We start from the raw sequence: 51,129 nt of genomic DNA on the forward strand, positions 1-51,129 counted from the left end.
GGCGCTCTTGGGGAAGGTAACAGGCATGGTCGAGGTCCTTTCGCAGATTTTCAAAGACCTATCTTTTAACAACTGAGCGCCGCTTGCGCTATCGCCAGACCGACATAAACGTGTTTAAAGCAGATTTTTTCAGCGCTTTTGTGCGCTTCTTTGCAGTACTCTTGGCCCCGGCAGTTACCCCGGCAGAGGGAACGCCCATTCGCTTGCCCTGCGTGTAAACCATCGATCACCGGTCCTTTGCGACCTTCTGTGAGGTTTATCATGCGCATCACTTCCGAGCTCATCTGCCAGGCCGCCGACCAACTCAAAGGCTTCGTCGGCCTCAATCGCAAGACCGGCCAGTACATTGTTCGATTCAGCGAAGACTCTTTCGGCATGGACGTGGCTGACGACGGCATTATTCCCACCAGCGAATTCGTCTGGGCCCCAGGTTCCGCGCAGGCCATGACGCTCAAGCGTGAGTTGATTCAGTTGTTGCTGGATCAGAACATCGATGACCGGATCAACATCACCGAGCCGTTGCGGGTGTACATGAATCGGCGGGAGGTGCCGGAGATTTCGGCGGTTCGCCGTTTGGTGCAGGGCTGAGTTTTGCGGTGATTGTGCTGGCCTCATCGCGAGCAGGCTCACTCCCACATTGGTCTTGTGATCGACACATAACCCATGTGGGAGTGAGCCTGCTCGCGATGGCGGTCTTAAGAGCACCACAACCACTCACTGGCTGAATGCATAAGCCCGCTCAACCATGCACACCCGCGTATGACAAGACGAATACCAGGTCGACCGCCCGCGCTCGCGAATCTCACAGTGCTCGGGATGATGTTTCCACGCCAGAATCGCCGCTTCGCTGGCCCAGTAGGACACCGTAATCCCGAGCCCGTCTTCACCCCGAGCCGATTCCACCCCCAGGAAACCGGGTTGCTCACGGGCCAGTTCTACCATGCGCTTGGCTGCCTGCTCGTAACCGTGATCACCGTCGGTGCGCAGGGAGGTAAAAATCACCGCGTAGTAAGGCGTTGGCGGAGTCTTGGCGATCATGACTTCTGCCCCTTGCAGGCTGCGATCAATGCACGGACCAGCGGCGGCAGCGTGCCCTTGAGCGCTGCGCGTTCAGGTTGGAACAGCGTTGCGACGAAGAACGGATGCCCTTTGAGTTCCACCGCCCGTAAGTCATCTGAAGCATCATGGCCAACAGCGCACAGCTGCTGGCTCAACAACTCACGTTCGAACGCGGGATTAACGCCGTAGCGGCAGCGATATCCTTCGACAATCTCAGCGCTTTCGTACGCCTCGGCGATCAACGAGCCTTCAACCAGATGAATGCTGTCGACGGCTTCCACCAGCGAACAGGTCAATGGCGTGAGCAGCGCTCGCGCCGCATCCGGCGATGTTTCACCGTGTTCGGCATCGTCCCAGCCCAGAACATTTCGGGCGTATTCGAGTACGGCGTGTTGAAAACCGCCGCAGGTACCCAGGAACGGCCGTTGCTGTTCACGGGCAAACCGAATCGCCCGCAACGCACCGTCCATATCGCGGTAAGGGCTGGCAGGCACGCACCAGAAACCGTCGAAATCAGCCAATGGCGCATCGGCGCTGATGCAGTCAGTGGCCAACCATTGGAACTGCACATCCGTGTTCGCCTGTTCAGCGGCCATGCCGAGGGCGACGGGAATGGCTTGGTGAGCGGTGACGTGCGGGTCGTAATCGCCGATCAGGGCGATGCGAATTGGGCGGGTTTCCATGAGTGCGCTCCACGCTTGTTGATTCCTGGCGCCCACTATAGATTGGCGTTCACGCACTCGATATTGGCGTTATCCCAATTGATCAATGCACCGATGCACTATCGACTGGATTACCCCGACCTGTCCCTGATCCTCGCGCTGGTGCGTGGCGGCTCTCTGGCCCGGGCATCGACGTTGTTGAAGGTCGACGTCTCGACCGTATTTCGCGCCGTGCGCCGACTGGAAGCCGCGCTGGGCCAGCAACTGTTCGAAAAAAGCCGCGCCGGCTACTTGCCCACCACCTTGGCGCAAACCCTTGCCGAGCAGGCTGAGCGGGCCGAACAGGCGCTGGAGGCGGCGCGCATTGGCGTGGAGCAGGGTGGTGAAGTCATCAGCGGCACGGTGCGCCTGACCTGTACCGATTCGGTCTTGCAAGGCTTGCTGCTGCCGGCGTTGGCGAAGTTCATGCCCGGCTACCCGGCGCTGACCATCGAGTTGAGTACCTCCAACGACTTCGCCAACCTCAGCCGCCGGGATGCGGATATCGCCTTGCGCCTGACCCGCACACCGCCCGAACACTTGGTGGGTCGGCGATTGGCCCAGGTTTCCTATCGAGTCTGTGCCAGTGAGGCGTATCTGAAGTCGGTCGATTCCGAAGACCTGGCGTCGCTGACCTGGATCGCCCCGGACGATTTCCTCCCCGATCACCCCACCGTTGTGTGGCGCCGTCAGCAGTTGCCCGGCGTCACACCGGGTTATCGCTGCAACAGCATGTTGTCGGTGACTGAGCTGGTGCGGGCCGGGCTCGGTGTCGCGGCATTGCCGGACTTCCTCATCGGTGACGGGCTGCAGCCGTTGAGCGAGCCACTACACGGTTACGACACGGCACTCTGGTTGCTGACCCGCCCGGACTGCCGCGCCTTGCGCTCGGTGGTGACGTTGTTCGATGAGTTGGGACAAAACATTCGTTTGCTTGCATAGGTGCCAACCCAGGAAACAGCCTTCGATATCTGGTGCATTTAACCTATGACGGCTGTCGACTTTTCTGATTGTTAAGGTAACTGCCGCCCTCTAGTTTTGACGTTACGTCATTCGACTGAACTGATACGAAAGAGGGATAACGATGAAGAAAGTAACTCAATGGCTGGCGTCTTTTTGTATTTGCACGGTGGCGTGGCCGGTAATGGCGCAGCCATTTTCCTGTGGCGGGAAATTTCTGGGCAGCGATACGCAGGCGGAGCTTGCTCAGGCCATTGTCGAGGACGGTGGTCGTGCGGTAGGTGTTCAACGAGTGTTCGCTATTTGCCAAAAGGGTGTCATCCAGATCGTGCTGGATGGCAACAACGAGACATCGACACCCAGCTACAAAAAACGCTGGCAGCAGCGTGCAGTCACACTGCTTCAGGTCCCCGCGGACAAGGTGGTGGTTCGCTGATTAACGATTTGGCTGATCCTTGCGCACGAAGTGCTGATGCATTTCCGAGGTCAGGCTTTCGATGCGTTCGGTGAGGGACTTGGTCATTTCGGTGAGCCGGGTGTTTTGCTCGAGCAACTCCAGCAGTTGCGCAGTGTTCTGCGCCGCTTGCGCCTGACGTTCACTGTTGGCGACGGCCAGGGTTTCGCGGTGCAGGGCGTCGGCGTCGGACTGGGCTTTATCCCGCGCCGCTTGACGGGTCTGGGCCAGCAGAATCAACGGCGCGGCATACGCTGATTGCAGGCTGAACGCCAGGTTCAGCAGGATGAACGGGTAGAGATCGAAGTGGGCCACGCCGAACAGATTGAGGCAAACCCATAACACCACGATCAGCGTCTGCGCGCCGAGAAAGGTCGGCGTGCCGAAGAACCGCGCGAAGGCCTCGGCGCGCAGCGCAAACTTGTCGTTGCCAAAGGTAGGCACCAAGTGTGCGTGGGGGCGATGAAAACGCAGATGGTCGACGGGGAGGGCGGGTTGAGTGTCGGAAGTCGTGGTGGTCATGGTGCTCTCTGCATGGCGCTGGGACTGAGGCTCACTATAGCCCCAGCGCCAGTTTCATTCTGAAACACATTGCGGTGTTTTATCCAGAGTGACCAGTGATTGGAAAAAACGGCAGACATTGTCATTTATTGCAGCTCGGTTCAGAGCTGATAGCAGGCCAGAAACATGTCCAGTGCCGACTCCACCACCGTGGTCTGCATCTCGGCTGACAAGCCGGGCAGGCCCATGGAAATCTGTGGCCAGAACGCAAAGGATTTGAGCATTCCCTGAATCTGTTGTGCGGCGAATTCGGGAGCGACCGGTTTCAAACGACCGTCGGCCTGGGCCGCGCGGATCCACACGGTCAGGCCTTCTTCGCGCTCACCCATTCGGGCGACCATATTCTGGGCGCGCTCGGGGGAATGGATGGTGGCGGCGATGGCCACTCGCGCCAGGTCGAGAAAATTGTCATCGCCCAGCATCTGCAATTTCGCCATCAGCATCCGGCGCATCTGGTCGCGCAGCGGCAGGTCGGGGTGGTAGGGCGTTTCTTGTTCTGACGTCACCCGCGCCCATAATTGATTGAGGATTTCGGCGAACAACTCTTCCTTGCTGGGGAAATGGTTGTACACCGTGCGCTTCGACACGCCGGCGGTGGCGGCGATCTTGTCCATGCTGGTGATGTCGAAACCGTTGGCACGGAATTCGGCAATCGCCGCCTGAATGATGGCTTCGCGTTTTCGGTCGGTGAGGCGCTGTGGAGCTGTCATAAGTACGCTTTTGGCAGGAAGAAGTGAGAACTACACTTGGCAGTTTACTTGTGATCAGCTTTGATGCAACCTAGAAACTACACTGTGCAGTGTAATGTTTTGTTAATCCTGCGCAGTGAAAAATAGAATCTCCGGCTGATGCGTGCGTGCCTTGGCCATTTATCGTCCCAAGCGGAAAACTGCGAATCAGTTGGTTTTCCTGGAGTCATTCAGTCATGGCCACTTCAACTTCCCCTGCGGACAACGTCTCCACACCTGAAGCATCCCGTCAGGCAGAAGGGCACTTCCGAAACCATGCGCCCGTGCAACGCGAAGGCTTTCGCAAAATGGTGCGCATCATGTGGAACATGATCTTCCACAAACCGCGTAACACCCGCCCTACGGCGCCTGTCCCGGTGCAAACCCTGACTCAGGCAGCGTTGATCGCCGCACCTAACCACAGCGTCTACCGCCTCGGCCATTCCACCGTACTGCTTAAACTGCGGGACAAATTCTGGATCACCGACCCGGTCTTCGCCGAGCGTGCCTCACCGGTGCAATGGGCCGGCCCGAAGCGCTTTCACCAGCCGCCGATCAGCCTCGAAGAACTGCCGCCTATTGAAGCGGTGATCCTGTCCCACGATCACTACGACCACCTCGATTATCAAGCGGTGCTCAAACTGGCGGACAAGGCCAAGTACTTTCTGACACCGCTGGGCGTGGGCGACACCCTGATCAAATGGGGCATCGACGCCAGCAAGGTCCGACAACTGGACTGGTGGCAAGGCACTGAGATCGACGGTATTCAGTTCATCGCCACACCTTCGCAGCACTTTTCCGGTCGCGGTCTGTTCGATGGCAACAGCACGCTGTGGGCCTCGTGGGTGATGATCGACGGCGACGCGCGAATTTTCTTCAGCGGCGACAGCGGTTATTTCGATGGCTTCAAACGCATCGGCGAGCAGTACGGCCCCTTCGACCTGACACTCATGGAAACCGGTGCCTACAACGTTGAGTGGCCGCATGTGCACATGCAGCCGGAGCAAACCCTACAGGCGCACATCGACCTCAAAGGCCGCTGGTTATTGCCGATTCACAACGGCACATTCGATTTGTCGATGCATGCTTGGTTCGAACCTTTCGACCGCATTCTGGCATTGGCCTGGGAGCGGAATGTTTCGATTACCACGCCGCAGATGGGGCAGGCGTTTAATGTGATGTATCCGCAGCGGGGCAGCGCTTGGTGGTCGGAGATGGAAAACGTTGGTGATCAGGTGGAGCCTCAGAACGCTTGATGATGTGTCGCCGGGCCGACTCACGGAGCGGCCCGAGTTTCACAACCAAACTAGCTGCGTTCGTCCTGTAGCAGATTTAGATATTCCGAGATCTTTGCCACAGTCAAATCGCGAAATTTTCCGCGGAGCATTTCATTCAGCTCCTCTTGCGACAGCCCGAGTTGTTGTGCCGCCTCAGTCTTACTCAGACGCCCGGTTTCGAGAAGTATGCCAATCTTCATAACGTACTCAGATTTGGCCCGCATCTCATCCGCGTCGGGATAGCCCAGTGCCTTGTAAACACAGCTATCGCTTCCATCGACTTCATTCATTCGCCGACACCTCACTCAACCATCGCATAATCCGCCCGCCCCACCGGATCGGGCGTCGACCCTTTCACATTCATCCCTCGACCCGGCGCGAACCCCGGGAAGAACACCAACCCCTCCGATTCAAACCGATAAGCCAACGCCAGCCGCGTAACATCCAGCACACCGCGTTCATCCTCAAATCGCTGAATAGCGTCCACCGAAACCCCGGATTCCCGAGACAGCTCCTCCACACTCCAACCCAGCATCGCTCGGGCCTGAACGCTATGTGCGGGGGTGAACTGGAAAAGGGCGATACGTTCCAGGGTGATTTTCATCGCAAGAGAGGCCATGGTGTTCTCCGGGCTCAAGAGTGCTGATTCAAAATGTACTGTGTTTTTGTACAGTTGTTTTGAGCCCGAATCAAACTCATTTTTTGATTGGTTCTATCTCGTCCCGTCCAGCCAGGTCGTTGGTGCCTGTCCCAGTACGCGACGGAACATCGTGGAGAACGCCGCCGGGCTGTCATAGCCAAAATCCAGGGCAATGCGCGTCACCGGTTCGCCCACCACCAGCCGCGCCAGCGCCAGTACCACACAAGCCCGCTGCCGCCATTGGCTGAAACTCAGGCCCGTCTGTTGGCGGAACAGGCGATTGAAAGTTCGCAGGCTGATATGCAACTGATCGGCCCATTGCTGTGGCGACTGGTGAGCGTCGGGCCGCTGCACAAAGCCCTGGCACAACGTGAGTAGCCGCGCATCGACGGGCAGGGGAATGTGCAACGGCAGGTGAGTGCTGCGCGCCAGTTCATGCAGCAGCAAGCCGATCAGCGTACCGTCGCGCCCACGCTCGTCATACGCCAGCGGAATCTCCACCGCCTCCATCAGCAAATGCCGCATCAACGGCGAAACGCTGATCACCTGACAACGATCTCCCAGATCCACCGCCCCCGGCTCGATATACAAACTGCGCGTGCTCACCCCCAGCATCAGCACCTCATGCGCCACTCCCGCCGGAATCCACACCGCCCGCTGTGGCGGCACCACCCAATTGCCATCGTGCGTGCTGACCTGCATCACCCCGGTGGCGCCGTACAACAATTGCGCCCGTCGATGTGTATGACGAGGCAACAAATGGCCGTGGGAATAATCCGTACCGATGGCCACCACCGGCCGTGGCGTGTGGTCCAGCAGATCAATCGAAACATTGCGCATCGAGCAGTCCCAGTGGTTGGCGTAAACACGAACATTATTGGCTGACTTGCTGAAGCAGGCCAAGGCGCATCGCTCTATCGTCGACCGCTCTCAACCAACGGACGACCTCCATGTTCTATCTTCTGCTGGCACTCTTCGGCTGCATGACCGGCATCACCGCGGTGCTGTTCGGCTTCGGTGGCGGTTTCGTCGTCGTGCCATTGTTGTACCGCATGCTCATGACCAGCCACGGCACAGACGACCCCGTCAGCCAATCGGCGATGCACATTGCTGTGGCAACTTCGACCTGTGTGATGATCGTCAACGCAACGATCGCCACCGGAAAACACCGCCGTGCCGGTAATCTCATTCGTCATTACTTGTGGCCGTTGGGCGGGTTTATCGGCATGGGCGCGGTCGTCGGCGCCGTAGCGGCGATGTGGGTAAGTGGCGAAGTGATTCGCTATGCCTTCATCGCGTACCTGGGCGTGACCATCGCGGATTGCCTGTTGCGACGTGGTTTTCTTACAGCACCCGACACCGCCATCCCACGGCGATTGGGAAGGGCAGAAGTGTCTGGCGGCGGTGTAGGAATCGGCACCATCGCCACGTTTCTCGGCGTAGGCGGCAGTGTCATGACCGTGCCGTTATTGCGGCGTTGTGGGTTGAGCATGTCCCAGGCGACGTCCATGGCCAATCCGCTGAGTTTGCCCGTGGCGCTGGCCGGGACGCTGACTTACATGGCGATGGCTGGGTTTACCGAGTTTGATCTTGGGCCGTGGTTTGTCGGTTATGTGGATGTGATGGCGTTTGCGGTTTTGACGGTGGGGGCGCTGGTGGGGATTCGGTTGGCTACGCCGTGGATTGGGCGGATACCGGATCGAATGCATGCGCGGGTGTATGTTGGTTTGCTGGTGGTGGTGATGCTTGGTATGTGGGTCAAGTAGGGTTGGAATCAGGAGGTTTTTTCGCAAGAATAAGTCTTTGCATTGATCAAGATTTCACGCAGGAGAACGTCATGTCGATCCTCGAAAGTGACTGGAAGAAGTTCAAGGAACTGCGCAAGATTGCGCTCGATCGGTTTTGCCAGGGCGTTCTTGCCGATGCAAAAGCCATTACCCTGCACGGTGCGCTGTCTGCTCACGCTCGATATGGAATGCTCTACGGCCTGATCCATGATCGAAACAAGGACATGGCCCGAGCCTTTGACCATCACAGCCAATCCCGCTCCAGTGCTCTCACCGCTTTAAGGTTGTTTGTCATGCATGACTTGCTGACCGACGCAGAGTTATCAGTGCTCAGTGAAGATGCGCTGGACTACATCTCGGATGTCATTCGCCGGCCCTATGAGCTTGAATGGGTCGAAGAGATCGTGCGGCAGGACTGAAAACGGTTATCACCAGCCCTTTATAAGAGAAAGATGGATGTGGATCTTCAATTGCACCGAAGCGGCAAGTAACTTCTTCAGCCGCGTGCACAAGGGTAAAAAAATCAGCCCGGTGGACAAACCGCCATCGTCCGTCATTGAAGATGATGTGCCTGATGAGTCAGCCGAACAGTGGCTGGTTCACGCCGTCACTGTTCAACGCAAGCATGTGTTGTACGTCATTCACGTAAAAACTCGTTATTGCATGATTTTTGCGGACGCGAAAAAAGCGGACATCGTAGGTTTCGTTCAACGTTTTTCCGAGCGTTGGATAAACGGCGTGATTCAGCATGCGGGGCAACACGACATACTTCGTTGGTTCAACGACGAACTGATAGCGGAGCGATTCCAGGAGAGTTGTCGCGAGTACGTGTTTTACAAGCGCGGACATCGCGGTGCGCAGAAACATATCAATGACATCGCCTGGGTGTTTGAGGGATGTGCTGCCGAACGAGGTTCTTTACCCCCCGACGAGTTCTCGGCAGGCCGCTTCGATGCCGACATGAACAACTACCCGAGAGGTGGTAAAGAGCATAAGGATTACTTCTACCCGGATGAGGAAATGATCGTTCACTGGTTAAGCCGTTACGGCGGCCTTGATGAGGTTGGCATACAAGCAGCCCGTGAGCGGCACAAGGAAGCGAAACGGGAGATTCGGGAGGTCGTAAGGCAGCTTAATCTCGAAGCGCAATGAGCCGTCGCAATGACGCCGTGCCCCGATCCTTTAACCTTTGAGCCCCGGCGCCTCACGAATAATGAAGTGATCCAGGTTCTCAATATTCGCGCTGAACACCCCGAACGTCTGCTCGGGGTTTTTCTTGCTCGGTACCTGCTTCAACTCCGGCGTCACGCCATAAAAGAAGCAATACAACTCTTTCCCGCTCTCACTGGCGTGCTTGATCTCTTCCAGAAACGCTTTGCGCTTGCGGTAGTTGTCGATCAGCTTTTTGCTCAAGTAAACGTTGACTGAATAAGGCTTCTTCTTCGCCTCGTCCGCTTGCTTGAACCAGACCTTCTGTTCGAAATCGATGCGAAAGCTCTGCGTGTAATCCTTGATCTCCTTGATCTTGCCCCAGTAAATCAGCCCCTTGTTGTCCTGCAGATACTCGATCTTCTTGAAGAACGACCCATAAGGCGCCGTGTGCTCGCCAATCTTCAGTGGCATGCGCTTGAGCAGCTCCTTGTCCTCGAAGTTCGAAACAAAACACTCCACCGGGTGAGCGAAGACACTGGTCTTGTCTGGTGCCGATTCGCGGCTCGGGTGTTCGACATCACTGGCCGCTGAAGAGGGTTTTGGATCATCCCGCATCACATCAGCCGCCACCGCCGGGTTCGACGGCTTACGCACATACTCGCGTCGCGTCAGCAACAACTCCGACGGGAAATGCTCCTCGCGACTGTCATCCGTTTCCGCACCGTCCGCGTCCACACCTGACGCCGACGCCTTGAGACTGACATAAGGACAATCCGCCACATGCCGGGTGCTGGGCGTGTTCTTGAAGTGCGGGGTGCGCACGTAGTTCACGTTCTTGGCGTTGAACGTCGTCAACATATTCGCCGCATCGAAGGCCAAACGGCAGGAATCGTTGGGGCATTGGAAGTGTTCTTTGGCGGAGTCGAACTCCATGGTCTCGTCGAAATTGAGATCGCGCACGTCATAGATCGACAGCTTGTCGTCGAGGCTGAGGCAGTAGGCGAGGTCGAATTTCATGGTGGGCTCGGGTCCTTGAGTGGGGAAGGGTATTAATAGCGGGAGGTGGGGTGGGTTGCACGGAGTGTTTTCAACACACCGTAAAACCCATGGCAATCCACCGAATCTGTAGGAGCGAGCTTGCTCGCGAAAAACTCAAGAACGCCACTGAATATCTGTTCTACGCACCATCAATCACAACCTTCAACGGCACACCACCAAGAGCAGGTTCGCCACGACTATCGAAATCTCAGCCTTCAGCTAGCGTGGGCAACTCTAGAAATAGTGGCTATTCGCCCTGTTACGTATTGAAACCCTTTGGTACTTTGGCGACGGTAGGAATTTTCCTACGGCAATTGTCGATAAAGGGCAGCGCTCGTGGTGATCAAAGCGGTTTCGAAGGAACGAATAGACAAAGCGTTGTTGGAGTTTGATCGTAAATTTCGGAGTAAGAGCGAGTGGCAGGGTTGGGAAAAGAACTTAGCTCACCGTTACGCCGTTCACGCAGGCGGTGAACTGTACCCGGCGAAGAAAATCGTCTCTCTGGCTACCGGAATTGCCGTAGGCGAATTCTCGGGTGGGCGCCCGACCAACAGCTACCTAGAAAAGCGAGGCTTCACTATTGTGGAGTTACCGCATGGGGAAGGCGAGCCTGTATTGCAGTTCACGCCGGGAGCTGTTTACGACCGAAAAACTGAGATCAACGGACCGTTCGGTGGAAGCCTGCAAAGCGGTATTGCAGCGTCCGCTACCCACCCTGTGATTTTTTTGTTCACGGGCGATAGCGGTGAGCAATACGGGTATGCCGACGATTGGGACAACGGCGCCTATCTTTATACCGGTGAAGGACAGCGGGGGCCGATGACTTTGATCCGAGGCAACCGCGCTATTGCTGAGCATGCCGAGGATGGCCGAGCGCTGCATTTGTTTAAGTCCCTCGGCAAAGGTAAAGGCAACGCTTACGTGGGCGAGTTTTCTTGCGCCGACATGTTTGAGCGGACCCAGCCGGATGTGAGCGGCCAGGATCGGACGGCGATTGTTTTTCGGTTAGTCCCTGTGGGTATTTCTGGTGAAATAGCAGATGAAGAACAGTATGAAGATGAGGCTGACCTCTCCGAATCTCTGGCTGCTGCGCGGTTGGCTGCGTTGGCTGCATGTAAGCCTAGCAGCGATGATTTAGGACAATCCGCTCCGCGTAAGATCTATCAACGCAGCCGTAAGGTTGCGCACTATGTGTTGATGCGCGCCGAGGGTGAATGTGAGAGCTGTGAGAAGCCGGCTCCTTTTATGAAAAAGGATGGCACACCCTACTTAGAGCCGCATCACGTAAATCGGCTCTCAGATGGTGGGTTAGATCACCCACGCTATGTGGGGGCTGTGTGCCCAAGTTGCCATCGGGAAATTCATTCTGGCGTGCACGGAGCGTTGGTGAATCAGAGGCTGAAGCAACGGTTGGAAGCAATTGAAGGCTGATTGAGCTGTGTGCCAAGACAATTGGGCCGTTGCCGGCAATACGCCCGAGGCTGCTAATACAGAATTAAATGGAATTTTGTGTAGCGTAAAATCGTGAGGCCAGGTGGCTAGAACTGCGCCAGACGCTTAGGAATGAGCTGAATCCGCGTTTGACGATCGCCGAGGGTTGAACCCCCTCGGTCGATCTTACAAAAGACACAGCTGCACTAACTCACCGAAGGCCTCGAAGACTGGACCACCTCCAATACCTTCCGCCACCAAGGCTTACCCGCTGGCACTCGCCGCCGTGTGCGGCTGAGCAGTAGCAACGGCATGTCCCGCAGCCGAATCCAGCCTTCATCCTGCCAATGCAACAGACTCAATGACATCTCCGGCCAGTCCAACAAACTCAACATCGGTCGATCGGCATTGTCAGACGGCAACGCATCACGCAAGGCGGGGACAACCTGATGCGTTAGCCACTCACGTAACAATCGATTTACCGGCGCGTAGTGATACACCAACAAGGCATATACACCTGACTCGCTAAGCATCAACCGTTGCTCCGGTTGACCGTGGTAGCGAATCAACAGTGTGAGCCTTTGATCCTCGTCGAGTTTGCTGACCACGCGATCATTCAAGTGAACGCCCAATAAGCGACCTAGATCGCGGGCGCAGAACCATGGTTGGTTTTCCAGCAGGAGTGCGTGGAGGGAGAGGTTATGGCGAGTGAAGATTGTCGGGTTGAAAGGATCAGTCATGACCGAACGATGTGGGATTTGTGTAGGCATATCCATTACCTCTACGTGTGAAGTTGAAGAGGGCCGGAACCCAACGTAGAGGATCTAAGAAATCCCAACGAGCCGTTTCTCTCACTCACAGGATTGCGCATACATCGCTGAAATCAGCACGCGTACTGTGTGAGGGAATTAGCTTCTACGTTGGGCGTTTCTTAGGCACCTGCAATAGAGCTTAGAGGCGCTTTTAAGAGTCATCAATGCAGAAAAATCTGGAGTTGCTGTAGGAGGATTGGCGGTGAGCGTCGAAAGAAGTAAGACTTTTCCCACCCAATAAAAAGCCCCGATCAGATCGGGGCTTTTAGTATTTTGATTTGTCGATTTACATCGTCAAATCGCGGCAAGCTCAGGAATCAATCCCAGCTCAACGCCCCACCAGTCTGATACTCAATAACCCGAGTCTCAAAGAAGTTCTTCTCTTTCTTCAAGTCCATAATCTCGCTCATCCAAGGGAACGGGTTAGTCGTCCCTGGATACTCTTCCTTCAAACCAATCTGCGACAACCGACGGTTAGCAATAAACTTCAGGTAGTCCTCCATCATCGCCGCGTTCATGCCCAACACGCCGCGAGGCATGGTGTCACGCGCGTATTCGATTTCCAGCTGAGTGCCTTGCAGAATCATCTGCGAAGCTTCTTCCTTCATTTCAGCGTCCCACAAGTGTGGGTTTTCGATTTTGATCTGGTTGATCACGTCGATGCCGAAGTTCAGGTGCATGGATTCGTCGCGCAGGATGTATTGGAACTGCTCGGCGACGCCGGTCATTTTGTTGCGACGGCCCATGGAGAGGATTTGGGTGAAGCCGCAGTAGAAGAAGATGCCTTCCAGAACGCAGTAGTAGGCGATCAGGTTGCGCAGCAGCTCTTTGTCGGTTTCGACGGTGCCGGTTTCGAACTTCGGATCGGAGATCGAGCGGGTGTATTTGAGGCCCCAGGTGGCTTTTTTCGCGACCGATGGGATCTCGTGGTACATGTTGAAGATCTCGCCTTCATCCATGGCCAACGATTCGATGCAGTACTGGTAGGCGTGGGTGTGGATCGCCTCTTCGAAGGCCTGGCGTAGGATGTACTGGCGGCATTCCGGGTTGGTGATCAGGCGGTACACGGCCAGCACCAGGTTGTTGGCAACCAGGGAGTCGGCGGTGGAGAAGAAGCCGAGGTTGCGCATGACGATGCGGCGCTCGTCGTCGGTCAGGCCTTCCGGGTCTTTCCAGAGGGCGATGTCGGCGGTCATGTTGACTTCTTGCGGCATCCAGTGGTTTGCGCAGCCGTCCAGGTACTTCTGCCAGGCCCAGTCGTACTTGAAGGGTACGAGTTGGTTAAGGTCGGCGCGGCAGTTGATCATGCGCTTTTCGTCGACGGCCACACGGGCGGAGGCGCCTTCGAGTTCGGCGAGGCCTTCGGCGATGTCGAGGTTGTCCAGGGCAGCTTTTGCACGGGCGATTGCGGCGGAGTCGGACGCGGTTACAGCGCGGGCTTCTTGAGCCGCGACGCCACCAGCGGTGTCGAGGCGGTCCATGTTGGCTTCAGTTGCGTGCCCGGCGTTGGCGCCTTTTACAACGGTTTCGCCGCTGTCTTCTTTGTCGAATTCGTCCCAGCTCAGCATGACGTGTCGTCTCCTGCGTGAGGGCCAGATGCCCGTGTGAAAACTGATAGGTTGGTTTTTCACACGGCCGTACTGGCCGCGTTGGATAGCGTTCTTTGCAGCGGTACACGCAGGCAAATAAACATAAATTTGTACGGGGTTCCGAGAGCCTCTGACGGGCGCAGAAATCGGTGAAGACTTCAGCGTGGGCTTCAGACTGGCTGTTATCCCTGTAAGGGAATATTGCAGGCCCGTTTAAGGCGGCATTATAGGGAAATTTTTGCTGCCGTGGTGGGGCGAATCCGCGCATGCAGCGGTCGAGAAGGAGGGTTTTTCGGTCGGAGCGAGGGTTTATAGGGCTTTGGCTGGATGTCGGGAGTGAAGATTTTTTTTCATAAATTTCGGCTAGCCATTTTTTTGTTCAAAAAACAGCCAAAAAACTGCGTTTTTCACTACATGTTGTGTTTTGAGTCACTTTTCGATGCCCCCAGACACAACTAAGCCCGACCGAAGTCGGGCTGTGAAGTCGCACTCAATGATCAGCTGAGGCGGGCTGCACCCACGTGGTCGGAACCATCAGCTGCGACCTTGGCTGCACCGGTGTGATCGAAGCCGTCAGCAGCGACTTTGGCGGCGCCAGTGTGATCAAAACCGTCGGCAGCGAGTTTGGCAGCGCCCGTGTGATCGGAGCCATCGGAGGCGAAAGACGCCGAGCCGGTATGGTCGTAACCATCAGAAGCGACAGCCGCTTGTGTGTTGTAAGCAGCCGAGCCAGTGCGGTCGTAGCCGTCAGCGGCGAAGGTGTTAGCGGCCAGGACGGAAAGGGTCAGGGCGAGGATCAATTTGGTTTTCATGGTAGTGGCTCCAGGTTCGTTGGCGTTTTGTGCCTTGGGTATGGAATTCATGCTACGCCAGTTAATTTGATTAAAAAGCGCAAATAAACGCTTAAATCAATCGTATAAATCGATATATAAGGTTCGGCGCTTCATCTGCCTTAATAGCGGGCGGGTGGGTCGAACCTTGGGAAGGTGAGAGCGGGTGATTAGCCGTTAGAGCAGCCGTTACCCATGACGCTGTAGCGCAGAATGTGGCGTTGGCCTTTGGAGTCGTCGTATTCCATTTTCGCCGGAACAACTTCGCAGACGTTCGGGATTTCGCTCATGGAGATAACTTTGGCGATGTCCAGGTGAGTGGAGTAAGTGTATTCCTCAACGGCGGGTTGCTGCTGTGCGACATCAGTCGGGACCTCGTCTGCCATGGCGGTTGCGCACAGGCTGCTGAGGGCCAGAACTAATAAAGCTTTCATTTCAGGTTTACCTTTTAGAGGTCGAGTGGGGTCACGCAACCTTTTTGGGGTTGCGTGTAGAACTTAAGTACTAGGTTTTTGATTAACTGCCTTCGTGGGGGCTGCAACTTGGTTAATCACGTTGCCTTGTTGGCGAGGCTGATTTTAGGCGTGGGGTTTACATTCATATAGGCGTGCTTTTGATAAACACTATTGGCAGATCCTGTAACAATCTTCGAAAAGCGACCTTTGGCTCACAGATGAAGCCAATGTCATAAATGCCCAAAGCCCCTGAAATCACCGCTCTTGAGCGCGTCGGCGAGGTATAGCCACATTTTGTAGGGGCTTGTTACTACCATCGTCGAATGGTTCTATAGGCCCGGCCCGGCTACAACTGGGTCATACAAAAACAACTATTCCACCGAGGTAACAAAGATGAGTGCGGCTTCTCTGTATCCCGTTCGTCCCGAGGTTTTGGCCAACACGCTGACCGACGAGGCGACCTACAAGGCCATGTACCAGCAGTCCGTCGTCAACCCGGACGGCTTCTGGCGCGAGCAAGCCAAGCGCCTCGACTGGATCAAGCCTTTCACCACGGTGAAACAGACTTCCTTCGACGATCACCATGTCGACATCAAATGGTTCGCCGACGGCACCCTGAACGTTTCCTACAACTGCCTCGACCGTCATCTGGCCGAGCGCGGCGATCAAGTCGCGATCATTTGGGAAGGGGATGACCCTGCCGAAAGCCGCAACATCACCTACCGCGAGCTGCACGAACAAGTCTGCAAGTTCGCCAACGCCCTGCGTGGCCAGGATGTGCACCGCGGCGACGTGGTGACTATCTATATGCCGATGATCCCCGAAGCCGTGGTCGCCATGTTGGCCTGTACCCGGATCGGCGCGATTCACTCGGTGGTGTTCGGTGGTTTCTCGCCGGAAGCCCTGGCGGGTCGGATCATCGACTGCAAATCCAAAGTGGTGATCACCGCCGACGAAGGCATTCGTGCCGGCAAGAAGATCCCGCTCAAGACCAACGTCGACGACGCGCTGACCAACCCGGAAACCAGCAGCATCCAGAAAGTCATCGTGTGCCAGCGCACCGGTGGCAACATCAAGTGGAACCAGCATCGCGACATCTGGTACGAAGACCTGATGAAAGTGGCGGGCAGTGTCTGCGCACCGAAAGAGATGGGCGCGGAAGAAGCGCTGTTCATCCTGTATACCTCCGGCTCCACTGGCAAGCCGAAGGGCGTGCAGCACACCACCGCCGGCTACCTGTTGTACGCGGCGATGACTCACGAGCGCGTGTTCGACTACCGTCCGGGCGAAGTCTACTGGTGCACCGCCGACGTCGGTTGGGTCACCGGCCACAGTTACATCGTCTACGGCCCGCTGGCCAATGGCGCGACCACGCTGCTGTTCGAAGGTGTGCCGAACTATCCGGACATCACCCGGGTGGCGAAAATCGTCGACAAACACAAGGTCAATATCCTCTACACCGCGCCGACGGCGATCCGCGCGATGATGGCGTCGGGCAAGGCCGCCGTGGAAGGTGCCGATGGCAGCAGCCTGCGCCTGCTCGGTTCGGTCGGTGAGCCGATCAACCCGGAAGCGTGGGACTGGTACTACAAGAACGTCGGCCAGTCCCGTTGCCCGATCGTCGACACCTGGTGGCAGACCGAAACGGGCGGCAACATGATGAGCCCGCTGCCGGGTGCGCACGCGCTCAAGCCGGGTTCGGCGGCACGTCCGTTCTTCGGTGTGGTGCCGGCGTTGGTGGACAACCTGGGCAACATCATCGAAGGCGTGGCCGAGGGCAACCTGGTGATTCTCGATTCGTGGCCAGGCCAGGCGCGCACGCTGTACGGCGACCATGACCGCTTCGTCGATACCTACTTCAAGACGTTCCGCGGCATGTACTTCACCGGTGACGGCGCGCGTCGTGATGAAGACGGTTATTACTGGATCACCGGTCGCGTGGATGACGTGCTCAACGTCTCCGGTCACCGCATGGGCACCGCCGAGATCGAAAGCGCGATGGTCGCCCACCCGAAAGTCGCCGAAGCAGCGGTGGTCGGTGTGCCGCACGACATCAAGGGACAGGGCATCTATGTCTACGTCACGTTGATCGGTGGCGAAGAGCCGAGCGAGCAGCTGCGCCTGGAGCTGAAAAACTGGGTGCGCAAGGAGATCGGTCCGATTGCTTCGCCGGATGTCATCCAGTGGGCGCCGGGCCTGCCGAAGACCCGTTCGGGCAAGATCATGCGCCGGATTCTGCGCAAGATTGCCACGGCCGAATACGATGGGTTGGGGGATATCTCCACCCTGGCGGATCCGGGTGTGGTGCAGCATTTGATTGATACGCACAAGACCATGAACGTCGCGTAAGCCGCCGTTCCTGAGTCATCGAAGCCCCGCCCGGCATTGCGCCTGGCGGGGCTTTTTACTGTCTGGGGTTTTTGTATTGGCCGTGCGGGCCTCATCGCGAGCAGGCTCGCTCCCACAGTTGATCTCCAGTGAGCATAAGATCTGCGTCTGGCGCAGATCCCCTGTGGGAGTGAGCCTGCTCGCGATGGCGATCTGTCAGACACCACATCAACAACGGCCAATAATTATCGGTTTTACCTGTAGGTGGATTCCCACTGTTACCCGCCACCGTTCAAGTAACTGAATGTGTAACCGCTCGCTCCCATGCGGGGCATTGGGAAACGCAAAGCCCCGTCATCGGGCTGCTCCAACCCCAATAGAAAATAAGACACAACGCTGCGCTTGCCGGATTAGAAGGGTTTGCCAATAATAGGCCCGCAATTTGCAGCATAGATCGGTTCACTGTCTTTTGCTCTTGCATGAATTTGCAAGGCTGTCAACGCGCCCAAGCGGCTTTCTCGGTGCTTCTGTAATTAGTTGTCGCATTGAAGAAATATCGGCTTCGGGCCTGTCGTTAGAATGCCGATCACTCGCTCGTTGTTGCTCGCGTTGAAAAAAGCGCGCGATTCGTACGACGCAGCACCGCATTGCGGTTCCACTCATTCGCATATTGGGCTATCGCTCACTCTGCCGTTTTAGCCCTTTACCGATGGAGTCCCAAGATGAAGAAACTCGTGCTGCTTGGCGCCCTGGCACTGTCCGTGCTGTCCCTGCCGACTTTCGCCGATGAAAAGCCTCTGAAAATTGGTATCGAAGCGGCTTACCCTCCGTTCGCTTCCAAAGCGCCGGACGGCAGCATCGTTGGTTTCGACTACGACATCGGCAACGCGCTGTGCGAAGAGATGAAGGTCAAGTGTGTTTGGGTCGAGCAAGAGTTCGACGGTCTGATCCCGGCACTCAAAGTGCGCAAGATCGACGCGATCCTGTCGTCCATGTCGATCACTGAAGACCGCAAGAAGTCCGTGGACTTCACCAACAAGTACTACAACACCCCGGCGCGCCTGGTCATGAAGGCCGGCACTCCAGTCAGCGACAGCCTGGCTGAGCTCAAGGGCAAGAACATCGGCGTGCAACGTGGTTCGATCCACGAGCGTTTCGCCCGCGAAGTGCTGGCTCCGCTGGGTGCCGAGATCAAGCCTTACGGCTCGCAAAACGAAATCTACCTCGACGTGGCTGCTGGCCGCCTCGACGGCACCGTGGCAGACGCTACGCTGCTGGATGACGGTTTCCTGAAAACCGACGCTGGCAAAGGTTTCGCCTTCGTAGGCCCTGCGTTCACCGACGTCAAATACTTCGGCGACGGCGTAGGTATCGCCGTTCGCAAGGGTGACGCGCTGAAAGACAAGATCAACACCGCGATCACCGCCATTCGTGAGAACGGCAAGTACAAGCAAATCCAGGACAAATACTTCGCCTTCGATATCTACGGCAAGTAATACGTCCCGGCGACAAGTCCGAAATGGCGCAAGCAACAGGATCTCTGAGGTTTGCGCCATTTTTTCATCCCCCTTTTCGAGGACCTGAATCATGTTGAAAGGCTACGGGGCTGTCATCCTCGATGGCGCATGGCTGACGCTTCAGCTCGCCTTGTCGTCCATGGTCTTGGCCATTGTTCTGGGTCTGATCGGCGTTGCGCTGCGTCTGTCCCCGATTCGCTGGCTGGCCTGGCTGGGCGACCTGTATTCCACGGTGATCCGCGGGATTCCCGACCTGGTACTGATCCTGCTGATTTTCTACGGTGGTCAGGACCTGCTCAACCGTGTCGCGCCGATGCTCGGCTTTGACGACTACATCGACCTGAACCCGTTGGCCGCCGGTATCGGCACCCTGGGCTTCATCTTCGGTGCGTACCTGTCGGAAACCTTCCGTGGTGCCTTCATGGCGATCCCGAAAGGTCAGGCAGAAGCCGGCATGGCGTACGGCATGAGCAGTTTTCAGGTGTTCTTCCGGGTGTTGGTGCCACAGATGATTCGCCTGGCGATTCCGGGTTTTACCAACAACTGGCTGGTACTGACCAAGGCCACCGCGCTGATTTCGGTGGTGGGGCTGCAAGACATGATGTTCAAGGCCAAGCAGGCGGCAGATGCCACCCGCGAGCCTTTCACCTTCTTCCTCGCAGTGGCGGCAATGTACCTGGTGATCACCAGCGTCTCGTTGCTCGCATTGCGTCACCTTGAGAAGCGCTACTCGGTAGGCGTAAGGGCGGCTGATCTATGATCTTCGACTACAACGTCATTTGGGAGGCCCTGCCGCTGTACTTCGGCGGCCTGGTGACCACCCTCAAATTGCTCGCGCTGTCGCTATTTTTCGGCCTGCTGTGCGCGTTGCCGCTGGGCTTGATGCGCGTCTCGAAAAATGCGGCCGTCAACATGAGCGCCTGGCTCTACACCTACGTGATCCGCGGCACGCCGATGCTGGTGCAGCTGTTTTTGATCTACTACGGTCTGGCGCAGTTCGAAGCGGTTCGTGAAAGCTTCCTCTGGCCGTGGCTGTCCAGCGCGACGTTCTGTGCGTGCCTGGCCTTCGCGATCAACACCAGCGCCTACACCGCTGAAATCATCGCCGGCAGCCTGCGTGCCACGCCGAACGGTGAGATCGAAGCCGCCAAGGCGATGGGCATGTCGCGCTACAAGATGTACAAGCGCATCTTGCTGCCGTCGGCCCTGCGCCGGGCGCTGCCGCAGTACAGCAACGAAGTGATCATGATGCTGCAGACCACCAGTCTAGCGTCCATCGTGACCCTGATCGACATCACCGGTGCTGCGCGCACGGTCAACGCTCAGTTCTACCTGCCGTTCGAAGCCTACATCACCGCCGGCGTGTTCTACCTGTGCCTGACGTTCATTCTGGTGCGGATGTTCAAACTGGCCGAGCGCCGCTGGCTGGGCTATCTGGCCCCGCGGAAGCACTGATATGGAACGCATCGATCATTCATTGCCGTGGAGCCACTTGGGCAGCGAACGCCAGATTTCGGTGTTCCGCTTCGGGAGTGGCGAGCGCAAGGCCTACATCCAGGCCAGCCTGCACGCCGATGAATTGCCGGGGATGCGCACGGCCTGGGAGCTGAAAAAGCGCCTGACCGAACTCGAAGCCCAAGGCTTGCTCAACGGTGTGATCGAACTGGTGCCGGTGGCCAATCCACTGGGCCTCGGTCAACTGCTGCAAGGCAATCATCAAGGGCGTTTTGAGGCGGGCAGTGGCAAGAACTTCAACCGGGATTTCGTCGAGCTGAGCGCGCCAGTGGCCGCCGAGCTGAAAGGGCACCTGGGTGATGATCCGCACGCCAATATTCAGCTGATCCGTCAGACCATGAGTGACGTGCTCGCAGCATTGCCGCCGGCCGCCAGTCAGTTGCAAGGCATGCAGCGCATTTTGCTGAGCCATGCCTGCACCGCTGACGTGGTGCTGGATCTGCATTGCGATGCCGAAGCGGCGCTGCACATGTACGCCTTGCCGCAACACTGGCCGCAATGGCGTTCGCTCGCCGCGCACCTCGACGTCAAGGTGGGCCTGCTGGCGGAAGATTCCGGTGGCAGCTCCTTCGACGAAGCCTGTTCGCTGCCGTGGTTGCGTCTGTCGCGTCTGTTTCCTGATGCGCAGATTCCACTGGCCTGCCTGGCGACTACCATTGAACTGGGTGGTCAGGCCGATACCGGTCGTCCAGAGGCGATGGCTTACGCTGAAGGCATTCTGGCGTTCCTCGCCGAGCAAGGCTTGATCAGCGGCGAATGGCCAAAACCTGCGCAAGACGCTTGCGAAGGCATGCCGTTCGAAGGCACCGAATTACTGTTTGCGCCACACCCTGGCGTGATCAGTTTCTTGCGTAAACCCGGTGAATGGATTGAAGCCGGCGATGAGATTTTCGAAGTGATCGATCCGTTATCGGATCGGGTCAGCACGGTGTGTGCTGGTACGTCCGGGGTGCTGTTTGCCATTGAACGGCTGCGTTATGCCCAACCCGGTTTCTGGCTGGCCAAGGTGGCGGGGCGCGAAGCGCTGCGTCACGGGCGCTTGCTCAACGACTGACTGTTTTTGTGAGAACCGACCGCATGTACAAACTTGAAGTCCAAGACCTGCATAAACGCTATGGCAGTCACGAAGTGCTCAAGGGCGTGTCCCTGAAAGCGGCGGCTGGCGATGTGATCAGCATCATCGGCTCCAGTGGCTCCGGCAAAAGTACTTTCCTGCGCTGCATCAACCTGCTGGAGCAGCCGCACGCGGGCAAAATTCTGCTCAACAACGAAGAGCTGAAACTGGTCGCCAACAAGGACGGCGCGCTGAAAGCGGCCGACCCGAAACAGCTGCAACGCATGCGTTCGCGCCTGTCGATGGTGTTCCAGCATTTCAACCTGTGGTCGCACATGACCGCGCTGGAAAACATCATGGAAGCGCCGGTCCACGTGCTCGGCATGTCCAAGGCCGAAGCCCGTGAGAAGGCTGAGCACTACCTGAACAAGGTCGGTGTGGCGCATCGCAAAGACGCTTACCCGGGCCATATGTCCGGCGGCGAGCAGCAGCGTGTGGCGATTGCTCGTGCGTTGGCGATGGAACCTGAGGTGATGCTGTTCGACGAACCGACGTCGGCGCTCGACCCGGAACTGGTGGGCGACGTGCTGAAAGTCATGCAGGCCCTGGCACTGGAAGGCAGGACCATGGTGGTGGTGACGCACGAAATGGGCTTCGCCCGTGAAGTGTCGAACCAGCTGGTGTTCCTGCACAAAGGTGTCGTCGAAGAAAGCGGCAACCCGCGTGAGGTGCTGGTCAATCCACAGTCCGAACGTCTGCAACAATTCCTCTCGGGTAGCCTGAAGTAAACCGAACTCCCGTTGCGCACCGGGATAGTGCATGCTTCGCAACCTAGAGGCTGGCCCCGATCCCTTGTGTGAGCGGGCTTGCCAACCCCCTGTAGGAGCTGTCGAGTGAAACGAGGCTGCGATCTTTTGATCTTTTAAAAAACCAGGATCAAAAGATCGCAGCCTCGTTTCACTCGACAGCTCCTACAGGAGGGGAGCGGCAAGCCAGCTCCCACATTTGATCTTTGCCGGCTTCGAGATTTGCGTTCATTTACGGGCTAGCATTGGCCCATGCCTTCATCACTGTTTTCGTTTCGGATTGCCCGCCATGACTGCCCATCGAATTGGTTTCCTGATTTGGCCCAGCACTAAAGCACTGACGCTTGCGCTGGCTGAGGAGGCCTTGCGTGTTGCCCAGCGTGTGCATCCGGACGTTGTCTACGAACTGTCGTTTTTGCAGGCCGAACCGCCGACCGAAGGCGCCTGGCAATTGCCGGGTGAGCCGTGGGCCGGCAAGCTCGAGAACTTTCAGAAATTGTTCCTGCTCGCCGATGAGCCGCCGACCACACTCGCGCCGGCGCTCAGCAGTGCGCTGAAACAGCTAGTGCGTGCTGGCTGCGTGATCGGTGGTTTGTCGGCCGGTGTTTACCCGTTGGCCCAACTGGGTTTGCTCGACGGTTATCGCGCTGCCGTGCATTGGCGCTGGCAGGACGATTTCACCGAACGTTTCCCGAAAGTCATTGCTACCAGCCATCTGTTCGACTGGGATCGCGATCGCCTGACCGCGTGCGGCGGCATGTCGGTACTCGACTTGCTGCTGGCCGTGCTGGCCCGCGACCACGGCGCCGAACTGGCCGGTGCCGTCTCGGAAGAACTGGTGGTCGAGCGCATCCGCGAGGGTGGCGAGCGCCAGCGCATCCCCCTACAGAACCGTCTCGGCTCCAGCCATCCGAAGCTCACCCAAGCCGTATTGCTGATGGAGGCCAACATCGAAGAGCCGTTGACCACTGACGAAATCGCCCAGCATGTGTGCGTGTCCCGTCGGCAGCTGGAGCGGATCTTCAAGCAATACCTCAACCGCGTGCCGAGCCAGTACTACCTGGAACTGCGCCTGAACAAGGCCCGGCAGATGTTGATGCAAACCAGCAAGTCGATCATCCAGATCGGCCTGTCGTGTGGCTTCTCCTCGGGGCCGCATTTCTCCAGCGCCTACCGCAACTTCTTCGGTGCCACGCCGCGGGAAGATCGCAACCAGCGGCGCAGCAGCAGCCCGTTCGAATTGTCGTCGGTGCCCTCGGAGCGTGGGTGACAGAGCAATCACGTCGCCTGCCGAGGCTGATTCACTCCTCTATTTCGGAGCCTTCAGACGTCGAGATATCCATCTCTCCTCGATTGATCACCTCTTCCACGCCAAAGTCCATGCCCGTCCGTTCGAAGTAACCGATCAGCCGTAGCAGGCTCTCTTCGGAAAACCGATTACCTCGAAAACTGATGTTTTCAGCGATTTCCACCGGCAGTTCCAACACGTCACTGGGGACTTCGGTGATGGCGTTGCCACTGAGGTCGGCCCAGTCAAGCTCTGTCATTTGCAGCAGGCCGTGCGGGATTTCGGTGATACCGGTGTCGTTCAGCAGAACGGTATTGAGCTCCATCATCTGACTCAGGTCAGGCGTTTGCGCCAAGGGGTTGTGGGCCAGATCGAGATAATCGAGCTGTTCCATTCCCGCCAGCGCACTTGCCGATTCCGCTGTCAGTCTGACGCGGCAACCAGGGAGCGACAGCGACCGCAGTTGAGCCATCTTGAACACCGCATCGGGAATGTTGCCCAGATTACAGTCGCGCAGTCTGAGGCTTTTGAGTTTGGGGAAAGACTCCAGAAAATGCCCGGCGCGGGTCACTCCGCCGGCGCTGCGTAACTCCAGCGATGTCACATGGCTGAAGTCGGCGTTCAGGGTAGGCAGGTCGCCGTTGATGAGGGGTTTGAAAACGAGTTCATAGGTGGGCTCCAGCGCCTCATTGAAATCATCCAGTTCGCTTTCATGCCGCCAGCACTGCTCCAGTGTCTGTTTGAACTGGTCACGGTTCATGTGCTCGACAAGTTGTTGTTGGGCGGTGAACGGTTCGCCCGTCAACGGGTGTTGGGCCGGAAGGTCGGCGGTCCATGCCGCCAAGTCGTTGCTCAACTGTGCCAGATCCGCTTCAAGGTTTGTCAGCTCGATCCGGCCGTCAGCCAGTGTGCCGGACAGTTCATAGACAAACTCGCTCGCCTGTTCGACCTCCAGGTTCGGGTACAGCGCTCTGACTCGGTCGATGTCCGCTTCGGGGGCATGGATACCCAAATCGTATGAGCTGTCGAAGTAGTGATGCTTGATCATTTGTCGCGCATTGTCCGAGAGCGGGTTATGCGTCAGGTGTATGCCGTGCTTACCGTACACCTCACTTTGGAAGAGCTCCGCAGGCAACTCGCTGATCTTGTTGCCCAGGAGTTTGGCGGTTTCGAGTTTTGAGTGGCTGATTACGCTGGCTGGGATTTCCGTCAGGTCGGTACGGCTCAGGTCCAGGTAAACAAGCTCAGGCATGGATTCGACACTGGGCACCGTAGTGAACGGGTTTTGGTACAGATCCAGCATGGCCAGTTTGTTCAATGAAGACAGTTTCGCCCAATTGGCTGCATCGAACCTGATTGCGCAATCGCTTAACACCAGTGCATCAAGTTCCGTCATTCGAGGAATGGCCTCGGGGAGGGCGGGCAGGGAAAAGCGTTTTAAATCGAGGCGGCGCAAACCATTGAAGCGCTGCAGGAACTCAGTAACACCCTGCACCGCATGATTCCCTTCAAGGGACAGCCATGACACATGGGGGAAATCGGCCGTCAGTGTGGGTAGATCGCCAAGAATCGGCTCGGCAAATCTGAGTGTGTAGCGCGGCGTGTCATTCGGGCCATCAAGGTCTCGCTCTGTTTGTCGACGCCAGCTGCGCTGGATTTCCTGGGCCAGCAGCCTGCGATTGTGTTGAGCAGCCTGCCGTTCCAATGCACTCAAGGAGGCTCGGGTTTGCGGGTGAATAGTGGGCGAGTCATTTATCCAGGTATTCAGGTCCTGATGCAGTCGCGAGAGCTCGCGGGACAGGCGTGAGAGCTCAATGCGCGCGCCATCGGGATGCGTTTGTAACTGCTGAACAACAGACTGGAGCTCGTCCTCGGAAAGGCTGGGGTAAACCTCGCGAACACGTTCGTTGAGGGATGGCGTCGGGGAGGGCATGCGCCGGTATCCATCCGAGCCGCCAGGCAAGCGCATGGTCGTCGGATCATAGAACGGTTTTCGATTGGGATTTTTTGCGAACAGCTTGCGCAGTGCCGGTTGGTTCAATGCATGTTCGGCGATGCGTAGTTTGAGTGCCTGAGCATTTGCGATCGATGGGCTCAGCGCATTGCGTTGTGCTTGTGGCAGCGCCTGAAAAAGTCCCTGATAAAAATCACCGGGCTCCGATTCGCTGTCTTGATATACCTGGTAAGTGCCAACTTCAGCGCGCACCAGTGTTTTCACAATCGGTGCATCGAGCTGGCCAATGCTGTCGCGCACACGTCCGTCATGGGTGTAATCCCTCACCTCAATACGCAGTTCGGCGGGAAAACCGGGCAGCGAATTCAGGCTTTGCAAGGCCAGTCGGTGGGTGTCGGTGTTGTCCAGAATGTCGGAATAAAGGCCTTCACAGGCTCGGGTTGCGCGTACGGCCTCCATGGCTTTCAGTGCTGTTTCCTTGAGTCGTGGGGGCGTGCGACCGTTGTGCAGCTGGCGTAACTCGGTCCCGGTTGCATTGCTCACCAGCTCTTGCGCGACATCGGTCGGCAATCCTGTCACGTCGTCGAGCAATCGCTGAAGGTGCTGATCAACGTTTTTTTCCTCTGCGCGGTAGCGTGTCTCGAACAGCGATTGGTGGTGCTTTCGGGCGAGTTCAGCCGTTAGCTTTCTGAAGGCTCGCGTTTGGATTTGCGGCGCCGGCATTGGCTTGTCGGCGGGCCACGAGTCGTAGTTGCTCAGCAGTTGGTGTTGCAGGGTCACATCGGCCTTGCGATAGCGCTCGGGTTGGTCGCTGCCGATTTGCTCGATAAAGGTTTCGATGTCCCGGTTGATCTTGAAGCGCTTGATCGTGTCTGTCAGCAGCGAAGGCGGGCGATAATGTTCGACATGCATTTCGCGCATAACGTTGTCGTGGTAACCGCTGACCCGCAGGATCTGTTCGCGCTCGGCGCTGGTGAACGACTCGACGCTATGGCCGAGGCGACGCATGACTTTTTCCCGGTCCCAGTTCAGCGGTTGCTCCAGTTCTGTGTGCCAGGCGCCGTGGTTGTTATGCAGCAGAGGCGGTTGATAGGCATCAGTTCGGTTCGGATGCTCAATCTGAAGCGTGCCTGACATGCGGTCGGGCTTCACGGCATACAGTTTTCCCTCCAGTGGCAGCAGCGTTTTGCCCTTGTTTTGATAGAGACCCAGATGATCGGGTTTTGCTCCTTCGGGCAAATCGAGTACTTGTTCATAAGGCTTGAGATCCGGCTTCCAGTAGCGGGTTTTTCCTTCGGGCGTTGTAACGGGTTTGAGTGGGTCGACAAGCGCAATAGCTTCACGAGAGAGCAGGCGGCTGAGGGTGCCGGCAGCGATGGCGCCGCCCACCGCAAATGTCCCCACCTGAACCACCGTTTCGACGAACGTCATCAGATGCCCGAACGCTTCTGTTTTCAGCCCTTCAGCCAGGTCCACGATGCCTTCGAAGGTTTCGTCGAGTAACTGGTAGGCCATGTAGCCCAGCATCAATTCACCGAGAAACGGGACGAAAGGCAACGCAACGAACGTCGCGATTTCAAGGATTGTCGAGGCCACTTTGCTGAAGGCATCCCACAATGCCCATCGCGCGTTGCTGTCGGCGGTGGCGGTGGAGACGGCGAGGGTGCTTGCATCGTTGAGGATCTTGTTTAGCTGTCGCTGATAGAGATGGTTCCACAGGTCCGCTCTGAACGGGATCGCCGAAAACTGCAAATCAGGCTTGTCGATGGGCGTTTCGCGCCAGCTCGGCAGTGGGTCGCCCTGTTGGTGTTGATGCCAGGTCACGCTCTGGAGGCGACGGTTGAGGTCCGCGAAAAAATGTCCTCTTTCCTTGTGGTCGACGAAGCGACTGAAGAACGTTTGATAAGCGGGCGCGCGCAGTTTGCGGGTCAGCTCGGTCATGAACGCCAACGTGTTCGGGTATTCCTTGAGAGGATGCTCTGGATCATCGGGGATGTAGGCAATGATCCGTGTTGCCGTGCGTGCGTGTTCCAGGCTCGCCGCGAAAATGACAATGCCGGTCAGCGAGGAAGACATCATTGTCAGGTCGTGACCATGCAGCGGCTGTCCATCCAGTCGAGCACCCGAACGCCTTTCCAGAATGCGCAGGATCGAGAGATAGGCATCCGCTGGAATATCCTTTCGGATTTGCGCCATCTGCAGCGCAGATTTGAGTGCTGTTTTGTGCGAGCCGATCACCTTCGATTTCAACACCGCACCGGCTACCGGGTTCGACAGCCCCAGATTGTCTTTGAGGTAAGCGTTGTACCGGGCGCCGATATCCAGTTCCCGGCATAACCGTGCGAAGGCCGGGATAGTGAGCTTTTGCTTGACCGCCGGCAGCGTATCGAACTGCCCTGTGGGCGAAGGTTCGGTGATGAACGTGGAGGCTGGCTCGTAAGCCCCTGTCGCTGTTTCCGATTCCTGAAAGTTGTGCAGGGCCGCGTCGAGCATCGACACGGTCCAGGTGCGCGCGGCGCCGGTCTTGATTCCGAAAAGCGGCACGGTTTGAGGGATGTACAGGCGCAGGAAGGTGGTTTTGACGTCCAGATCCAGGTCAAACCGGGTTTTCAGGGCGTCGCTCAGCATCGGTTCGGCAAAGGCTTGTGCGCTTTGCAGGTTCGACAGCATTGAGTCCAGACGATTTCGATGGGTCCAGTGTTCCTGACTGAGCTTTTTCAGCGACTGGTGCTGCCCCGGTGTTGCGGTGCCATGCCAGTCCGGCGTCATAAACGTGGCGTTCTTGAGGGCGCTGTGTGTACTGGACGATGCTTCTAATACCCAGGCTGGCAGATTGTTGAACAGGTGATGGTAGTGATCGTCCGGTTGCGTAGCGGATTCGCTGTCTCCAGTAGTGGAAGGACGACCGTTCTCGTATCGGCTCATGCGCTATTCCCTTAGCGTTTTGAATGAGCCGCCAGCAAAACAGACGATGATCGGTCCCGTGCGGTACATATTTACCGCACCGCTCGACAACCCTGCCTATAACCTGTGCCGGCAGTTTAAACTGCGCCTTTGCGACGCTATTTGTCGCATTGCCGTAAACCCGGCTGAAACCGGGGTTTGCGCTATAAGAAGTTGTCGCTTGGCGGCAAGGCCGGGCTGAAAACTGTCCTTACAATCCCCTCATCGCTCGCCAGTTTCAGGCGAGTGTTCCTCATCAGGAGACTCCGATGTCCGTTGAGCACGCTGCGGTACAACGCGCCGATTTCGACCAGGTAATGGTTCCCAACTACGCGCCTGCCGCTTTCATCCCTGTGCGTGGCGCCGGTTCCCACGTCTGGGACCAGTCTGGCCGCGAGCTGATCGACTTCGCCGGCGGGATTGCCGTTAACGTATTGGGCCATGCGCACCCGGCGCTGGTCGGTGCCTTGACCGAGCAGGCGAACAAGCTGTGGCACGTGTCCAACGTGTTCACCAATGAGCCGGCCTTGCGCCTGGCCCATAAGCTGATCAACGCCACGTTTGCCGAGCGCGCGTTCTTCTGCAACTCCGGCGCCGAAGCCAACGAGGCCGCCTTCAAGCTGGCCCGTCGCGTCGGTTTCGATCGTTTCGGCAGCGAGAAGTACGAAATCATCGCCGCGCTCAACAGCTTCCACGGTCGTACCCTGTTCACCGTGAACGTCGGTGGTCAGTCGAAGTATTCCGATGGCTTCGGTCCGAAGATCACCGGTATCACCCACGTGCCGTACAACGATCTGGCCGCGCTGAAAGCTGCCATTTCCGACAAGACTTGCGCTGTGGTTCTGGAACCGATCCAGGGCGAGAGCGGCGTGATTCCGGCCGAACTCAAGTACCTGCAAGGTGCCCGTGATCTGTGCGACGCGCACAAAGCGCTGCTGGTGTTCGATGAAGTGCAGACCGGTATGGGCCGCACGGGCAAGCTGTTCGCCTACCAGCAATACGGCGTGATTCCGGACATCCTGACCACCGCCAAGAGCCTGGGCGGCGGTTTCCCGATCGCCGCAATGCTGACCACCGAAGACCTGGCCAAACACCTGGTCGTCGGCACTCACGGCACCACCTACGGCGGTAACCCGTTGGCGTGCGCTGTCGCGGAAGCTGTGATCGACGTGGTTAACACCCCTGAAGTGCTGGCCGGCGTCAACGCCAAGCACGACAAGTTCAAGGCCCGCCTGGAGCAGATCGGCGAGAAGTACGGCCTGTTCACCCAAGTCCGGGGTATGGGCTTGTTGATCGGTTGCGTGCTGAACGATGCCTGGAAAGGCAAGGCCAAGGACATCTTCAACGCCGCTGAAAAAGAAGGCCTGATGATTCTGCAAGCCGGCCCGGATGTGGTTCGTTTCGCGCCAAGCCTGGTGGTTGAAGACGCCGATATCGATGCCGGTCTGGATCGATTCGAGCGCGCCGCGGCGAAACTGACGCAAGCCTGATAGACCCTTCGACGCCTGACATTTTCAGGCGTCGAAACAATTTTTTTGTTCCAGACCGGACCAAATGTGGGAGCGAGCCTGCTCGCGAAGAGGGCCTGACAGGCAACATCTTTGTTGACTGACAGGACGCAATCGCGAGCAGGCTCGCTCCCACAGTGTCTCAGTGATCTGTCTGGAACTATTTCCCTCAAGAGTTTTTCGAGAAAGGAGTGACACCATGCTGGTGATGCGCCCCGCGCAAATGGCTGATCTGGGCGAGGTACAGCGTCTGGCTGCGGACAGCCCGATTGGTGTCACTTCCTTGCCGGATGACGTTGAACGCCTGAGCGACAAGATCGCGGCAAGCGAAGCCTCGTTCGCCGCCGAAGTCAGCTTCAACGGTGAAGAGAGCTATTTCTTCGTCCTCGAAGACACCGCCACCGGCAAACTGGTGGGCTGCTCGGCCATCGTTGCGTCGGCCGGTTATTCCGAGCCGTTCTATAGCTTCCGTAATGAAACCTTTGTGCACGCTTCCCGCGAGCTGAAGATTCATAACAAGATCCACGTGCTCTCCCAGTGCCACGACCTGACCGGCAACAGCTTGCTGACCAGTTTCTACGTGCTGCCTGAACTGGTGGGTTCGGCGTGGTCGGAACTCAACTCCCGTGGTCGCTTGCTGTTCGTCGCCAGCCATCCGGAGCGTTTTGCCGATTCCGTGGTGACCGAGATCGTCGGTTACAGCGATGAAAATGGTGATTCACCGTTCTGGGATGCCATCGGTCGTAATTTCTTCGACCTCAACTACGCCGCTGCCGAGCGTCTGTGCGGTCTGAAGAGCCGGACGTTCCTGGCCGAGCTGATGCCGCATTACCCGATCTATGTGCCGCTGCTGCCGGACTCCGCTCAAGAGGCGATGGGCCAGGTGCACCCACGGGCGCAGATCACCTTCGACATACTGATGCGCGAAGGCTTCGAGACCGATCACTACATCGACATTTTCGACGGCGGGCCGACCCTGCACGCCCGTGTCTCGGGGATCCGTTCGATTGCCCAGAGCCGGGTCGTCCCGGTGAAAATCGGCGAGCCGGTCAAAGGCGCCGGTCGTCAGTACCTGGTGGCTAACGCCCAGTTGCAGGATTACCGCGCCGTTTTGCTTGAGCTCGATTACGCGCCGGGCAAACCCGTGACCCTGGATCTTGAAGCGGCCGAAGCCTTGGGCGTCGGTGAAGGTGCCAGCGTGCGCCTGGTGGCGGTTTAACGCCTGCTGCTATGCCTATAAAGAGTGAATGCTTAGTAAAGCAGCGAGTTTCACGGGTGGCGTAAGCGGCCCGTTTGAGGAGATAGCATGATCGTTCGTCCCGTACGCAGCAGCGATTTACCCGCTCTGATCGACCTGGCCCGCAGCACCGGCACCGGCCTGACCACCTTGCCGGCCAATGAAGAGCGTCTGGCCCATCGGGTCGGCTGGGCCGAGAAGACCTTCCGCGGCGAAGCCGGGCGGGGCGATGCGGACTACCTGTTCGTGCTCGAAGACGATGACGGCCGCGTGGTGGGTATTTCCGCCATCGCTGGCGCCGTCGGTCTGCGTGAGCCTTGGTACAACTTCCGGGTTGGCCTGACCGTCAGCGCTTCGCAAGAGTTGAACATCTACCGCGAAATCCCGACGCTGTTCCTGGCCAACGACCTGACCGGTAACTCCGAGCTGTGCTCGCTGTTCCTGCACGCCGACTACCGCACGGGCCTCAACGGTCGCATGCTGGCCAAGGCGCGGATGCTGTTCATCGCCGAGTTCCCGCAGCTGTTCGGCAACAAGATCATCGCCGAGATGCGCGGTATGTCCGACGAAGCGGGGCGTTCGCCGTTCTGGGAAAGCCTGGGTCGTCACTTCTTCAAGATGGAATTCAGCCAGGCTGACTACCTGACTGGCGTGGGCAACAAGGCGTTCATCGCCGAACTGATGCCGAAATTCCCGTTGTACACCTGCTTCCTGTCGGAAGATGCGCGCAACGTGATCGGCCAGGTTCATCCGGACACCGAGCCGGCGCTGGCCATGCTCAAAAGCGAAGGCTTTAGCTATCAGGGCTACGTCGACATCTTCGACGCCGGTCCTGCGGTGGAGTGCGAAACTGGCAAGATCCGCGCAGTACGCGACAGCCAAGCGCTGGTGCTGGCCATCGGCACACCGGGTGACGACGCCACACCGTTCCTGATTCATAACCGCAAGCGCGAAGACTGCCGGATCACTGCTGCTCCTGCACGTTTCGCCGCCGGTACGCTGGTGGTCGATCCACTGACCGCCAAACGCCTTCAACTCAACGCCGGCGATCAAGTACGCGCCGTTCCGTTGTCCGCTGCCAGGGAGTCGAAATAATGAATTCGCTATACATCGCAGGTGAATGGCTGGCCGGCCAGGGTGAAGCCTTTCAGTCGCTGAACCCGGTAACCCAACAAGTGCTGTGGGCCGGCGAAGGCGCTACCACTGCCCAGGTTGAATCGGCCGTACAAGCCGCGCGCCAGGCATTCCCGAGCTGGGCCCGACGTACCCTGGAAGAGCGCATCACCGTGCTGGAGGCCTTTGCCGCCGCGCTGAAGAACAATGCTGACGAACTGGCTCGCACCATCGGTGAGGAAACCGGCAAACCTTTGTGGGAAGCGGCTACCGAAGTCACCAGCATGGTCAACAAGATTGCGATCTCGGTGCAGAGCTACCGCGAACGCACCGGCGAGAAGAGCGGCCCGTTGGGCGACGCCACTGCCGTGTTGCGCCACAAGCCACACGGTGTGGTTGCGGTGTTCGGGCCTTACAACTTCCCGGGTCACTTGCCGAACGGTCACATCGTGCCGGCGCTGCTGGCCGGTAACAGTGTGCTGTTCAAACCCAGCGAGCTGACGCCGAAAGTCGCCGAACTGACGGTCAAGTGCTGGATCGAAGCCGGTCTGCCGGCAGGCGTGTTGAACCTGCTGCAAGGCGCTCGCGAGACCGGTATCGCCCTGGCGGCGAACCCGGGCATCGATGGCTTGTTCTTCACCGGCTCCAGCCGCACCGGCAATCACCTGCACCAACAGTTTGCCGGCCGTCCGGACAAGATCCTCGCGCTGGAAATGGGCGGTAACAACCCGCTGGTCGTTGATCAGGTCGCAGACCTTGATGCTGCCGTTTACACCATCATCCAGTCGGCATTCATTTCCGCCGGTCAGCGTTGCACCTGTGCACGCCGCTTGCTGGTGCCGCAGGGCGCCTGGGGCGACACACTGCTGGCGCGTCTGGTGGCGGTCAGCTCGACGATTGAAGTCGGCGCGTTTGATCAGCAACCGGCACCGTTCATGGGCTCGGTGATTTCCCTCGGCGCTGCGAAAGCACTGATGGATGCGCAGGAGCATCTGCTGGGTAACGGCGCAGTCGCGCTGCTGGAAATGACTCAGCCACAAGCTCAAGCTGCCTTGCTGACCCCTGGTATTCTGGACGTCACGGCAGTGGCTGATCGCCCTGACGAAGAGCTGTTCGGCCCGCTGCTGCAAGTGATCCGCTACGCTGATTTTGAGGCGGCGATCGCTGAAGCCAACGACACCGACTATGGCCTGGCGGCCGGTCTGCTGTCGGATTCCGAAGCGCGTTATCAGCAGTTCTGGCTGGAAAGCCGTGCGGGCATCGTCAACTGGAACAAACAGTTGACCGGTGCTGCGAGCAGCGCGCCATTCGGCGGTGTCGGCGCCTCGGGCAACCACCGCGCCAGCGCCTACTACGCGGCAGATTACTGCGCGTACCCGGTCGCTTCGCTGGAAACCCCGAGTCTGGTGATGCCTGCGACCCTTACGCCCGGCGTGAAAATGGCGTGATGCCCATCGCCAGCAGGCTGGCTCCCACAGGATTTGCGTCGGACACAAAGTGTGTGAACACCTCCGAACCTGTAGGAGCCGAGCTTGCTCGCGATGGCCGCGACTCGGTCGCACTGAACAGTTAGTTACTGAAGCCTATAACAACAGATTCTCGTGGAGCCTCGCTGATGAAATCCTATGAAGTCAATTTTGACGGTCTAGTGGGGCCGACCCATAACTACGGCGGTTTGTCCTACGGCAACGTCGCGTCCCAGAGCAACAGCCAGCAGTCTTCGAACCCGAAGGAAGCCGCGCTGCAAGGCCTGGCGAAAATGAAATCGCTGATGGAAATGGGCTTTCAACAGGGCGTGCTGGCACCACAGGAACGCCCGGACGTGGCAGCCCTGCGTCGTTTGGGTTTCAGCGGCACCGACGCTCAGGTGATCGAGCAGGCGGCTAAAGATGCAATGCCGTTGCTGGTGGCCAGTTGCTCGGCGTCGAGCATGTGGGTGGCCAACGCCGCCACCGTCAGCCCGAGTGCCGACACCGCGGATGGCCGTGTGCATTTCACCGCGGCCAACCTGAACTGCAAATATCACCGCAGCATCGAACACCCGACCACCAGTCGCGTGCTGGGGGCGATGTTCGCTGACCAGAAACACTTCGCTCACCACGCAGCATTGCCGGCCGTGGCGCAGTTCGGGGACGAGGGTGCAGCCAACCACACCCGTTTCTGCCGTGAATACGGCGACGCAGGCGTCGAGTTCTTCGTGTTCGGTCGCAGCGCGTTCGACACCCGTTATCCGGCACCGCAAAAATACCCGGCCCGCCAGACCCTCGAAGCCTCCCAAGCGGTTGCCCGCCTGCACGGCTTGAGCGATGACGGCGTGGTCTACGCTCAGCAGAACCCTTCGGTGATCGATCAGGGCGTTTTTCACAACGATGTGATCGCGGTGGGTAACGGCGAAGTGTTGTTCTATCACGAGGACGCGTTCCTCGACACCGAGCAGATGCTGGCCGAATTGCAGAGCAAACTCGCCAAAGTCGGTGGGAAATTTCAGTCGGTCTGCGTACCGCGTTCCGCGGTCACCGTGGAAGACGCCGTTCGTTCCTACCTGTTCAATAGCCAACTGCTGTCGCGTCCTGACGGCTCGATGCTGTTGATCGTGCCGGAAGAATGCCGTGGCAACGAGCGCGTCTGGCAGTACCTGCAAGGTTTGACCAGCTCCGGCGGCCTGATCCGCGAAGTGAAAGTGTTCGATTTGAAGCAGAGCATGCAGAACGGCGGCGGCCCGGCTTGCCTGCGACTGCGCGTCGCGCTCAACGAAACCGAACTGGCGGCCGTCAACCCAGGGGTTATCATGACGGCACCGTTGTACGGCACCCTGACCGAATGGGTCGACAAGCACTACCGCGACCGCATGACCGAAAACGATCTTGCGGACCCGCAATTGCTGCTTGAGTGCCGGACGGCACTGGATGAACTGACGCAAATCCTTAAACTGGGCGCGGTTTATCCATTCCAGATCAATTGAACGTCGAGAGCGTAAAAACATGAGCGATACCCTGCAGCTGATCCTTGAAGACACCGACGGCACGCAACTGGAAACTTCCTGCACCCGCGTCGCGGTCATGTGGCAAGGCAAAGAGCTGTGGATTCAGCAAGACGGCCTCGGCCAATTGCTGATCGGCGTGGACGTCGAAGAAGGTGACGCTGAATACGCAAACCTGCTGCTGCGCCCATTGGCGACTAATCTGGTAAGTCTGCAACTGGAAATGGAACCGGCTGAAGTCGGTGACGAAGACCACGTGCACGGCCCGGATTGCCAGCACGACCACTAAGGAAACCGCTCTATGCTCGCCCTCGGCAAACTGCTTGAACTGACCCTCGCCGGCCGCGAACCGGCGGAGAAGACTCAACTGACTGTCGAAGGCGTGCGCATGCGCTGGTTGAGCGAAGGTGCGCTGGAAGTCCGGCCACCTGAAGCTCGCGACAATGGCCTGGACCTGCTGCTATCGGCCGGCATCCATGGCAACGAAACAGCGCCGATCGAGTTGCTCGATCGCCTGTTGCATGACATCGCCCGCGGCGACTTGAAACCGCGTACACGTATTCTGTTCCTGTTCGGTAACCCGGAAGCGATTCGCAAAGGCGAGCGCTTCGTCGAGCAGGACGTCAATCGGCTGTTCAACGGCCGTCACGAACAAAGCAGCGGCTCCGAAGCCCTGCGCGCGTGTGAGCTGGAGCGACTGGCGGCGAGTTTCTTCAGCCTGCCGGATCGAAACCGTCTGCACTATGACCTGCACACCGCGATTCGTGGCTCGAAAATCGAACAGTTCGCGCTGTATCCCTGGAAGGAAGGCCGTCAGCATTCACGTCTGGAACTGGCGCGCCTGCGCGCTGCCGGGATGGAAGCGGTGCTGCTGCAAAACAAGCCGTCCATCGTTTTCAGCTCCTACACTTACGACAAACTCGGTGCCGAGTCTTTCACCCTTGAACTGGGCAAGGCGCGGCCATTCGGGCAGAACGATGGGGTCAACGTCGATCTGCTGGAAACGCGCCTCAAACAGATTATCGAAGGCAACGAGCCAGCCCAGACCGAAGAAGCGCTGGATGGTTTGCAGCTGTTTAGCGTGGCGCGAGAAATCATCAAGCACAGCGATAGCTTCCGCTTGAACCTGCCAGCGGACATCGAGAACTTTTCGGAGTTGGAAGTGGGTTACCTGCTGGCCGAAGACATCGCCCAGACCCGGTGGATCATTGAGGAGGAGGGTGCCCGGATCATCTTCCCGAACCCCAAGGTCAAGAATGGCCTGCGCGCCGGCATCCTGATTGTGCCGACTACCGACGAAAACCTCGCCTGACCGCGATATCAGGTTCGACATAAAGCCCATGTGGGAGCGAGCCTGCTCGCGATAGCGGTGTATCAGTCAACAGGGGCGTTGGCTGACAGTCCGTTATCGCGAGCAGGCTCGCTCCCACAGGTTTATCGGGTTTACACCGCTACCGCACGTGGCTCGCTACGACGCAAAGCACGCATCTTGTGCAACGTATCCGCGCACGTTTTCGCCGCTTCCTGGCCTTTATGCACAAAGTGCTCGAAGAAGAACTTCTGATGTTCTTCGCCAGCATGGAAGTGGTGCGGGGTCAAAACCACGGAGAACACCGGCACTTCGGTTTCCAGCTGAACTTGCATCAAGCCGCTGATCACCGACTGGGCGACGAATTCGTGGCGATAGATGCCGCCGTCGACTACCAGGCCTGCCGCAACGATGCCGGCATAACGACCGGATTTGGCCAGCAGCTTGGCGTGCAGAGGAATTTCAAAGGCGCCGCCGACTTCGAAGAAATCGATCTCCGATTCCTGATAACCCTGAGCAATCATTTCGGCCACAAAGCCCTTACGGCTCTGATCGACGATTTCTTTGTGCCAGCAGGCCTGGATGAACGCAACGCGCTCGCCCTGATGGTTTTTGCTTTTGCTATCGATTGCGGTGGGTTGCATGTTCTGACTCCTGTTTATGTAAAAAACAGGGCATATGAATCGAATGGGATTTAAGGGTACGCAGGCACAAATGCCTGCGGACGGCGCTTTGGTATAGAGCCTAGGCGGCGCCAATCCCGTTCTCTCTTCATCCGGACTATGACCGTCGGCCCCGGGATCACACCGGGTCTGCTGACCTTGTCGCCATCACAGCCATTGCCGTGCCTGTCGCCAAGCGCTCGCGGGCTATGCGCATTGCGCGCAATTACCGCCGGTGGGGAGTTGCACCCCGCCCTGAGAACGTTTTGCCGCCAGATTGTTTGGCGGCGAAGCGTTTTTAACACATATTTCTCACCTGTGCATTGCTGCTATCTGATGATTGCTATCGACTTTTTCGTCGGTTCAAGAAGCCTTTTCGTACCCAAGGGTTGATTATTCGTCGGCATGACCGCAGTAATTCCTACTTGAAAGGGATTTTCCCCTGCTTACCGAGGCCAGATTCATGAGCGTTATCGATCTTCGCAGCGACACCGTCACCCAACCGTCCGCCGGGATGCTCGACGCCATGGCCGGCGCGGCCACCGGTGACGACGTTTACGGCGAAGATCCGACGGTCAATCGTCTGGAAGCCGAGTTGGCCAAGCGGCTGGGTTTTGCTGCGGCGCTGTTTGTTCCGACGGGCACCATGAGCAATCTGCTGGGCTTGATGGCCCACTGCGAACGCGGTGACGAGTACATCGTCGGCCAGCAGGCACACACCTATAAGTACGAAGGTGGCGGCGCAGCCGTACTTGGTTCGATTCAGCCGCAACCGCTGGAAGTGCAGGCCGATGGTTCGCTGGACCTGACTCACGTGGCAGCCGCGATCAAACCGGACGACTTCCACTTCGCCCGGACTCGCTTGCTGGCGCTGGAAAACACCATGCAGGGCAAGGTTTTGCCACTGGAGTATCTGGCGCGGGCTCGTAGCTTTACTCGCGAACATGGGTTGCAACTGCACCTGGACGGCGCGCGGCTGTACAACGCGGCGGTCAAATTGGGTGTCGATGCCCGGGAAATCACGCAGTATTTCGATTCGGTCTCGGTCTGCCTGTCCAAAGGCCTGGGCGCGCCGATCGGTTCGGTGCTGTGCGGTTCGGTCGAATTGATCGCCAAGGCGAGACGCCTGCGCAAGATGGTCGGCGGCGGCATGCGCCAGGCCGGTATTCTGGCGGCAGCAGGTTTGTACGCACTTGATAACAATGTTCAGCGTCTGGCTGATGACCACGCCAACGCGCAGTTACTGGCTGAAGGCTTGCGAGCGGCGGGTTACGAGGTCGAGCCGGTGCAGACCAACATGGTTTACGTGCAGATGGGCGACAAGGCCGAGGCCATCAAGGCGTTTGCCGCCGAACGCGGGATCAAGCTGAGCGCTGCCGGACGTCTGCGCATGGTCACGCACATGGACGTCAGCCGCGCTCAAATCGAGCAGGTCGTCGCGACATTCGTCGAGTTTTCGCGCAACTGATAGCGTTAGCGGTCCAATTGACCGTTTCTATCGTATAAACACGCTGTACCCCGCGCGCAGGGCCGATATAATGCGGCCCTTTGCCGTCGCTTCGTCTGTTGACGTTTCGCACAGGCCTTTGGCCGCAGCCTCCGTGGAAGAACCTAATGAAAAGCGCAGAAATCCGTGAAGCCTTCCTTCGCTTCTTCGAAGAGCAAGGCCACACCCGTGTAGCCTCCAGCTCTTTGATTCCGGGCAACGACCCAACCCTGCTGTTCACTAACGCGGGGATGAACCAGTTCAAGGACTGTTTCCTGGGCCAGGAAAAGCGCGCGTACACCCGCGCGGTCAGCAGCCAGAAATGCGTGCGCGCCGGCGGCAAGCACAACGACCTGGAAAACGTCGGTTATACCGCCCGTCACCACACATTCTTCGAAATGCTGGGTAACTTCAGCTTCGGTGATTACTTCAAGCGCGATGCGATCACCTACGCCTGGAACTTCCTGACGTCCGACCAGTGGCTGAACCTGCCAAAAGAAAAGCTCTGGGTCACCGTCTACGCCAGCGATGACGAGGCCTACGACATCTGGACCAAGGAAATCGGGGTTCCGGCCGAGCGCATGGTTCGTATCGGCGACAACAAAGGCGCGCCATACGCGTCCGACAACTTCTGGACCATGGGCGATACTGGCCCGTGTGGTCCTTGCACCGAGATTTTCTACGATCACGGTGCCGACATCTGGGGTGGCCCACCGGGCTCGCCGGAAGAAGACGGCGACCGTTACATCGAGATCTGGAACAACGTTTTCATGCAGTTCAACCGCACCGCCGATGGCGTGTTGCACCCGCTGCCAGCGCCGTCGGTCGATACCGGCATGGGCCTGGAGCGGATCAGTGCCGTGCTGCAGCACGTTCACTCGAACTATGAAATCGACCTGTTCCAGAGCCTGCTGAGCGCATCGGCCAAGGCCATCGGTTGCACCAACGACAATCAGGCGTCCCTGAAAGTCGTCGCCGACCACATTCGCTCGTGCGGTTTCCTGATTGCCGACGGCGTGCTGCCGTCCAACGAAGGTCGCGGCTACGTGCTGCGCCGGATCATTCGTCGCGCCTGCCGTCACGGCAACAAGCTGGGCGCCAAGGGCAGCTTCTTCTACCAGATCGTTGCAGCCCTGGTCGCCGAGATGGGCGAAGCCTTCCCAGAGCTGAAATCCCAGCAGGCGCACATCGAGCGCGTACTGAAAGCTGAAGAAGAGCAGTTCGCCAAGACCCTGGAGCAGGGCCTGAAAATCCTTGAGCAGGATCTGGCCGATCTTAAAGGTGACGTGGTGCCGGGCGACGTAGTGTTCAAACTCTACGACACCTACGGTTTCCCGATGGACCTGACTGGCGACATCGCTCGCGAACGCAGCCTGACCATCGACGAAGAAGGCTTCGAGCGGGAAATGGAAGCCCAGCGCGTCCGTGCCCGTTCCGCCAGCTCCTTCGGTATGGACTACAACAGTCTGGTCAAGGTTGATGTGGCCACCGAATTCACCGGTTACACCGCTCACAGCGGTTCCGCCAAAATCGTTGCTCTCTATAAAGACGGGCAATCAGTTGACGCACTGAGCGAAGGCGAAGAAGGCGTGGTCGTTCTCAATCAGACCCCGTTCTATGCGGAATCTGGTGGTCAGATTGGTGATTGCGGCTTCCTCCAGGCTGGCGCTGCGCGTTTCGATGTGCGCGACACCACCAAGACCGGCGGTGCGTTCCTGCACCACGGTGTGCTGGATTCGGGCAGCCTGATCGTGGGCGCACCGGTAGAAACTCATGTTGATGCCGAAGTGCGTCACGCGACTTCGCTGAACCACTCGGCGACTCACTTGCTGCACGCCGCATTGCGCCAGGTGCTGGGCGACCACGTTCAGCAGAAAGGCTCGTTGGTCGACAGTCAGCGCCTGCGCTTTGACTTCAGCCACTTTGAAGCCATCAAGCCTGAGCAGTTGAAGGCGCTGGAAGACATCGTCAACGCCGAGATTCGCAAGAACTCCGAAGTTGAAACCGAAGAAACCGATATCGAAGCCGCCAAGCAGAAGGGCGCCATGGCGCTGTTCGGCGAGAAATACGGCGACAACGTGCGCGTATTGAGCATGGGCGGTGATTTCTCCGTCGAGCTGTGCGGTGGTATCCACGCCAGCCGGACTGGCGACATCGGCCTGCTGAAGATTATCAGCGAAGGCGGTGTGGCTTCTGGCGTGCGTCGTATCGAAGCGGTCACTGGCGCCGCGGCGCTGGCATACTTGAACGCTGCTGAAGAACAACTCAAGGAAGCGGCCAACCTGGTCAAGGGTAGCCGCGACAACCTGATCGACAAGCTGTCGGCTGTGCTGGAGCGCAACCGTCTGCTGGAGAAGCAACTCGAGCAGTTGCAGGCCAAGGCTGCCAGCGCGGCGGGCGACGATCTGTCGGCTTCCGCCCTGGATGTCAAAGGCGTGAAAGTGCTGGCCGTGCGTCTGGACGGTCAGGACGGCAAGGCGCTGCTGGCGCTGGTCGATCAACTGAAAAACAAACTCGGCCGCGCAGTGATCCTGCTCGGCAGTGTCCATGAGGAAAAGGTCGTTCTGGTTGCAGGCGTAACCAAAGACCTGACTGGCCAACTCAAAGCCGGTGATTTGATGAAGCAAGCCGCTGCGGCAGTGGGCGGGAAGGGCGGTGGTCGTCCAGACATGGCGCAAGGCGGTGGTACTGACGCTGGCGCACTGGATGCGGCATTGGCCCTGACTGTTCCATTTGTAGAGCAGGGTTTATAAGGCAGTGTCTCCGGCCCGCAGTCTAGTGGCGGGCCAGAACGCTGTTTGAGTGATTATTTGGGCGCCCTTCATGGGCAGAGGCGGCTTTGAAATGGCTTTGATCGTACAGAAATTTGGAGGCACCTCGGTCGGCACTGTCGAGAGAATCGAGCAGGTCGCCGACAAGGTTAAGAAATTCCGCGAAGCCGGCGATGACCTGGTGGTCGTGCTGTCTGCAATGAGCGGCGAAACCAACCGTCTGATCGATCTGGCCAAGAAAATCAGTGGCGACGGCCAACCGGTTCCTCGTGAGCTGGACGTGATCGTCTCCACCGGTGAGCAGGTGACGATTGCACTGTTGGCCATGGCGCTGATCAAGCGCGGCGTGCCAGCGGTGTCCTACACCGGCAACCAGGTGCGGATTCTGACGGACAGTGCGCACAATAAAGCGCGTATCTTGCAGATTGATGACCAGAAGATTCGTGGCGATCTGAAGGCTGGTCGTGTGGTCGTTGTCGCCGGTTTCCAGGGCGTCGACGAGCACGGCAACATCACCACCCTCGGTCGTGGCGGTTCCGACACCACCGGCGTGGCGCTGGCGGCAGCCTTGAAGGCTGACGAATGCCAGATCTACACCGATGTCGACGGCGTCTACACCACCGACCCGCGTGTGGTGTCCGTGGCTCAGCGCCTGGACAAGATTACCTTCGAAGAGATGCTGGAAATGGCCAGCCTCGGTTCCAAGGTGTTGCAGATCCGTGCGGTGGAGTTCGCCGGCAAGTACAACGTTCCGCTGCGCGTACTGCACAGCTTCAAGGAGGGTCCGGGCACCCTCATTACTATTGATGAAGAGGAAACCATGGAACAGCCGATCATTTCCGGCATCGCTTTCAACCGCGATGAAGCCAAGCTGACCATCCGTGGCGTGCCAGACACCCCGGGCGTTGCATTCAAGATTCTCGGCCCGATCAGTGCCGCGAACATCGAAGTCGACATGATCGTGCAGAACGTTGCGCACGATAACACCACCGACTTCACCTTCACCGTGCATCGCAATGACTTCCAGGCCGCGCAAACCGTGCTGGAAAACACCGCTCGCGAGATCGGTGCCCGTGAAGTCGTTGGCGACATCAAGATTGCCAAGGTGTCGATCGTCGGTGTCGGCATGCGCTCCCACGCAGGCGTGGCCAGCCGCATGTTCGAATCCCTGGCCAAGGAAAGCATCAACATCCAGATGATCTCGACCTCGGAGATCAAAGTCTCCGTAGTGATCGAAGAGAAGTACCTGGAACTGGCTGTGCGCGCTCTGCACACGGCTTTCGAACTGGACGCACCGGCCCGACAGGGCGAGTGATGCGTTAACCGAAGGGCGCGGTCTGACCGCGCCCTTTTGTTTTTTTGAATGGTGCGACCCGAAGCTGTTCTTTTGCTCGCGCTAGTCAATACTCAGGCATGTAGGGCTGCGATCGCTCAGGTTGTAGGTCGAGTGCCTTTTTTTTGCAGACTGTTGTCCCTGAAATGAAATGCGTGAGGAGAAAGGTATGCTGATTCTGACTCGTCGGTGCGCAGAAAGCCTGATTATTGGTGATGGCGAAATCACCGTGACCGTGCTCGGCGTCAAAGGAAATCAAGTGCGTATCGGTGTCAACGCCCCGAAAGAGGTTGCGGTCCACCGTGAGGAAATTTACCTGCGTATAAAGAAAGAGAAGGACGAAGAACCAAGCCATTAATTTTTATCGTTTTTTATGTTTGCAAACGGGGAAGAAGCTGGTTAATATACGCCCCGTGTTGCGGAGAGCTGGCCGAGTGGCCGAAGGCGCTCCCCTGCTAAGGGAGTACACCTCAAAAGGGTGTCGGGGGTTCGAATCCCCCGTTCTCCGCCATTATTTGCGTAGTACGTTGTAATCTGGCTTCTTCGGTAAGTGTTTGAAATTACTAGAAAAAGTGTTTGACATAGAGATTAGACGGCCTATAATGCGCGGCAACAAATGCACTCGTAGCTCAGCTGGATAGAGTACTCGGCTACGAACCGAGCGGTCACAGGTTCGAATCCTGTCGAGTGCACCATTTAAGAGTCATCTGCAGTAATGTGAATGACTTGGCTTCAACCAGTTGTGATCTGGTATAAAAACACAAATGCACTCGTAGCTCAGCTGGATAGAGTACTCGGCTACGAACCGAGCGGTCACAGGTTCGAATCCTGTCGAGTGCACCAAACACCAAAAAGCCCGCGTTTAACGCGGGCTTTTTGCCGTCTGGGATTTGGCTTTTCCTTTGGTGCATCCTCTCTCGTCGAACTCAACGTGCGCGCTACGACCTCGCTGGGTGTCGTAACGGTAGCTCGTGGCTGAATTGCGAATATTGATCTTGTCTGGCTTGCCAAGGGCGCTCTCGACATCCTGCTGACTCATGCCGGCAACAACCCGCTGATTGATGATCGCTTCGCGGCGTTCTTTAGCGCTGATGAGGTTTCCACATTTGTCCTCGGTCTTGCCGACGACGGTCGGATCTCTCCTTTTGATTTTCATACCTGATGTTTCGCGATTCTCGGCTTCTGGCATGAGAGCGGTCGTGCTGCCGGGTGTGAAAGTGCGGACATCCTGAAGCGAAAGGCTGTCTCCGGCCTTACAGCTCAACGAAGTGAAGGTAATGCGCCCGTTGGCCGCCTCGCAGCGGTGAACGGTCGTGGCAAGCGCCCAGGGCGACGGGCAGAGCAGGGTGATCAACAAAAAACAATGTGCATTCGATGGCATCAAACGTCCTCCATGACGGTCCATCTGAAGGGTAGTCGTTACATTTTTCGGCCGTGGTGTGTTTTCTTTTCAGGATGAGTCGTCGCAGTTCCATGGATCAGGGCGGTGCTCAGGTTTGTCTTGCAAGCGCTTGTTTCAGCCACGATTTTTTAACGTTTAAAACCGTCGGGCGGTGTATCATTGCGCCCGTCAGCCCCGCCGGGGCTTGTGGAATACCTCCATGGACTTACCCAGTAGTTACTCAGTACCCCGTTTTTCCAATCATGAATTGACTGATTGATCCTTCCGGCGTGCCCCGCTGCTGGGAGTGGAGTTCGCCTATGTCTGAAGTTGAAGTAAAGAAAACGCAGGAAAGCTTGCAGGACCGCCTCGCTCAAGTTGTTGAGCTGCTGCAGCGTCAGCGGGTGGTCGAAGACCTGACTCACCGCCAGGAAGGTCCGCATCACGACCGGGTCGAGAACCTGGTTCACCGGCAAAACCTCGTCGAGTTGCAACGCAAGCTCGATGATCTGCACTCCGCCGACGTCGCCTACATCCTTGAAGCCTTGCCGCTGGACGATCGTCTGACGCTCTGGCAATTGGTCAAGGCCGATCGCGACGGCGACATTCTGCTCGAAGTATCCGATTCGGTTCGTGAAACGCTGATCGCCGACATGGACGATCACGAGCTCCTGGCTGCGGCCAAGGACATGGACGCCGACGAACTTGCAGACCTGGCCTCCGAGCTGCCGCGAGACGTCGTCCACGAGCTGATGGAAACCCTCGATGGTCAGCAGCGTGAGCGCGTCCGCTCTGCGTTGTCCTACGACGAGGAGCAGGTCGGTGCGTTGATGGACTTCGAGATGGTGACGATCCGTGAGGATGTCAGTCTCGAAGTGGTTTTGCGTTACCTGCGGCGCCTCAAGGAGTTGCCAAGCCACACGGACAAGCTGTTCGTGGTCGATTACGACGGCGTGCTCAAGGGCGTGTTGCCAATCAAGCGTTTGCTGGTGAACGACCCGGAAAAACAGGTTTCTGAAGTCATGGCCAGCGACCCGGTGAGTTTTCACCCGGACGAAGACGCCTATGACGCTGCTCAGGCGTTCGAACGTTACGACTTGATCTCGGCGCCTGTAGTCGACAAGAACGGCAAGCTGATCGGCCGTCTGACCATCGATGAAATGGTCGACCTGATTCGTGAAGAGAGCGAAAACGAAGTTCTCAACATGGCGGGTCTGCGTGAAGAGGAAGATATTTTTGCGTCAGTCTGGAAATCCCTGCGTAACCGTTGGGCCTGGCTGGCAATTAACCTGATCACCGCATTCATCGCATCCAGGGTGATTGGTCTTTTCGAAGGCTCCATCGAGAAATTGGTGGCGTTGGCGGCACTGATGCCGATCGTGGCGGGTATCGGTGGCAACTCGGGTAACCAGACGATCACCATGATCGTTCGGGCCATGGCGCTGGATCAGGTCAGCACCGGCAACACTTCGCGCCTGATGCGCAAGGAGTTGGCGGTAGGTCTGATCAATGGCCTGGTCTGGGGCGGTGTGATCGGTGTCGTCGCCTATCTGTTGTATGGCAGTTGGTCTCTGGGGGTAGTGATGACCGCTGCCATGACGCTCAACCTATTGCTGGCGGCATTGGCGGGGGTGTTGATTCCCATGACCCTGGCGCGGCTTGGGCGCGATCCTGCGATGGGCGCCAGTGTGATGATCACCGCTATGACGGACAGTGGCGGGTTCTTCATCTTTCTCGGGTTGGCGACGATCTTCCTGCTCTGACTTATCGACATTAAAAACCCGCCAATCAATCGGCGGGTTTTTTTATGCCCGAATTTCAGGCAAAAAAAAGCCAGCGATTAAGCTGGCTTGAACTTTCGGATGAAATCAGGAAGCGTCTGTGGCCATTTCGGCATCATGCGCAATCAGCGAAACAAGGGCATTCTGCTGACGGTGGGAGAGTTGGCGGAAGCGTTGCAGCAGTTCACGTTCGTGCAATGACAGCTCCGGGCTGTCCAGGCGCATGCTCAATTCTTCGCCCAGCGCGCCTTCTTGAATAAGGCTCTGTTCAAGGCGCGCGATGATTTCGGAGTTCATGCTGCGATGATGATTGCGAGCCACCTCGGCAATGCGTTCACGCATTCCGTCTGGCAGACGTACGACGAACTTGTCAGCCGTACGGCTGGAATAAATTGCCTGTTTCAATGGGCGCATATATTTAACCGGTTAGTTCAGGGGAGCGGTTCTCGGGATTGGCCGCAGGATGTCTGATAGGACAAGCGGTCTGGCCAAATGTTCAACCTGAATTGATAGAGGCTCGCATCATGCCTCAAAGTAGCCAGTTCATTGGCGTCAATTCTGTGACAAATATTGAACTGGATAAAGGCGTTATGCCAGCACCAATTATCAGAAATGCGGACTGGTTTGAAAAGTTTGCCCTGGTCCGTATTGCTGGCCGTTTCCTCTTGCCCGACAGGTGATGTCCTGAGACGCCTGAAGGCGCATGCTGTGCAGATTCGATCAGCGTTCCTTACTGGTACAGGATAGTGGCAATTGGCCGATTTACTAGGGGAAGACATGCAGTGCGAGGTGATTTCAAGATGGATGGCAGGCTGATTTACTTGATGGGGCCTTCTGGGTCCGGCAAGGACAGCCTCATCGAAGCCGCTCGAGAGCCGTTGCAGACGCTCAATTGTGAAGTGGTGCGTCGGGTCATCACGCGGTCGGCCGAATCAGTGGGCGAGGAGGCGATTGGCGTTTCCCGGGAAGAGTTCGAGCAGCGCAGAGTCGAGGGCGATTTCGCGCTGTGCTGGAACGCCAATGGCCTGGATTACGGTATTCCGATCGAAATAGATCAATGGCTCAATGACGGTCGGCACGTCTTGGTCAACGGCTCTCGCGGCCATCTGGCTCAGGCGCTGCACCGGTATCCAACGCTATTGCCGGTTCTTTTGACGGTCAAGGATGAAGTGCTGCGAGAGCGTCTGCTGCGCCGTGGTCGCGAAAGTGTTGCTGAGATTGAAGCGAGGCTGCACCGTAATGGGTTATTCACGGCAGAGGGTTCAATCGGTGACGCGCAGATCCATCGACTCGACAATTCAGGCGAACTGTCCACCACAGTTGCCCATCTGCTGGACCTGTTGAGGATTAACGCAGTACCGGATCGAACTTGATCTTGCGCCCGGCAATCAGCGCCAGCACAAACAGAGCACCGAACACGCCGCTGGCGATCAAAGGCAGGGTGACGACCGTATCCTGGACCACTGACAGATGAAGAATGCCGCTCAGTAAGGCGAGGATGAAAAACCCTGCGGCTGATTTGGACATGCGGTGCTCCTGATGGGGGTGATTCAAAATACCAAACGTTCTGAAGACTGAGCCGGCAGCAGAATGCCCTCCTGGCTCACCTCTTGGCTGACAAAGCTGCGCTGATCGCCCATTACCGCCAGTTGAGGTGCTCTTTGCACCTGAAGGTAATGAGGCATGCGTTGAGCAACCGGCTCAACACCGCTCTCGGGGGCAAAATGAAAGCCCAGCAGAATCGCCAGTGCGGTCGCGATCGAGAGTAAAAGGGCGCTGTTCATGAGGCTTGCCTCCGTTGTTCTTCGAGAACAGCTAAAGCAGCTCGCATGCCAAGAGTCTAACGGTAATTAAATCCTTTAAAAACAATGAATTAAGATATTTGCCCGAAGTGCCTGCATTGCATTTTGCAATGATGGCATTTTGCGGTGATGCAATTTGCACGGTAAACAAAGCCACGCTCCTGCGAGGCGTCTGCCTACACTTAAAAAGCCCAACGGACGACATGACAAAAGCAGGCCTGCCCGTTAACATGCTTGCCGTCCATCGCACCGCGTTTCTTCGTGGTCGATCTGTGTCTCAGTAGCTCAATTGGATAGAGCATCCCCCTCCTAAGGGGAAGGTTGGCAGTTCGAACCTGCCCTGGGACACCATAAATTTGAAAGCCCCACGCAGAGTGATCTGGTGGGGCTTTTTTGTGGCTGTCTGCAGCGGTGGATTCAACTCCAGCCCAATATCAAGCCGTCAGCGTATGGTCAGCCTCCCCAAACCAGGTGCGCACCAGATCGGTACCGCTCGTGCCCGTGTTGGCAAGAACCGCCACATCGGCGAAGTTCGTACCATTGGCTGCGCCATCGACATCCACCTTCACGGTGATGTCGCTGCCGGACTGTGCCAGTTGGACAAAGTCGGACACCTGGCTGGTGCCGTTAACGAAGTTGGCGTTGAGCAGTGCGGAGAGGTCGACTGTGTCACCTTCGGCGAAGTTGTAGTCGAGAATATGGTCGCCGCCTTCATTCACGTTGAAGTAGGCGAACACATCGGCTCCCGCGCCACCGCTGAGCGTGTCCTCCCCGCCACGACCCACAATGATGTCGTTGCCGTCGCCGCCACTGATTACGTCCGCCGCCATAGTCCCCACCAGTGTGCCGCTGGATTCGCCGTGGTAACTGACCTGGGTGCCGGCCTCGCCGCCGTCGGTGGCCTGGAAGTCATTCACCGAATAGTGCCCCAGCAGATTCACTTCAGCCCGGTGCACACCGTCATCCACCGTCAGCAGGCCGCCGGCGCCAGAGGCGTTGGCGTTGTAGCTGAGTTGGGTGTTGGCGCCGAAGGCGAGATCGCCGAAGGTCAGCATGTCATCGCTTTCCAGACCGAGGATGCCGACCAGCGAGCCCGCCGCTTCGGCCTGTGCGATCACCAGCGTGCCCGCACCTTCGCCGTGGAAGGCGACTGAGGTATGGGCAGTGCCATCGAAGCTCAGGGTTGCGTCGCCGTCGATAGTGGCGCTGCCATTGCCGGTCACGTCGGCCAGCAGGTGCAGGTCGCCACCATTGGCCCACAGGTGGCCGGAGTTGTCGACCACACTGGCCACCGTCATGCCGCCTGTACCCGTAGATTCCAGCACTCCGCTGTTGGTGATGGTGTGGGTGCCGGTGTCGAGCACCAGGCTGTTCACTCCGCTGGCCAGGATCAGCCCCGCATTGACCAATATCATCTGCCCTGCGCCCAACTGGCCGGCGCCGGAAATGCGGTTGTCGACGTTGGTCAGCACGGTGTCGGCGCTGCCGCCGAAAATCACGTTCTGCGCGCTGTCGGATAGCTGCACTTGACCGCCACCGGTCAAGGTTGCGCCACGAAACAGAATCTCAAGGTGGGTCGCACTGCCGGTGGAGCCGAGCTCGATCGTGCCGCTGTTATGGATGCTGCCACCGAACGGCATGATCGCGCCGTCGGCAATGCTGAGGGTACCGGCGTTGTTGGTGAGCGGGTCCACATCGAACTGGAAGTTCGCTTCGCTCAAGTCCGCCGCATCGACACCTTTGAGGGTGACCGTCTGGCCGGAGCCGATGTTGACCAGCGCATCGCCGTTTGCGTCGTTAGTGATACTCAAGTCAGCATAACCAGTGACACCGGTGAAGCCGATCAAGTCGATCTTGTCTGCTGCGACATCGAAATTGTAGATCTGGTTGTTGCCGATCGGCTGGGCGAAGACGAACGTGTCGGCGCCAGTCGAGCCGGTCAGGTTGTCGTCGATGGACAAGGCGAAGATCGGTGAGCCAGGGGCGTAGGCTTCGACGTTGTCAGCCACAAACGCATTGCCCGTGCTTCCGTCAGCGTTGGTCCAACTCATGCTGACGCTAAGTACCACCGCGCCTGCGAAATCCGTTGGCGTGGTAACGGTCAGCGCGGTCGGATCGTTCGTCTGCACAGTCCATGTGCCGTCGCCGTTGTTAATCCCCTCGTTCAAGCTCCAGCCTGAACGAACACCGCCGACCGTGACCGTGGTGGCCCCGAAGTGATCCGCCAACGGGTCAGTCAGCGCCAAGTTAATGGGTTCGCCAGCGACGCCTGCGGGATGCGTTGCTGAGAGCGTATTCGTTCCCGTGCCGAACGCACTGCTACCTCCCCCGGCGCCAGGATCGGCTTTGTTCCCAAACGTGCCTGAGGTTTGATCCCAGGCCTTGTAACTAAGACTACCGCTATTCCCAGACCCTGCAATACGCACTCGGTCAACGTCACGTAGCAGCAGTGCGGAACTAGTGGTCACTGTGCCAATGCTGTTCCACGTCGAGCCCCCGTCGGTTGAAAACTGCCAATTGCCTCCGCCGTTCGCACTTAGGTTCGTGATGGCAATACCACCGACCGCCCCCGTGTCGACATCGGTGGAGCTCCGGAATGAACTCACTAACTGGCCGCTATTGGCGTTTATAGTTGTCGGGCTCTGCGTCGTCACAACCGGCGCGTCGTTAACGGCGGTGATGTTGATGTTGATCGTGTCGCTGTCGCTCAACGCACCACCCGTGCCCGTGTTGCCGCCGTCATTGGTCACCATGGTCAGGGTGACCGCACCATTGGCATTGGCAACCGGGGTGTAGTTCGGCTGGTTGGCGACCGTGCCCAGATAAGTGTTGATGTTGCTGAGCGTGCCCGTGAGCACGATGCTGCTGGTGCCTGAGCCGCTGACCG

The 51,129-nt window shown here is 57.9% G+C and carries 49 protein-coding genes, 4 tRNA genes and 1 riboswitch (1 of these 54 cut by a window edge); of the genes, 33 read left to right on the top strand and 20 right to left on the bottom strand.

Annotated features, from left to right (window positions below; all coding sequences use genetic code 11):
* Positions 1-27: the 5' portion of a glycerophosphodiester phosphodiesterase gene (locus PMI27_RS00240; protein ID WP_008145937.1), read on the bottom strand. The gene continues 1,101 nt to the left of window position 1, outside the view; the window shows 27 of its 1,128 coding nt (coding positions 1-27); it begins with the start codon at positions 25-27; the stop codon falls past the left edge of the window.
* A 234-nt stretch (positions 28-261) separates the two neighbouring features.
* On the opposite strand from PMI27_RS00240, the gene PMI27_RS00235 reads away from it, so the two are divergent.
* Entirely contained in the window at positions 262-588 is a 327-nt protein-coding gene (locus tag PMI27_RS00235; protein ID WP_008145940.1) for a DUF2025 family protein, read from the top strand.
* Positions 589-714: 126 nt separating this feature from the next.
* Here the strand turns inward: PMI27_RS00235 and PMI27_RS00230 are convergent, their stop codons facing one another.
* Both PMI27_RS00230 and PMI27_RS00225 read right to left on the bottom strand, forming a co-directional pair.
* Complete coding sequence (locus PMI27_RS00230; RefSeq protein WP_008145942.1) at positions 715-1,038, bottom strand: antibiotic biosynthesis monooxygenase family protein; 324 nt, start codon at positions 1,036-1,038, stop codon at positions 715-717.
* Positions 1,035-1,742: a CTP synthase C-terminal region-related (seleno)protein gene (locus tag PMI27_RS00225; protein WP_008145944.1), complete on the bottom strand. Its 708-nt coding sequence runs from the start codon at positions 1,740-1,742 to the stop codon at positions 1,035-1,037. Before PMI27_RS00225 ends, PMI27_RS00230 begins: the two co-directional genes overlap by 4 nt.
* 15 nt (positions 1,743-1,757) lie before the next feature.
* Here PMI27_RS00225 and PMI27_RS00220 point away from each other — a divergent pair, with 15 nt between their 5' ends.
* Both PMI27_RS00220 and PMI27_RS00215 read left to right on the top strand, forming a co-directional pair.
* Complete coding sequence (locus tag PMI27_RS00220; protein WP_081757454.1) at positions 1,758-2,702, top strand: LysR family transcriptional regulator; 945 nt, start codon at positions 1,758-1,760, stop codon at positions 2,700-2,702.
* 142 nt (positions 2,703-2,844) lie between these two features.
* Entirely contained in the window at positions 2,845-3,156 is a 312-nt protein-coding gene (locus PMI27_RS00215; protein WP_008145947.1) for a hypothetical protein, read from the top strand.
* On the opposite strand, the gene PMI27_RS00210 is transcribed toward PMI27_RS00215, so the two are convergent.
* A complete protein-coding gene (locus tag PMI27_RS00210) occupies positions 3,157-3,696 on the bottom strand; it encodes a DUF1003 domain-containing protein (RefSeq protein WP_008145949.1) in 540 nt (179 codons plus the stop codon).
* Between the two features lie 140 nt (positions 3,697-3,836).
* A complete protein-coding gene (locus tag PMI27_RS00205) occupies positions 3,837-4,445 on the bottom strand; it encodes a TetR/AcrR family transcriptional regulator (protein WP_008145952.1) in 609 nt (202 codons plus the stop codon).
* A 215-nt stretch (positions 4,446-4,660) separates the two neighbouring features.
* Between PMI27_RS00205 and PMI27_RS00200 the strand changes: the two genes are divergently transcribed.
* A complete protein-coding gene (locus PMI27_RS00200) occupies positions 4,661-5,719 on the top strand; it encodes an MBL fold metallo-hydrolase (RefSeq protein ID WP_008145955.1) in 1,059 nt (352 codons plus the stop codon).
* A gap of 50 nt (positions 5,720-5,769) precedes the next feature.
* On the opposite strand, the gene PMI27_RS0229985 is transcribed toward PMI27_RS00200, so the two are convergent.
* The 3 genes from PMI27_RS0229985 to PMI27_RS00190 form a co-directional block, all read right to left on the bottom strand.
* Positions 5,770-6,030: an XRE family transcriptional regulator gene (locus tag PMI27_RS0229985; protein WP_008145957.1), complete on the bottom strand. Its 261-nt coding sequence runs from the start codon at positions 6,028-6,030 to the stop codon at positions 5,770-5,772.
* Between the two features lie 11 nt (positions 6,031-6,041).
* The gene (locus tag PMI27_RS00195) at positions 6,042-6,359 is read right to left on the bottom strand and encodes a helix-turn-helix transcriptional regulator (RefSeq protein WP_008145958.1); all 318 of its coding nucleotides are present in this window, start codon (positions 6,357-6,359) and stop codon (positions 6,042-6,044) included.
* Between the two features lie 93 nt (positions 6,360-6,452).
* The gene (locus PMI27_RS00190; RefSeq protein ID WP_008145960.1) at positions 6,453-7,220 is read right to left on the bottom strand and encodes an AraC family transcriptional regulator; all 768 of its coding nucleotides are present in this window, start codon (positions 7,218-7,220) and stop codon (positions 6,453-6,455) included.
* A 110-nt stretch (positions 7,221-7,330) separates the two neighbouring features.
* Between PMI27_RS00190 and PMI27_RS00185 the strand changes: the two genes are divergently transcribed.
* From PMI27_RS00185 to PMI27_RS00175, 3 genes are all read left to right on the top strand, one after another.
* Positions 7,331-8,146, top strand: a complete 816-nt coding sequence (locus PMI27_RS00185; RefSeq protein WP_008145962.1) for a sulfite exporter TauE/SafE family protein — start codon at positions 7,331-7,333, stop codon at positions 8,144-8,146.
* Positions 8,147-8,217: 71 nt separating this feature from the next.
* The gene (locus PMI27_RS00180; protein WP_008145964.1) at positions 8,218-8,586 is read left to right on the top strand and encodes a hypothetical protein; all 369 of its coding nucleotides are present in this window, start codon (positions 8,218-8,220) and stop codon (positions 8,584-8,586) included.
* Between the two features lie 37 nt (positions 8,587-8,623).
* Positions 8,624-9,319 carry a DUF6933 domain-containing protein gene (locus PMI27_RS00175; RefSeq protein WP_008145966.1) on the top strand — a complete coding sequence of 232 codons (696 nt, stop codon included), beginning with the start codon at positions 8,624-8,626 and terminating at the stop codon, positions 9,317-9,319.
* 30 nt (positions 9,320-9,349) lie between these two features.
* On the opposite strand, the gene PMI27_RS00170 is transcribed toward PMI27_RS00175, so the two are convergent.
* A complete protein-coding gene (locus tag PMI27_RS00170) occupies positions 9,350-10,336 on the bottom strand; it encodes a hypothetical protein (protein ID WP_008145968.1) in 987 nt (328 codons plus the stop codon).
* 357 nt (positions 10,337-10,693) lie between these two features.
* Between PMI27_RS00170 and PMI27_RS00165 the strand changes: the two genes are divergently transcribed.
* The gene (locus PMI27_RS00165) at positions 10,694-11,788 is read left to right on the top strand and encodes an HNH endonuclease (protein ID WP_008145971.1); all 1,095 of its coding nucleotides are present in this window, start codon (positions 10,694-10,696) and stop codon (positions 11,786-11,788) included.
* Positions 11,789-11,994: 206 nt separating this feature from the next.
* Here the strand turns inward: PMI27_RS00165 and PMI27_RS00160 are convergent, their stop codons facing one another.
* The 4 genes from PMI27_RS00160 to PMI27_RS00145 all read right to left on the bottom strand — a co-directional run bounded on the left by PMI27_RS00160 (position 11,995) and on the right by PMI27_RS00145 (position 15,453).
* Positions 11,995-12,528: a BRO-N domain-containing protein gene (locus PMI27_RS00160; protein WP_033053710.1), complete on the bottom strand. Its 534-nt coding sequence runs from the start codon at positions 12,526-12,528 to the stop codon at positions 11,995-11,997.
* Between the two features lie 389 nt (positions 12,529-12,917).
* A complete protein-coding gene (locus PMI27_RS00155) occupies positions 12,918-14,168 on the bottom strand; it encodes a ribonucleotide-diphosphate reductase subunit beta (RefSeq protein WP_008034875.1) in 1,251 nt (416 codons plus the stop codon).
* Between the two features lie 518 nt (positions 14,169-14,686).
* On the bottom strand, positions 14,687-15,001 hold the full coding sequence (locus PMI27_RS00150; RefSeq protein WP_008145976.1) for a hypothetical protein: 315 nt from the start codon (positions 14,999-15,001) through the stop codon (positions 14,687-14,689).
* 188 nt (positions 15,002-15,189) lie between these two features.
* Entirely contained in the window at positions 15,190-15,453 is a 264-nt protein-coding gene (locus PMI27_RS00145; protein WP_008145979.1) for a DUF2790 domain-containing protein, read from the bottom strand.
* Between the two features lie 414 nt (positions 15,454-15,867).
* Here PMI27_RS00145 and acs point away from each other — a divergent pair, with 414 nt between their 5' ends.
* The 7 genes from acs (at position 15,868) to argR (ending at position 23,964) form a co-directional block, all read left to right on the top strand.
* A complete protein-coding gene (acs, locus tag PMI27_RS00140) occupies positions 15,868-17,823 on the top strand; it encodes an acetate--CoA ligase (RefSeq protein ID WP_024164610.1) in 1,956 nt (651 codons plus the stop codon).
* 701 nt (positions 17,824-18,524) lie between these two features.
* Entirely contained in the window at positions 18,525-19,298 is a 774-nt protein-coding gene (locus PMI27_RS00135) for an ABC transporter substrate-binding protein (RefSeq protein WP_008154331.1), read from the top strand.
* Positions 19,299-19,389: 91 nt separating this feature from the next.
* Positions 19,390-20,079: an ABC transporter permease gene (locus tag PMI27_RS00130; RefSeq protein WP_008154330.1), complete on the top strand. Its 690-nt coding sequence runs from the start codon at positions 19,390-19,392 to the stop codon at positions 20,077-20,079.
* Positions 20,076-20,774, top strand: a complete 699-nt coding sequence (locus tag PMI27_RS00125) for an ABC transporter permease (protein WP_008154328.1) — start codon at positions 20,076-20,078, stop codon at positions 20,772-20,774. The genes PMI27_RS00130 and PMI27_RS00125 overlap by 4 nt, the downstream gene beginning before the upstream one ends.
* A 1-nt stretch (position 20,775) precedes the next feature.
* Complete coding sequence (locus PMI27_RS00120) at positions 20,776-21,888, top strand: M14 family metallopeptidase (protein WP_008154326.1); 1,113 nt, start codon at positions 20,776-20,778, stop codon at positions 21,886-21,888.
* Between the two features lie 23 nt (positions 21,889-21,911).
* On the top strand, positions 21,912-22,676 hold the full coding sequence (locus PMI27_RS00115) for an ABC transporter ATP-binding protein (RefSeq protein ID WP_008154324.1): 765 nt from the start codon (positions 21,912-21,914) through the stop codon (positions 22,674-22,676).
* Positions 22,677-22,983: 307 nt separating this feature from the next.
* Positions 22,984-23,964 (top strand): transcriptional regulator ArgR, encoded by a 981-nt coding sequence (argR, locus tag PMI27_RS00110; RefSeq protein WP_008154322.1) that lies wholly within the window; start codon positions 22,984-22,986, stop codon positions 23,962-23,964.
* A 31-nt stretch (positions 23,965-23,995) separates the two neighbouring features.
* Here argR and PMI27_RS00105 read toward each other — a convergent pair whose 3' ends face one another.
* The gene (locus tag PMI27_RS00105) at positions 23,996-28,861 is read right to left on the bottom strand and encodes a leucine-rich repeat domain-containing protein (RefSeq protein ID WP_008154320.1); all 4,866 of its coding nucleotides are present in this window, start codon (positions 28,859-28,861) and stop codon (positions 23,996-23,998) included.
* 287 nt (positions 28,862-29,148) lie between these two features.
* Between PMI27_RS00105 and PMI27_RS00100 the strand changes: the two genes are divergently transcribed.
* The 7 genes from PMI27_RS00100 (at position 29,149) to astE (ending at position 37,029) form a co-directional block, all read left to right on the top strand.
* The gene (locus PMI27_RS00100; RefSeq protein ID WP_008154318.1) at positions 29,149-30,369 is read left to right on the top strand and encodes an aspartate aminotransferase family protein; all 1,221 of its coding nucleotides are present in this window, start codon (positions 29,149-29,151) and stop codon (positions 30,367-30,369) included.
* 217 nt (positions 30,370-30,586) lie between these two features.
* The gene (aruF, locus tag PMI27_RS00095) at positions 30,587-31,606 is read left to right on the top strand and encodes an arginine/ornithine succinyltransferase subunit alpha (RefSeq protein WP_008154316.1); all 1,020 of its coding nucleotides are present in this window, start codon (positions 30,587-30,589) and stop codon (positions 31,604-31,606) included.
* Between the two features lie 87 nt (positions 31,607-31,693).
* The gene (gene astA, locus PMI27_RS00090) at positions 31,694-32,719 is read left to right on the top strand and encodes an arginine N-succinyltransferase (RefSeq protein WP_008154313.1); all 1,026 of its coding nucleotides are present in this window, start codon (positions 31,694-31,696) and stop codon (positions 32,717-32,719) included.
* A complete protein-coding gene (gene astD / locus PMI27_RS00085) occupies positions 32,716-34,185 on the top strand; it encodes a succinylglutamate-semialdehyde dehydrogenase (RefSeq protein ID WP_166675911.1) in 1,470 nt (489 codons plus the stop codon). Before astA ends, astD begins: the two co-directional genes overlap by 4 nt.
* A 167-nt stretch (positions 34,186-34,352) precedes the next feature.
* Positions 34,353-35,699: an N-succinylarginine dihydrolase gene (gene astB, locus PMI27_RS00080; protein WP_008154309.1), complete on the top strand. Its 1,347-nt coding sequence runs from the start codon at positions 34,353-34,355 to the stop codon at positions 35,697-35,699.
* A gap of 19 nt (positions 35,700-35,718) precedes the next feature.
* Positions 35,719-36,006, top strand: coding sequence for a hypothetical protein (locus PMI27_RS00075; RefSeq protein WP_008154307.1), 288 nt, complete (start codon positions 35,719-35,721; stop codon positions 36,004-36,006).
* Positions 36,007-36,018: 12 nt separating this feature from the next.
* Positions 36,019-37,029 (top strand): succinylglutamate desuccinylase, encoded by a 1,011-nt coding sequence (astE, locus tag PMI27_RS00070; RefSeq protein WP_008154306.1) that lies wholly within the window; start codon positions 36,019-36,021, stop codon positions 37,027-37,029.
* Positions 37,030-37,160: 131 nt separating this feature from the next.
* Here the strand turns inward: astE and PMI27_RS00065 are convergent, their stop codons facing one another.
* Positions 37,161-37,670 carry a 6,7-dimethyl-8-ribityllumazine synthase gene (locus PMI27_RS00065; protein WP_007943897.1) on the bottom strand — a complete coding sequence of 170 codons (510 nt, stop codon included), beginning with the start codon at positions 37,668-37,670 and terminating at the stop codon, positions 37,161-37,163.
* 114 nt (positions 37,671-37,784) lie between these two features.
* A riboswitch (FMN riboswitch) is annotated at positions 37,785-37,955 on the bottom strand.
* A gap of 196 nt (positions 37,956-38,151) precedes the next feature.
* On the opposite strand from PMI27_RS00065, the gene ltaE reads away from it, so the two are divergent.
* The 7 genes from ltaE (at position 38,152) to PMI27_RS0230000 (ending at position 44,121) form a co-directional block, all read left to right on the top strand.
* Positions 38,152-39,156, top strand: a complete 1,005-nt coding sequence (gene ltaE / locus PMI27_RS00060; protein ID WP_008154303.1) for a low-specificity L-threonine aldolase — start codon at positions 38,152-38,154, stop codon at positions 39,154-39,156.
* A gap of 146 nt (positions 39,157-39,302) precedes the next feature.
* Positions 39,303-41,927, top strand: coding sequence for an alanine--tRNA ligase (gene alaS, locus PMI27_RS00055; RefSeq protein WP_008154301.1), 2,625 nt, complete (start codon positions 39,303-39,305; stop codon positions 41,925-41,927).
* Between the two features lie 91 nt (positions 41,928-42,018).
* Complete coding sequence (locus tag PMI27_RS00050; RefSeq protein ID WP_008154299.1) at positions 42,019-43,260, top strand: aspartate kinase; 1,242 nt, start codon at positions 42,019-42,021, stop codon at positions 43,258-43,260.
* A gap of 187 nt (positions 43,261-43,447) precedes the next feature.
* A complete protein-coding gene (csrA, locus tag PMI27_RS00045) occupies positions 43,448-43,636 on the top strand; it encodes a carbon storage regulator CsrA (RefSeq protein WP_002554426.1) in 189 nt (62 codons plus the stop codon).
* A gap of 62 nt (positions 43,637-43,698) precedes the next feature.
* Positions 43,699-43,789: transfer RNA gene (locus PMI27_RS0229990), tRNA-Ser, on the top strand.
* Positions 43,790-43,896: 107 nt separating this feature from the next.
* Positions 43,897-43,973 (top strand) — tRNA-Arg (locus PMI27_RS0229995).
* A 71-nt stretch (positions 43,974-44,044) separates the two neighbouring features.
* Positions 44,045-44,121 (top strand) — tRNA-Arg (locus PMI27_RS0230000).
* A gap of 19 nt (positions 44,122-44,140) precedes the next feature.
* On the opposite strand, the gene PMI27_RS00040 is transcribed toward PMI27_RS0230000, so the two are convergent.
* Positions 44,141-44,659 carry a hypothetical protein gene (locus PMI27_RS00040; protein ID WP_008154297.1) on the bottom strand — a complete coding sequence of 173 codons (519 nt, stop codon included), beginning with the start codon at positions 44,657-44,659 and terminating at the stop codon, positions 44,141-44,143.
* A gap of 320 nt (positions 44,660-44,979) precedes the next feature.
* Here PMI27_RS00040 and mgtE point away from each other — a divergent pair, with 320 nt between their 5' ends.
* Entirely contained in the window at positions 44,980-46,422 is a 1,443-nt protein-coding gene (gene mgtE / locus PMI27_RS00035; protein WP_008154295.1) for a magnesium transporter, read from the top strand.
* Between the two features lie 105 nt (positions 46,423-46,527).
* On the opposite strand, the gene PMI27_RS00030 is transcribed toward mgtE, so the two are convergent.
* The gene (locus PMI27_RS00030) at positions 46,528-46,854 is read right to left on the bottom strand and encodes an Arc family DNA-binding protein (RefSeq protein ID WP_008154293.1); all 327 of its coding nucleotides are present in this window, start codon (positions 46,852-46,854) and stop codon (positions 46,528-46,530) included.
* Positions 46,855-46,964: 110 nt separating this feature from the next.
* On the opposite strand from PMI27_RS00030, the gene PMI27_RS31930 reads away from it, so the two are divergent.
* Both PMI27_RS31930 and phnN read left to right on the top strand, forming a co-directional pair.
* A complete protein-coding gene (locus PMI27_RS31930) occupies positions 46,965-47,120 on the top strand; it encodes a hypothetical protein (RefSeq protein WP_008154291.1) in 156 nt (51 codons plus the stop codon).
* Positions 47,121-47,240: 120 nt separating this feature from the next.
* Complete coding sequence (phnN, locus tag PMI27_RS00025; protein WP_008154289.1) at positions 47,241-47,813, top strand: phosphonate metabolism protein/1,5-bisphosphokinase (PRPP-forming) PhnN; 573 nt, start codon at positions 47,241-47,243, stop codon at positions 47,811-47,813.
* Here the strand turns inward: phnN and PMI27_RS00020 are convergent.
* Positions 47,788-47,967 carry a PA3371 family protein gene (locus tag PMI27_RS00020; RefSeq protein ID WP_008154287.1) on the bottom strand — a complete coding sequence of 60 codons (180 nt, stop codon included), beginning with the start codon at positions 47,965-47,967 and terminating at the stop codon, positions 47,788-47,790. The two genes, phnN and PMI27_RS00020, sit on opposite strands and share 26 nt — an antisense overlap.
* 23 nt (positions 47,968-47,990) lie before the next feature.
* Entirely contained in the window at positions 47,991-48,224 is a 234-nt protein-coding gene (locus tag PMI27_RS00015) for a hypothetical protein (RefSeq protein ID WP_008154285.1), read from the bottom strand.
* A 292-nt stretch (positions 48,225-48,516) separates the two neighbouring features.
* On the opposite strand from PMI27_RS00015, the gene PMI27_RS0230005 reads away from it, so the two are divergent.
* A tRNA-Arg gene (locus PMI27_RS0230005) sits at positions 48,517-48,593 on the top strand.
* A gap of 83 nt (positions 48,594-48,676) precedes the next feature.
* Here the strand turns inward: PMI27_RS0230005 and PMI27_RS00010 are convergent.
* Positions 48,677-50,488 carry a beta strand repeat-containing protein gene (locus tag PMI27_RS00010; protein ID WP_238545923.1) on the bottom strand — a complete coding sequence of 604 codons (1,812 nt, stop codon included), beginning with the start codon at positions 50,486-50,488 and terminating at the stop codon, positions 48,677-48,679.
* Positions 50,489-51,129 lie beyond the last annotated feature (641 nt).

The organism is Pseudomonas sp. GM41(2012) (genome assembly GCF_000282315.2).
Lineage (GTDB): Bacteria > Pseudomonadota > Gammaproteobacteria > Pseudomonadales > Pseudomonadaceae > Aquipseudomonas.

Coding starts and splice junctions, on each gene's coding strand:
- PMI27_RS00235 (WP_008145940.1), top strand. CDS start 262: ATGCGCATCACTTCCGAGCTCATCTGCCAGGCCGCCGACCAACTCAAA.
- PMI27_RS00230 (WP_008145942.1), bottom strand. CDS start 1,038: ATGATCGCCAAGACTCCGCCAACGCCTTACTACGCGGTGATTTTTACC.
- PMI27_RS00225 (WP_008145944.1), bottom strand. CDS start 1,742: ATGGAAACCCGCCCAATTCGCATCGCCCTGATCGGCGATTACGACCCG.
- PMI27_RS00215 (WP_008145947.1), top strand. CDS start 2,845: ATGAAGAAAGTAACTCAATGGCTGGCGTCTTTTTGTATTTGCACGGTG.
- PMI27_RS00210 (WP_008145949.1), bottom strand. CDS start 3,696: ATGACCACCACGACTTCCGACACTCAACCCGCCCTCCCCGTCGACCAT.
- PMI27_RS00205 (WP_008145952.1), bottom strand. CDS start 4,445: ATGACAGCTCCACAGCGCCTCACCGACCGAAAACGCGAAGCCATCATT.
- PMI27_RS00200 (WP_008145955.1), top strand. CDS start 4,661: ATGGCCACTTCAACTTCCCCTGCGGACAACGTCTCCACACCTGAAGCA.
- PMI27_RS0229985 (WP_008145957.1), bottom strand. CDS start 6,030: ATGAATGAAGTCGATGGAAGCGATAGCTGTGTTTACAAGGCACTGGGC.
- PMI27_RS00195 (WP_008145958.1), bottom strand. CDS start 6,359: ATGGCCTCTCTTGCGATGAAAATCACCCTGGAACGTATCGCCCTTTTC.
- PMI27_RS00190 (WP_008145960.1), bottom strand. CDS start 7,220: ATGCGCAATGTTTCGATTGATCTGCTGGACCACACGCCACGGCCGGTG.
- PMI27_RS00185 (WP_008145962.1), top strand. CDS start 7,331: ATGTTCTATCTTCTGCTGGCACTCTTCGGCTGCATGACCGGCATCACC.
- PMI27_RS00180 (WP_008145964.1), top strand. CDS start 8,218: ATGTCGATCCTCGAAAGTGACTGGAAGAAGTTCAAGGAACTGCGCAAG.
- PMI27_RS00175 (WP_008145966.1), top strand. CDS start 8,624: ATGTGGATCTTCAATTGCACCGAAGCGGCAAGTAACTTCTTCAGCCGC.
- PMI27_RS00170 (WP_008145968.1), bottom strand. CDS start 10,336: ATGAAATTCGACCTCGCCTACTGCCTCAGCCTCGACGACAAGCTGTCG.
- PMI27_RS00160 (WP_033053710.1), bottom strand. CDS start 12,528: ATGACTGATCCTTTCAACCCGACAATCTTCACTCGCCATAACCTCTCC.
- PMI27_RS00155 (WP_008034875.1), bottom strand. CDS start 14,168: ATGCTGAGCTGGGACGAATTCGACAAAGAAGACAGCGGCGAAACCGTT.
- PMI27_RS00150 (WP_008145976.1), bottom strand. CDS start 15,001: ATGAAAACCAAATTGATCCTCGCCCTGACCCTTTCCGTCCTGGCCGCT.
- PMI27_RS00145 (WP_008145979.1), bottom strand. CDS start 15,453: ATGAAAGCTTTATTAGTTCTGGCCCTCAGCAGCCTGTGCGCAACCGCC.
- acs (WP_024164610.1), top strand. CDS start 15,868: ATGAGTGCGGCTTCTCTGTATCCCGTTCGTCCCGAGGTTTTGGCCAAC.
- PMI27_RS00135 (WP_008154331.1), top strand. CDS start 18,525: ATGAAGAAACTCGTGCTGCTTGGCGCCCTGGCACTGTCCGTGCTGTCC.
- PMI27_RS00130 (WP_008154330.1), top strand. CDS start 19,390: ATGTTGAAAGGCTACGGGGCTGTCATCCTCGATGGCGCATGGCTGACG.
- PMI27_RS00125 (WP_008154328.1), top strand. CDS start 20,076: ATGATCTTCGACTACAACGTCATTTGGGAGGCCCTGCCGCTGTACTTC.
- PMI27_RS00120 (WP_008154326.1), top strand. CDS start 20,776: ATGGAACGCATCGATCATTCATTGCCGTGGAGCCACTTGGGCAGCGAA.
- PMI27_RS00115 (WP_008154324.1), top strand. CDS start 21,912: ATGTACAAACTTGAAGTCCAAGACCTGCATAAACGCTATGGCAGTCAC.
- argR (WP_008154322.1), top strand. CDS start 22,984: ATGACTGCCCATCGAATTGGTTTCCTGATTTGGCCCAGCACTAAAGCA.
- PMI27_RS00105 (WP_008154320.1), bottom strand. CDS start 28,861: ATGAGCCGATACGAGAACGGTCGTCCTTCCACTACTGGAGACAGCGAA.
- PMI27_RS00100 (WP_008154318.1), top strand. CDS start 29,149: ATGTCCGTTGAGCACGCTGCGGTACAACGCGCCGATTTCGACCAGGTA.
- aruF (WP_008154316.1), top strand. CDS start 30,587: ATGCTGGTGATGCGCCCCGCGCAAATGGCTGATCTGGGCGAGGTACAG.
- astA (WP_008154313.1), top strand. CDS start 31,694: ATGATCGTTCGTCCCGTACGCAGCAGCGATTTACCCGCTCTGATCGAC.
- astB (WP_008154309.1), top strand. CDS start 34,353: ATGAAATCCTATGAAGTCAATTTTGACGGTCTAGTGGGGCCGACCCAT.
- PMI27_RS00075 (WP_008154307.1), top strand. CDS start 35,719: ATGAGCGATACCCTGCAGCTGATCCTTGAAGACACCGACGGCACGCAA.
- astE (WP_008154306.1), top strand. CDS start 36,019: ATGCTCGCCCTCGGCAAACTGCTTGAACTGACCCTCGCCGGCCGCGAA.
- PMI27_RS00065 (WP_007943897.1), bottom strand. CDS start 37,670: ATGCAACCCACCGCAATCGATAGCAAAAGCAAAAACCATCAGGGCGAG.
- ltaE (WP_008154303.1), top strand. CDS start 38,152: ATGAGCGTTATCGATCTTCGCAGCGACACCGTCACCCAACCGTCCGCC.
- alaS (WP_008154301.1), top strand. CDS start 39,303: ATGAAAAGCGCAGAAATCCGTGAAGCCTTCCTTCGCTTCTTCGAAGAG.
- PMI27_RS00050 (WP_008154299.1), top strand. CDS start 42,019: ATGGCTTTGATCGTACAGAAATTTGGAGGCACCTCGGTCGGCACTGTC.
- csrA (WP_002554426.1), top strand. CDS start 43,448: ATGCTGATTCTGACTCGTCGGTGCGCAGAAAGCCTGATTATTGGTGAT.
- PMI27_RS00040 (WP_008154297.1), bottom strand. CDS start 44,659: ATGCCATCGAATGCACATTGTTTTTTGTTGATCACCCTGCTCTGCCCG.
- mgtE (WP_008154295.1), top strand. CDS start 44,980: ATGTCTGAAGTTGAAGTAAAGAAAACGCAGGAAAGCTTGCAGGACCGC.
- PMI27_RS00030 (WP_008154293.1), bottom strand. CDS start 46,854: ATGCGCCCATTGAAACAGGCAATTTATTCCAGCCGTACGGCTGACAAG.
- PMI27_RS31930 (WP_008154291.1), top strand. CDS start 46,965: ATGCCTCAAAGTAGCCAGTTCATTGGCGTCAATTCTGTGACAAATATT.
- phnN (WP_008154289.1), top strand. CDS start 47,241: ATGGATGGCAGGCTGATTTACTTGATGGGGCCTTCTGGGTCCGGCAAG.
- PMI27_RS00020 (WP_008154287.1), bottom strand. CDS start 47,967: ATGTCCAAATCAGCCGCAGGGTTTTTCATCCTCGCCTTACTGAGCGGC.
- PMI27_RS00015 (WP_008154285.1), bottom strand. CDS start 48,224: ATGAACAGCGCCCTTTTACTCTCGATCGCGACCGCACTGGCGATTCTG.